Consider the following 57,671-nt stretch of genomic DNA (forward strand, 5'->3'; position numbering starts at 1 on the left):
TGATCCGGCTGAAGGAGTGGTTGACCTTGAGGATGATGCCGTTGTGATCCATCACGATCAGCCCATCGTGGGTATTGAAGGCCACTTCCGCCAGCCGCAGGGCATCGTCGGTGGCGAGGCGCTTGATTTCGATGGCTGCCCGCTCGTGCTGGCTGCTCAACAGATCCAGCAGCTGCTCGGGCTCCTCAAGAGGGGTATCGAGCAGCAGGGTGATCTGGCCAATGGGGGCGCCGCTCTGGCCATGGAGCGGAATGCCGATGTAGGCGCTGGCATTGAGGGCAAGCAGCCGGGTCGCCTTGGGATAGCGCACGGGCAGATCTTCCACATAGATGGCCTGACCATGCTGGAACAGCTCCTGAGCGGGGCCGGGGTCGAGCTGGATGGGCTTGAGGGTGGAGCAGATCTCCTCGTTGATGACGCAGCGGGGGATGATCCAGAGATCCTGACCGCGGGGCTGGAACTCGCCGATCCAGCCCACCCGGGCACCGCTGGCGCTCATGGCCCAGCTTACCAGCGTCTTGCAGTAGTCGATGCCGGTCTGCTGGTGCAGCTCGGGCGGGAGGGCCAGCTCGGCGCGGTGCTCTTCCGGTTGCGGCTGCCAGTGACCGAGCAGTTGGGCGCTGCTGCGCACCAGCTGCAACATCTCCTCGCTAAGCGGGGTGGGATCGAGATACTCCAGACTCAGCACCCCGAACAGCTTGTCCTGCTCCAGCAGGGCACCATCAAGGCGTGAGCGCACACCGGCACTGGTCAGATAGAGGTGATTGCTCAGCATCGGCTGGTGGGCGGCCTCCGAGAAACTCAATGCTTTGCGGGTACGCAGGGCGCGGATATAGCGGCTGTCACCACGAATGGGGTAGAGCGCCTCGACCCCCAGGGTGAACACAGGGGTGAGTTGCTCGCTGCCGAGATCACCATTGGCCTGATAGTGCCAGAGGATGAGCCGATCGGCCCCCAAACTCTCTTTAAGGGCCTCGAGCAGGGGCGCATACTGTTGCTGGCTCGCCATCTGGCTGAGGCGCGGCAGTTGCAATGCCAGATCGGCGATGGGCTCCTGGCGAAGGTTCTGCAGACAGATGAGCCAGAAGCCATCCTGCTCGTGGGCGAGGGCGATATACCACAACTGGCTGGCAAAGCGCACGGTGATCTTGCCGCCATGGCCGTTGGCCAGCAGTTGTTCGATGGGCAGGCGCAGGGCATCGGGTAGCTGGGCAGGCCAGGGGGCGCGCGGCTCATCGAGCCAGTAGAGCGGGGTTTGCATCACGTCGGTCAGGGCGACCAGCCGTTGACTGCGCAGGTCCAGACGGAAAAAGAGTGGCGTCTGGGGGGCAGGAGGTAGATGACTGAGTGCGGTAGACGACATGAACAAACAACATCCTGTTAAGCAACCGTCGGGGTTGCAAGAATACTGCAAAATGGTGTGAAACAAAATTTCATTGAATTCTAAATTAGAAAACTCTAATTTATTGCCCATTATCATGTATGAGGAGTCTTGCAGATGAAACGGATCCTGATTATCGGTGGTGTCGCGGGGGGCGCATCGGCGGCGGCTCGTGCTCGTCGTTTGAGTGAAGAGGCAGAGATCGTGATGTTCGAGCGGGGCGAGTTTGTCAGCTTCGCCAACTGCGGTCTGCCCTATCACATCGGGGGCGATATCCCCGACCGGGATGCCTTGCTGCTGCAGACTCCCCAGAGCTTCAAGCGCCGTTTCAACGTCGATGTGCGGGTCTTCCACGATGTGATTGAGATCGACAAGGCGGGCAAGACCTTGCTGGTGCGCAACCTGCAAACCGGTGAAGAGCAGCGCGAGCATTACGATGTGCTGCTGCTGAGCCCGGGGGCGGCGCCGATCCGTCCTCCCTTCCCCGGTATCGACAGCCCCCATGTCTATACCCTGCGCAACATCCCGGACATGGATCGCATTTTGGCGGCCCTGCATCACGATCAGCCTCGTCATGTCACAGTGGTGGGCGGCGGCTTTATCGGGCTGGAGATGATGGAGGCGCTGCACCAGCGCAAGCTGGATGTCACCCTGCTGGAGCTGGCCGATCAGGTGATGGCGCCGGTGGACAAGGAGATGGCCAACATGCTCCATGCCCGCATCCGGGAAGAGGGGATCGACCTGCGCCTGCGCACCGGCCTCACCGCCATCGAGAGTCTGGATCTGTCAGCCGAGAAGACCTCCGCCGTGCCGACCGCCAACAGTGGTGGCCTGCGCCTGACCCTCAATGACGGCTCCCATCTTGATACCGGTCTCTTGATCCTCGCCATCGGCGTCAAGCCGGAAACCCTGCTCGCCGCCAAAGCGGGGCTGGAGCTGGGCCCACGGGGCGGCATCAAGGTTGATGCCGGGATGCGTACCTCGGATCCCTTTATCTACGCGGTGGGGGATGCGGTGGAAGAGATTGACTTCGTCACCGGCGAATCTGTGCTGATCCCGCTGGCGGGCCCGGCCAACCGGCAGGGGCGCATCGCCGCCGACAATATGCTGGGCCGAAGCGAAACCTACAAGAAGACCCAAGGGACCGCCATCTGCAAGCTGTTCGATCTGGCGGTGGCCAGCACCGGCCTCAACGAGAAGCGACTGGTGCAACTGGGATTGCCGTTCGAGAAAGTTTATGTCCATCCGGGCAGCCACGCCGGTTACTACCCGGGTGCCCATCCGGTCAGCCTCAAGCTGCTGTTTGCCCCGGATGGCAAGATTTATGGCGCCCAGGCCATCGGCAAGGATGGCATCGACAAGCGCATCGATGTGCTGGCAGTGGCCCAGCGCGCCGGTCTCACCGTGTTTGACCTGCAGGATCTGGAGCTCACCTATGCGCCGCCCTTTGGATCGGCCAAGGATGTGATCAACATGGCGGGTTTTGTGGCAAGCAACCACCTGAAGGGGGACACCCTGCTCTGCCACGTGGCCGAGGTACAGGCTCGTAACCCCCATCAGCTGGTGGTGGATGTGCGCAATGGCCCGGAGCTCGACAAGCTGGGCCGCATTCCGGGGGCGCTGCATATCCCCCTCGACGAGTTGCGTGGCCGCCTCCATGAGCTGCCCAAAGAGAAAGAGCTGCTGATCAGCTGTCAGGTCGGGCTGCGCGGCCATGTCGCCTGCCGCCTGCTGAGCCAACACGGCTTTAAAGTGAAGAATCTCTCCGGCGGCTTCAAAACCTGGCAGATGGCCACCGCCGAGTAACCGTTTTATTTCTGTGCCTGTTTGCCCCTCTCCCTTGTGCGTGCAAGATGAGGGGCTTTTTGTTTCTGCTTTTCGCCCTCCTTGCATTCCCTAATTGCAGCAATATTTCGACACACTTTATTTCCTGTGCCGGACAAAATTAACGTTTTGTTCAGGGGATGGGTGCTATAACCCCTGCCTCGTTCATGATGAACCGTGTAGTAGGGAGAGTGACATGCTGGATATGCTGATGGCCATTTGGCATCAGGATTTTGACGCCCTGGTTCAGATGCAGGCGGTACCCCTGCTGATCAGTTGCCTGATGCTGGTACTGCTGCTGGAGTCCGCATTCGTCTTCCTGCCCCTGCCGGGGGACAGCCTGGTACTGCTGGCCGGTGGGTTGGTGGGCATGGGTGTGTTTGGCCCCGAAGTAACACTTATTTATCTGCCGTTGGCTGCTGGCATAGGTTCCGTGCTGGCGTACTGGCAGGGACGGGCACTGCAGCGCACCCGCTTTATGGATCATATCGAACGGATGTTGCCTCCCGACAGCCTGCCCAAGGCGACCCGGCTGCTGAAAAAGTACGGTTTTCTGGCGATGTTCTCCTCCCGTTTTATCCCGTTCGTGCGGGTGCTGACCCCCATGTTGATGGGGATTGGCCGCCTGAGCGTGCTGCGCATGTGCGTGGCCAGCTTTGCCAGTGCCTTTATGTGGGCGCTCTGCCTCAGTTTGATGGGCAAACTGGCGATGAATACCCCCTTCTTCCTCCACCACAGCGAACTGTTGACCCGGGCCCTGCTCATTACCTCGCTGGTGCTGTTTCTGGCGGCCGTCATGGCCATCCTGTTTCGCTGGTTCAAAGGCGGAGCAAAAAACGAGACCAGCCACGACTAGATGACAACCCTTGCCGCACTGGATCAGTGGGCAAGGGGGTTCTCGTGCTGCAGGGGCGCGGAATTGTGCCCATTCGGGTAATGAGCTTTGTGTCGGGTGAGCAGGATGCCTTATCCTGTTTCCAGCCACGCTGCGTTTGCAGCGCTCCAACTCGGGATGGAACCTATGCGCCTCTTCGACTCTCCCTCTGCTTCTCACCGCTATATCGCTGAAACCGGCGCTCAGCGCCGCCGCTGGTCAACCCTGCTGCTTTGCGGGGTGGTCGGTTTGCTGTCTGGCTGCGGCCCTGACAAACCCACCAGCCAAGTACCGACCACAGAATCCACTGCGCAGCAGGAGGCCGGGGCGCCAACTTCTGTAGTGCAGGCCAATACCCGCCAATATCGCGATGCCCCGGCGCTGGCGCTGGTCTTCTCCGGCCCCCTGTCGCCCAAGGCCAATTGGCAGAGCTGGCTCGGGGTCAGTGAGGGGGGCAAGCAGGTGCAGGGGGAGTGGATCCTCGCCGACGATGGTCGCACCCTCTATTTCCCGAACGTTCAGCCCGACAAGAGCTATGAAGTGAGCCTCAAGGCGGGGCTGGGCCCATCCCCCCAGAGCTGGACCCTCAAGACCCGCCCGCTGGAGGCGGGAGCCTCCTTTACCGCCAGCGGCATGGTATTGCCGCTGCGTCAGGAACTTCGCTTGCCCATCAGCGCGGTCAACGTGGATGAGGTCAATATCGATTTCTTTCGGGTCGATGCGGAATATCTGCCCCGTTTTCTGGCGGAATATCGCCCCGGTGCCGGCATGGGTAACTGGGAGCTTGAGCAGATCACCCAGCGGGCCAAGCGGGTGTTCAGCGGCCGCTATGCGCTGGAGCTCGATGCCAACCGGCGCGAGACCCGCCTCATCAATGTGAAGGAGCCGCAGCTGGCTGAGGCTGGCGTCTACTTTGCGGTGATGTCGCCCCTTGGCAACTACGACTGGCGCAAGGAGACCACCTATTTTGCGGTGAGCGATATGGGGCTCAGCGCCCGCCGTTACCGCGATCAGCTGGAGGTGTTCGTGAGCTCCCTGGCCAGCGCCGACCCGCTCAAGGATGTGCAGCTCTCCCTGCTCGACGAGAAAGGCAACCGGCTGCAGGTGCAAACCACCGATCCGCAGGGCCATCGCCGCTTCGATCAGGTGCAGGGGGCTCGCTTGCTGCTGGCCGAACAGGGCAACCATCTGGCGGTGCTGCGCCTCGATGGGGCGGCGCTCGATCTCTCCACCTTCGATCTCGGCACCCAGCCCTGGCAGGCCCAGCAGCTCTATCTGTTCAGCGGGCGCGATCTCTATCGTCCCGGCGAGCGGCTCGACAGCGAGATCCTGCTCAAGGGGCAGGATGGCCAGCTGTTGCCGGGCATGGCGGTGGAGCTGGAGGTGAAACAGCCGGACGGTCAGCTGCTCGAGCAGAAACGGCAGCTGCCGGACAATTTGGGCGCGGCCCACTACGGTCTGCGTTTGCCGGATGATGCGCCGCTCGGGCGCTGGACCATCAACCTCAAGACCGCCGCTGGCAGCCGCTTCGAGTGGCCCTTTTTGGTGGAGGAGTTCTTGCCGGAACGGCTCAAACTGCAGCTTGGCAAGGGGCCGGATGGGGAAGTGACGAGTCTGGACGCCGCCCTCAGCCTGCCACTGCAGGGGGACTATCTCTACGGCGCGCCGGCCAGTGCCACCAAGGCCAAGGCGGAGGTGAAGATCAGCCGCGCCACCATGCCCTTTACCCAGTGGCAGGAGTTCACTCTGGGTGACGTGCTGCTCGCCGAGCAGGCCAAGGATCTCGAGGCGCGCAGTCTCACCCTCGATGCGCAGGGGCAGGGGATTTTTTCGTTAGCTGAAGAGCTCGATGGAGTGCGCGCCCTCGGGCCGCTGGAGGTGGCCTATCGGGTGTCGCTCTCCGAGCCCGGTGGCCGCGCCGTCAATCGCAGCCGCACCCAGTATGGCTGGCCCGCGGGCAGCCAGTGGCCGGCACTCAAGGCCGATTTCGTGGCGGATCGGGTGGAAGGGGGCAAGCAGCTCCCCTTCCAGATCCTCAACCTCGATGAGCAAGGCCAGCCGGTGGCGGGGGCGGTGAAGGTGCGCCTTATCAACGAGTACCGCGACTACTACTGGCACTACGCCAATGGCGAGGGATGGAAGTACGAGTTCAACAGCCAGCCTTATCTGGAGCAGGAGCAGACCCTGCAGCTGGACGGCAAGGGGCCGACTCCGCTCACGCTGCAACTGGCGGCGGGCTGGTATCGATTGGAGGTGGAGAACAGTCAGGGCCATCAATCGAGCCTGCGGGTGGAGATCGGCAGTTACGCCTGGGGCGGCGGTGGCGAGCAGGCACGGCCCGACAAGATTGCCATCACCCTCGACAAGCGCGCCTATCAGGCGGGCGACAAGGCCAAAGTGACGCTGGTAGCCCCGCGCCCCGGCAAGGGGTTGCTGCTGGTGGAAGATGGCGACGGTCTGCGCTGGTGGCAGCGCATCGAGCTCAAGGGGGCCGCTGACGATGCCAAGGATGCCCGCGGCGAGTTCGAGATCCCGGTCAGCCCCGAGTGGCAGCGTCATGACCTGCACATTTCGGCCCAGATCGCCGCGCCAGACAGCGCCTCCAAACCGGTCAGCAGCCAGCAGGGACAGAACCTGCGCTCGGTCGGGCTGGTGCCGCTCACCCTGGATCGGGAAGCGCGCCGTATGCCGCTCACCCTGAGCGCACCGGATAAAGCGGTGCCGCTTACCCGCCTGGAAGTGACCGCCACCTCCACCCCCAACAGTCAGGGGCGCGTGGTGCTGGCGGCGGTGGATCGGGGCGTGCTCAATATCAGCGACTACCAGCCGCTCGACCCGTTCGAGATCTTCTTTGGTCGCAAGCGCTTCGCTCAAGATTTGTTCGACAACTACGGTCAGGTGATCCCGCCGCAGGATGGCAAGCTGGCCCGCCTCAATTATGGGGGTGACCGGGCGCCGCTGAAAAAGGGTGGCGCGCTGGAGAGTCGGGTCGAGATCGCCGCACTGTGGAGCGGCGAGGTGAGTTTTGACCAGCAGGGCAAGGCGGTGATCCCGCTCGATTTGCCCAACTTCAACGGCGAACTGGCGCTGATGGCGCTGGCCTGGAACGAACAGCAAGTCGGGGAGGCCGAGCGCGCCGTCAAGGTAGTGGCGCCGCTGGTGGCAGAGATCGGCTGGCCGCGCTTTGGCGCCAGAGGGGATGAGACCCGGGCGCTGGTGCAGCTGCGCAACATGAGCGGCGAGGATCAGACCCTCTCCCTTGTCTGGACCCTCAACGGTGGGCTCAAGGCAAACGGCGAGCTGCCCGGCAACCTTTCCCTTAAAAATGGCGAAGAGCAGTGGTTGACCCTGCCGCTCACCGTGACCGGGGCGAGCGGTGTGGCGAGCCTGCAGTTGGCGGCCAGCGGCAAGGATTTTGCCCTCAGCCGCGACTGGACTTTGCCGCTGCGCTCCCCCTGGCCTGCCGAGACTCGCCAGCGCTACCAGATGCTGGCCCCCGGCCAGCAGATGAGCTTTGCGCAAAGTGAGCTGGCCGGGCTGGATCGCGCCAACCTGCAGGGGCTGCTCAGCCTCTCCGGCACTCCCCCCTGGGATCCGGCAGCCCAGTGGCAGGCGCTGGCCGACTACCCCTACGCCTGTCTGGAGCAGACCCTGTCGCGGGCCTGGCCTTACTTGCTGACCACGGCCGATGAGCGGGCCGCCTGGAGCAAACCCGCAGAGGGCAAGAAAGCGGCGAGCGAGTCAGATGTGCAGCGCGCCCTGCTGCAACGGCTGCAGAGGTTGCAACTGCCCAGTGGCGGTTTTGGCCTGTGGGATGGTCGCTCCGATGAGGAGCAGTGGCTCACCGCTTATGCCGCCGACTACCTGCTGGCGCGCAAGGAGGCGGGTGACGCCGTGCCGGAGGCGATGCTCAATCAGGCGCTGAACCGGCTGCAAAGCTATCTCACCGACAGTCAGTACGGCGAGCGCTGGAGCAGTGCCCCCGAGCACAGTCGGTTGGCCTATCAGGCCTACAGCGCCTATGTGCTGGCCAGGGTGGGCAAGGCACCGCTCGCTACCCTGCGACTTATCTGGGAGCAGCAGGCTGATCACGCCCGCTCAGGTTTGCCGCTTTTGCACCTCTCGCTGGCGCTCTCGGCCATGGGTGATGAGCAGAACGCCGCCAAGGCCCTCAGCCGGGCATTGGCGACCGAGCGTGGTGACGACTATCTCGGGGATTACGGCTCGCCTCTGCGCGATCAGGCCCTTGAACTCTCACTGCTGCGCCAGCACAAGCTGGCTGCGGAGCGCTGGCCTGATCTCAGCGCCAAGGTGGCCGACACCCTGGCCCACCGTCAGTGGCTCAGCACCCAAGAGCGGCTCGCCCTGCTGCGACTAGCCCGCTTCGATCCGGCCGTCGACTGGCAGGCCAAGGTAACTTCCTCTCTTGGCAGTGGATCCCTGAGCGGTTCGGCTCCGTTGCAGCAGGGTGCCCCCGAGGCACTGGCCGCGAGCACCGTCACCAACGAGGGCAAGGGATCCCTCTATGTGCAGCGCACTCTGGTCGGTTACCCCGAACAGGCACCGGCACGGATCAGCAAGGGGATGAGCGTGACCCGCAGCTGGTTCAATAGCGACGGTCAGCCGTTTGATCCCGCCAAGGTGAAGGTGGGTGATCTGGTGGTGGTGCGGCTCAACGTCAGCAGTGAATCGGCGGTGCCCGATGCCCTGCTGGTAGAGATGGTGCCCGCCGGCTTCGAGCTGGAGAACCCGGCCCTTGGCAACAGCATCAAGCTGGAAGATCTCTCCATCGAGGGGAAACCGGCGTGGCAGAGCGAGTGGAACGACTATCTCAAGCATCAGGAGTTTCGCGATGACCGCTACACGGCAGCGCTGGATCTGAGCGAGGGGAGCAACCAGCAACTGGTCTACCTGATGCGGGCGGTGACGCCGGGTCGCTATCAGGTGCCGCCGACCCAGGTGGAGGATATGTACCGCCCCGAGCTGCGGGCTGTGGGTGAGGATATCCATGAGGTGATCATCTCTGAGTAACATTCCCTCCCTTGAGCGGGTTCGCCCGCTCACTTTCTGGCAGCGTGGCTGGCTGAAATTAGTTCGCACTGGCCGCGCTGGCTGGCGCTGGCTTGGGCGCCTGCCACGCTGGCTGTGTTTCTCGGTGCTGGGAGTTGTCGCACTGCTGCTGTCATTGCTGGCGCTGGATCGGATTTTCCCGCCGCCGCCACTCGACCCTGCCTACGCACGGGTGGTGCTCGACATGAAGGGGCGACCGCTGCGCGCCTTTGCCGATACCAGCGGCGTGTGGCGCTACCCCGTGACCCTGGAGCAGGTCTCCCCCCGCTATATCGAGGCGTTGCTGGGTTACGAGGATCGCTACTTCTGGCGTCATCCCGGGGTCAATCCGGTGGCCATGGTGCGCGGGGTCTGGCAGTGGCTGCGTTACGGGCGAGCCGTGTCGGGCGGCTCGACTCTTACCATGCAGGTGGCGCGTCTTATCGAGCCCTACCACCGGAGCGTGCCCGGCAAGCTGCGCCAGATGGCCCGTGCGCTGCAGCTGGAGTGGCACTACGACAAGCGCACCCTGCTCACCGTCTACCTCAACCGGGCGCCGTTTGGCGGCAACCTGGAGGGGGTGCAGGCGGCAAGTTTTGCCTATCTCGGCAAGAGCGCGGCCAAGCTGACCTATGCCGAGGCGGCGCTGTTGGCGGTGCTGCCGCAGGCTCCCAGCCGCAACCGGCCGGACCGGCATCCCGAGCGGGCCCGCACCGCCCGTGACAAGGTGATGCAGCGACTTGTGGCGCAGGGCGTCTGGCCCGAGCCGGTGTGGTTGGAGGGACGTATCGAGCCGGTGCTGGCCCGCGGTCACTTCACGCCGATGGAGGCGCCGCTCTTTGCCCGCCTTGCCGCCGATAATCAGGCCGGGGCGCTGGTGCACACCACTATCGACGGCGATCTGCAGCGCTGGCTGGAGGGACGGGTGGCGAGCTATATCCGTCGCTTCCCCGAGCAGACCTCAGCGGCGTTGCTCTTGGTAGACAACAAAACCATGGCGGTGCGCGCCTATGTGGGCAGCGCCGAGTATGGCAATTTGCGCCGCCACGGTTATCTCGACATGGTGCAGGCGATCCGCTCTCCCGGCTCCACCCTCAAGCCCTTCATCTACGGTCTGGCCATGGATGAAGGGTTGGTGCACTCGGCCTCCCTGCTCTCCGATGCGCCGAGACTGGGGTCTGATTATCGCCCCGCCAACTTTTCCGGTGCCTTTCAGGGGCCGGTGACCCTTGCTCAGGCGCTGCAGCAATCCCTCAACGTGCCGGCGGTGCAGGTGCTGGAGGCGCTCGGGCCCGACAAGCTGGTCAGCCGCCTCGACAACGCCGGGGTGAGACTGGCGCTCTCCGACAAACCCAATCCGGCCATCGCGCTGGGGGCGGCGGGCATTCGGCTCGAGCAGCTGGTGGCGCTCTACAGTGCGCTGACCCGGGAGGGGCAGGTGGCGATGCCGGTTTGGCTGGCGGGGCAGCAGGCGGTGTCGCGCCCCTTGCTGAGTCCGGGCGCGGCCTGGATCATCTGGCAAATATTGAGCGCGCAGGGACGGGCGGACCAACCCTTTGCCAGCGAGGCGACCGGCCGGGTCAACCGGCTGGCTTGGAAGACCGGCACCAGCTACGGCTATCGCGACAGCTGGGCCATGGGGGTCTCCGGTCGCTGGACCATCGGCGTCTGGCTTGGGCGCCCCGATGGTACCCCCTTGCCCGGTTTTTATGGCCAGAGCGCGGCGGTGCCGCTGCTGCTCTCGGTCTACTCGCGGCTGGCTGACAACAGCCCCTTGCCGGCACAACCCAACACGGTGAGTGAGGCCGAGATCTGCTGGCCGCTGGGGCGCAAAATGAGCGCGACCCTGCCTGAAGCCTGTTTGCAGCGCCAGAGCGCCTGGTTGCTGGAAGGGCGCGATCCCCCCACCTTGCCGGATCCCATGGACTGGCCCTCGCCGCTGCGCCAAGTAGCGCTGACCGCCGAGGGCAAGCCGACCCTGGCACGCTGCCAGGATGCGGCGCAATCCGGCTTTCGGGCACTCTGGCCTTTGTCGTTGGAGCCTTGGCGGTCCCCCGGCGAGCGGCGGCAGGCGCTGCTGGCAAGTGGTTGTGCTGGGGAGGGGCAGAGTGCCGAGCTGCAGGCCCCCATTCGCATCATGGCGCTGGGGGAGGGCAACCTTATCCGCAGTCAGCGTTACCGGTTGCAGCCCAAGGTGCTGGGCGGTGTTGGCAAGCCAGCCTGGTTTCTCAACGGCCAGCGGCTGCGCTGGGACGGGGATCAGGTGTTGAGCGTGGCGGGGCGCTATCAGCTGGTGGTGGTGGATGAAGCAGGCAACAGCGATCGCATCGAGTTTCGCGTGGTGCATCCTGACGGTGATGCCGGCACCATCACCCGTTGAGCGTTTTGCCGACAGTCATTGAGACGAATGTAATTAACCATTTGAAATGCATCAATATTTGATTGGGTGAATTAACTTGTGAATAATTACGAATTCATTCAAATCCAATCGGGAGTTCTCTTTTGCTACGTGTTCTGTGTCCCTTGCTGGTGCTGATGAGTTCGGGCTGTGCCACTACCAATCATGGTGATCACCATGTTTCTCCTGAACGTACCGGGTTCTATTCACCTTTCGAACCCGTTTCCGAGAGTTTTGTACGTTGTTATCAGAAACAGTTTGCCTGTACCCCTGCCAATATCCGCCGTGACAGGGCGATGGAGGCGCGCAGGCAGGCGCAAGAGCGGGCCAATCACCGGGGTGGTGATTGGTAGGCCGCAGAAAACTAGAGGGGTTGGCAGATGCCAACCCCTTTTTCATTCCGCCAATTCAGCCCGGTTGGCGCAGATGACCGAGCCGGGTGAAGAAGTGCTGGCTCTTGCGCTGGTGAAAGTGGCTCTTTTTGATGGGATGGAAGATGAGGTTGCTTTCGGGGTGGCTCGCCTTTAACTGGTGGAGCATGGCCACGGCAGGCAGGCTGGTGCTGACCAGGGTGGTGAGTGGCATGCTGAGGGTCTCGGGCCCGAGCAGTTGATTGAGCCCTTGCTGAGCCTGCTCAAAGCGGGTCAGGGCCGCCGGGTCGGCATAGCCGCTACCCAGCATGGCGAGCAGGTTGTCGATGGCCAGATGAAATTCGGCCAGCTGTTGGCGAAAGCCGCTGCGCCCGCGCAGGGCAATCAGCTCTGCAAACGGAATGTCGGCCAGGTGAGTGGGCACTTGCAACGGGATCTCGAGGTGGAAGCAATCCTGACCACCGCGATTGTGGTAGCGGGATTCGAGCAGATGGAGCAGGCGGTCGAGATAGTCGTGATCGGTAATAAGCGCCCCGTCATTGGCGAGTGCCCACTCACGGGCGAGACGCATGGAGAGCAGGTTGGCAAAGCGCCGCGCCATTCTGATCCCCCCTTCATCCCGGGTCGCAAAGCCGTGAGTAAGGCAAAAGCCGTGCAGCCGCTCCAGCCCCGCCTGATCCGGGCAGAAGCAGTCGTGGTTGGCCTCCTGACGCCAGCGACCAATCAGCTCCTTGTTGCCAAACACCTTGTGGCGGACGAAATCGGGGGCCACCAGGCCGCTTATCTGGCTCTCCAATTGCGGGGTAATGGCGGCAAAAAAGGCGGCATCGGGCCGCTCGGCGAGCAGATCGGTCTGCTGTTGAAGGATATCGAGCAGGGCGGTGAGACCGCTCTTTTCGCTGACGGTGAAGACAAAGGCAAGCCGCTCCAGATAGAGCAGGGCAAATTTGAGCCAGAGCTCGTCGCGTACCTCCATGCCGGGGTAGTAGATATAGGTCTTCATCGGATCAGTCTGTTGTCAAAAATCTGGCGAGGCGCAGGGTCGGGAATATACGCAAGATTGGCGCTGCACGGCAAACACTGCGTGGGGGAATGTGAGCAAACGCTCATCCAGTAGGCGTTGGCCACAAAGTTCTGATATAATTCGCGCCCTTAAATCAAGGTCACCCGAGTCATTACCATGAAGTTCATTATCAAGCTGTTCCCGGAAATCACCATCAAGAGCAAGTCGGTTCGCCAGCGCTTTATCAAGATCCTGCAGGGCAATATCCGCAATGTCCTGCGCCGCTTCGACGACGATGCCCGCGTACGGATGGATTGGGACAAGCTGATCGTGAGCTCCCGCAATGACCAGTTCCGCGAGCAGGCAATCGAAGCCCTGGCCTGCATTCCCGGCATTCAGGCCTTCCTCGAGGTACAAGCCAGCAAGTTTACCGATCTGCACGACATCTTCGAGCAGGTGAAAGCCGTTTGGGGCGACCAGCTCAAGGGCAAAACCTTCTGCGTGCGCGCCAAGCGCCACGGCAAGCATGAGTTCTCCTCCCTCGAGGTTGAGCGCTATGTGGGGGGCGGTCTGAACCAGCACTGCGAAAGCAATGGTGTGCGCCTCAAGAACCCGGATGTGAAGATCAACCTCGAGATCGACGGCGAGGAGCTCTTCATCGTCAGTGCTATTCATCAGGGTCTGAGCGGCATGCCCATCGCGACCCAGGAAGATGTGCTGAGTCTGCTCTCCGGCGGTTTTGACTCCGGCGTGGCTTCGTTCCAGTTCATCAAGCGTGGCTGCCGGGTGCACTACTGCTTCTTCAATCTAGGCGGTGCGGCCCACGAGATCGGCGTCAAGCAGGTGGCCTATCACCTGTGGAACCGTTTCGGCTCCTCCCACCGGGTACGTTTCACCGCTGTCGATTTCGAGCCGGTGGTTGCCGAGATCCTCGAGAAGATCGACAACGGTCAGATGGGCGTGGTGCTCAAGCGGATGATGATGCGTGCTGCCGCCAAGGTGGCCGATGAATTCCAGATCCCGGCGCTGGTGACCGGTGAGTGTGTGGGTCAGGTCTCCAGCCAGACTCTCACCAACCTGAACGTCATCGACCGGGTCACCGACAAGGTGATCCTGCGCCCGCTTATCACTTGGGACAAGCCGGATATCATCAACGAAGCCCGCCGTATCGGCACTTTGGAGTTCGCCGAGACCATGCCGGAGTATTGCGGTGTCATCTCCAAGAAGCCGACCGTGAAGGCCGAGCTCTCCCGCATTGAAGAGGAAGAGGCCAATTTTGACTTCTCCATTCTGGACAAGGTGGTCTCCGAGGCCCGTTACCTCGATATCCGTCGTATCGGTGAAGAGACTGCCGCTGAAGTACAAGAGGTGGAAACGACTCAGGTGCTGGGCGCTGACGAGGTGATCCTGGATATCCGCTCTGCCGACGAACACGACGAGAAGCCGCTGGTGGTGGAAGATCGTGAAGTGCTGCATATCCCCTTCTTCAAGTTGGCTACCGCCTTTGGCGATCTGCCCAAGGAGAAGACCTACCTGCTCTACTGCGATCGCGGTGTGATGAGCAAGCTGCAGGCGCTCTATCTGAAAGAGAAGGGCTTTGACAACGTCAAGGTGTACCGCCCGTAAGCGTGTTTTTCACTTTCAATAAAAAATCCGGCCAATGTGCCGGATTTTTTTATTTCACAGAGTGAGTAATGACTATCAGGGACAGGGAACCGGAGTGAAGGAGTCTTGCCCCTGACAACGCCACCCCATTTCCGCCTCCCGCATCTGCCACAGGTTGTTGCTGCGATAGAGGGTCAGGATGTAGATCATGTCGCTCTTACTGCCGTCGAGGGCGACCGAGAGCACCAGATCATTGTCCAGCTGCTGGGCATGGATGCGGCTGGGCGTGTCACCATGACCGACGAATCGCAGAGCTACCTCACGGTAGTCATTAACCCAGTTTTGCTGTTGATGGCTTGCCTGGCGTATCTGCTGGTTGAACTGCTGCACCGGCGCCGAGGCCAGTCGTCCAAATACCACTTGTGCTTCGGCGTCGGCTGCCGTCACGTTCGCCAGGAGGAGGGTGGTAAGCATACCGATTTTGCGCATGAGAAGTTCCGGCTAACAACGACTGCTTCTATGACAACAGAAAAGCCTATTTGGTTCAACGCGCGGCCCACAGCGACATGATGACGCTGTGGGCCTGCTCTCAATTGCGTTGCAGTGAGAAGGTGGGCAGCGACAGATGCCAGTAGATAGCCGCGACTCGCAGGCCAAACACGGCCGTCATGCAGATGAGCATGGCCGTAACCCTGTCCATGTTTGCCTCAAGCGCCAGGGTATAGAGAATGCCGCCGAGGATACAGGCGGTGGCATAGATCTCTTTTTGCAGCACCATGGGGACCTCCCGCGCCAGTACATCGCGGATCATGCCACCGGCTACCCCGGTCATGGTGCCCATGATCACGGCAATCAGCCCTGGGGTGCCGAAATTGAGGGCCTTCTGGGCACCGATAACGGTAAAGAGGGCTAGCCCGAAGGCATCCGCCACCGGCAGCACATACCAGGGCATCCTGCGGGGCAGCTTGACCATCCACATACCGATCAGCGCCGTCGCAATGACGACCCAGATATAGAGCGGGTCTCGCACCCAGAATACGGGGGTGGCTCCCAGGATCATGTCACGGATGGTGCCGCCGCCGATGGCAGTGACCGCCGCCAAAACCATGACGCCAAACCCGTCCATTCTGAGTCGGCCAGCCACCAATACCCCTGAAAACGCGAATACCGCAGTACCAAACATGTCGCTGATGTAAACAATCTGCTCAACCAGTGTCTGCATGGAGAACAACTCACGCCAAATTGTTGATGGGGCCGCGATTTTAGGGGCTGGTGAGCCCAATCGCCAACAGTGCTCGACAAAATTGAGAGTCGGGACGGATTTTTTCTCGCAGCACGAACGGTAGTGTCTCGTTTGCCCCCTGCCGTTGGCGAGCTTCAGAATGTTGAGTTTGTCACTGGTTTTGGCCCGATTTTTTCCTTAAGTATCCCCCCGACCCGCCGATATATAAGGTAAGCGGCGTTAATGCGATGAAGCGTTGAAAAAAATGCTAAAGACATCCAAAAACGAGCCGTTAAATAAGACGCATCGGGCACGGAAAATAATAAAGCCTGAGCGAATAGAAGAGTAAATTTAATAGCTTAGGAGAATAGTCATGGGCCTTTATATCAACACTAACGTTTCATCGCTCAACGCGCAGCGTAACCTGATGAATACGACCAAATCACTGGATACTTCCTACACTCGACTGGCATCCGGCTTGCGTATCAACAGCGCCAAAGATGATGCCGCGGGTCTGCAAATCGCCAACCGTTTGACGTCTCAGGTGAACGGTTTGAATCAGGGTAACCGCAACGCCAACGATGGTATTTCGGTAGCGCAAACTGCGGAAGGTGCAATGGATGAGGTGACCTCCATGCTGCAGCGTATGCGTACCCTGGCTCAACAATCAGCCAACGGCTCCAACAACACTGATGACCGTACCGCGTTGCAGCAAGAGTATGACCAGCTGATGACCGAAATTGATCGTGTGGCAAAAGATACCACATTCGGTGGTAAGCAACTGCTTAACGGTGGTTATGTCGGCTCTTTCCAGGTTGGTGCCGATGCGGCTCAAACCATTACTTTCAGAATGACCACTGCGTTTACCATCGCAGGTATGGCTTCGGCTGCCAAGGGCAATGCAACAATCTCTGCCGGTTCAACTGGTAGCAAAGAGCCTTTCAAAGTAACGGCCTCAACCAGCGCAGTGACTGTGGCAAACATGAATAGCATCAAGTCGGCGAGTTCGGCCCAGTCTGCTATGGCCAACCTCGACTACATGATTAAAGTTGTAGACAGCAAGCGAGCGGAATTGGGTGCAGTGCAGAACCGGTTTGATTCAACCATTCGCAACCAGGCGAACGTCTCTGAAAACGTCAGTGCTGCGCGTTCACGGATCCGCGATGCAGATTTCGCGACCGAGACCGCCAACCTGACCAAGCAGAACATTCTGCAGCAAGCCGCATCGACCATTCTGTCTCAGGCAAACCAGCGCCCGCAGTCTGCACTGTCACTGTTGCAAGGCTAACAAAAGAAAACAGGGCGGTTGTTCAGGCCGCCCTGGTCAAGAGATGGAACAAAGGGGTGTTCGGGTCGCACTCTGTTCTATCGGGAGAGATATAATCTCTACTAGTAATGCCAAGTGTTGTCCAGCTGTTCAGTTCTGTCACGCTTGGTCATATTCTCCTGAGCATATGCTCATCTTTAGGCCGGTTTACCGGCCTCTTTTTATTGTGTCGCCAAATTGACGTCACTCTGTCAGTTCAAAGCATGAATCGTGCCAACGCATCTTATCCCGTAAACGAGGTCATCATCAGCGGTGATTTGCATGGTGATGCTGCTCAATTCATGTTCTGTTGCCGCTTGCCGGAGAAAACTTGCCGCTTTAGGCAACAATTTTCCTAAAGCTTGTATCTGCGCTGCCGTTAAATAAAGTGAAGCAATCGAGGGGTGTTCGGAATCCAACGTTTGCACTACTGCGGGTGGCCTGTTCGTTCAAACAGACACCCGCCTGAAGAGACAGGCATGTTCAACCTGCTCTTCAAACGGTGGGACGTCGTGTTGTTTAGACGACGCAACCTGCAGTCGCATGTTCTTCGGGAGAATATTTTATGGCCATGTATATCAACACCAACATTTCATCATTGAACGCCCAGCGTAACTTGATGAATACCAACAAGTCTCTGGATACCTCCTATACCAGATTGGCATCCGGTCTTCGCATCAACACCGCCAAAGACGATGCTGCTGGCTTGCAGATCTCCAACCGTTTGACTTCACAGGTTAACGGCTTGAACCAGGGTAATCGCAACGCAAACGATGGTATTTCTGTAGCCCAGACCGCAGAAGGGGCCATGGATGAAATAACCTCCATGTTGCAGCGGATGCGGACTCTGGCGCAGCAATCAGCCAACGGTTCCAACAATACGGATGACCGCGTTGCATTGCAGCAAGAGTACGATCAACTGACAACCGAGATCGATCGCATCTCCAGTGATACCACGTTCGGTGGTCAGAAGTTGCTGGACGGTAAATATAAGGGCTCATTCCAGGTCGGTGCGGATGCTACCCAGACCATTACCTTCAAGATGACCAGTGCCTTTACCATTAGCGGTATTGCTGGCGCATCAAAAGGCAGTGCCACCATCGCCGCCGGTTCTACTGGTAGTAAAGAGCCGTACAAGGTAACCGCTGCGACAACTGCTGTAACTGTTGCCAACATGAACAGTATCAAAACAGCCAGTGGTGCCCAGTCTGCTATGGCCAACCTCGACTACATGATCAAGGCGGTTGATAGCAAACGTGCAGAGCTTGGTGCGGTCCAGAACCGTTTCGACTCGACCATTCGCAACCAGTCCAACGTGTCCGAGAACTTGAGTGCAGCACGTTCGCGTATCCGTGATGCGGACTTTGCGACAGAAACCGCCAACCTGACCAAGCAGAACATCCTGCAGCAGGCTGCTTCAAGTATCCTGGCGCAAGCTAACCAAAGACCGCAATCTGCGCTGTCCCTGTTGGGTTAACGGGTAGTGATGAGATAGAAAAGGAGCGACGATATGGCCAATGACATTGGAATTCCCTCATCGGTCACTCCTTCTTCTCTTCAGTCAAGTAGCAAGAGCGGCCAATCGGCCGCTCAAGTGCTATCTGGCATGGCGGAAGAGCAGCGGGTGATGACACAGGATGTGGAAAAACAACAAGAGGAGCGAGCCAAAGAGAAGGTTCGCAAATCCGATGTCTCAGATAAGGATATTGAAAAAGAGGTACAAAACTTGCAGGAGTTCAGCAAGTTGCAGGGATGGACCGTCAACTTCAGCGTCGAAAAGGATCTCGAGCAAGTTGTTATCAAGGTGATGGACGCCAATACCAAGTCAATGATCCGCCAGATCCCAAGTGAAGAGTTGCTGGCTATCAGCAAGCGGCTCAAGGATCTGCGTGAAGTTGATGTTATAGGTGGTGGCTCAAGAGTCGGATTATTGCTTGATAAAGAGATTTAATACGCAAGTTTTACGAGGAGAGTGAGAATGGCCACGATTACGTCTGCTGGTGCGGGTTCACAGCTGGACTTGGAGTCTGTCATTGCCGCGAGCGTCAATGCCAAGAAGGCGCAACTGATGCAGCCCATCACCACCAAAAAGACCAATGCCCAGATCACTCTCTCCGGGGTTGGACAGTTGAAGTCGGCCATCGCCTCGTTTGTGACGACACTTCAGGCCATGTCCAAAGATGATGCGTTCAACAAACGCTCGATTAATATTACCCAAGACAAGGACAAACCCGTTCTCAAGGTGGAGAGCAAGGCGGGGGCTTCCAACGGGCAATATGATATCAGCGTCGAACAATTGGCGAAGACCAGTAAATTTGACGGTACTTTCGACTCATCGACGACTCCCCTTATCACTGAGGATGGGAAGCTGACCTTCAAGGCTGGTGACAAGACCTTCGATGTCGATGTGAAAGCAGGGGATTCACTACAGTCCATCCGTAAACGCATCAACAATGACGCCGACAATTTCGGTTTGAGCGTCAATATAGTCAATACCTCCGATGGTAAATCCAAGCTGATGATCGATTCCGGGGTAAGCGGCAGCGGCAAGGACCTGCAGATCACTGGCAGTACTACCGACCTGACCGATAATCTCGTATCCAAACTGACCAAGCGCCAAGATGCTCAAGATGCCAAGATCACCGTTGATGGAAATACTCTGACCAGTTCATCCAATACCTTCGATGGCACCATTGTCGGACTTAAACTGACCGTGTTGCGGGAGTCGGATAGCACAACCTCTACCGATGCCAGCGGTAATCCGGTCAAGACCTACAGCTCTAACAAGGTTGACGTGACCACCGACAAGGCTGGCATAAAGGACATGGTCAAAGGCTTTGTCGACGGTTACAACGCGCTGGTGAAGAAGAGCAATGAGCTCGGCAAGCGTAATACGATCGTTGAAGGGAAGAGCAAGAATGATGGTGGGGCTCTGGCGGGCGATGCAACGACGCGTGCCGTAGTCAATATGATGAATGGCATCATCACCGAGCCTTCGAAAAACTCCTCTACTTATAAAACGATTTTTCAGATGGGCATAAAGATGGATAACAAAGGGGTATTGTCTATCGACGATACCAAGTTCAACGAGGCCATCGACAAGAATTTCGATCAGGTAGTGGCAGTTTTTGGCGGTAAGGATGGGATCGCCGGTCAGCTGGCCAGCCAGCTGGAAACCTACTCCAAGACCGGTGGTTTGTTGGCGAAACGGGAAGACTCTTTGAATTCCGATCTGCGCGAAGTGGGTCGTAAGGAGTCAGATGTTGCCACTCAGCTGACCAAGTATGAAGAGACCTTGCGGGCCCGTTACGGAAGTCTGGATGCTATGTTGGCCAAGATGAATAAATCTGCCTCATATTTAAGTATGCTAAATACAAACAATAGTTAATGTGAAGTCATGAGTGGTGTTTCATATGTATCATAAAAATATAAAGGCCTATACCACCCAGAATCTGCAATCCGAATTGGCAGTAGCCGATCCTTACCGCGTGATTCAACTTTTGATGCAAGGTTGCCTGGAGCGCTTGGCTCAGGCTCGTGGTGCTATCGAACGTCGAGATTTTGAGCAAAAATCCCAGTCTATCTCTAAAGCAATGGCCATTATCAACGGGCTGCAAGATTCACTTGATCTCTCTTATGGTAAGGTTCCCGAAGACCTTTCTGCGCTTTATGACTACATGAAAGCTAGGATGATGGATGCCAGCCGTGATATGGATATCACAGCTGTCGATGAGGTTATGAATCTGATGCTGACAGTTAAAAGCGGTTGGGATGCTATTCCTGTCGAGGAGCGAGATAAGGCCTTGGCTCAACAAAAAGTGGGCGGAACCGAATGAGCAATAACCGTTTGCCAGAATTAATCGCAGCAGGTCAAGAGTTACTGACCTTGTTCGAACAGGAGGATGTGCAAACGGCTGAACAGTTGATCGACCATTATCTCATTCTCCTTGATGCTGTTTTCCAGAATATCCCTCCACATGTGGTTCTTGACATGGATCACCAACAAGCATTGGTGCAGTTTCAAACCCTACATGAGCTGATAGAACATGCAAAGAATCAGACAGAAGCAGCTTTGTGGAAATTTTCAAAAGCAGGTCGAGCATCTGATATGTACAAGCTGAACGCAGGTTAGGCATACATGGATATTAAACAAGAAATTACAAATATCGAGAGTGAACTTGTGCGCCTTGAGAGGCAAAAGCAACAGGAAATTGCTATGTTGGAGGTATTGCCTGTTCGTTTTGCAATGAACATGGATGCCTTTAAAAAATTCATGCCAAGTATATATGATTTTTTTGAATCATATCAACCAGTACGGCCATTCCGTTTTTTTTGCAATGAAAATGGTATCCCTAATATATTGTGGCTTGATGAGCAAGTTTCGTTATACGGTGACGATCCATTCGCAGATGCTGAATCACAAATTAATGAAGTAATTGAACAAAGTATTTTGCAATGTATTGATTTTGCACCACAATGGTATTTTGATGACCAAATACATATAAAATATAACAACGAAATATCCAAGCTTAAACAACAATCAACGCTCGAAGGGTTATCACTCAAGAGTGCACTATCAATGGATATCCCATTATCCTTGATGTATGGAATAGGTTTGGGTTATCAACTGGGCTATTTATACGAGCGATGCAAAGTCAAGAATTTGTTCGCCTTTGAACCAGATCTTGATATGTTTTATGCATCTTTATATTGTTTTGATTGGTGCTCTTTGCTGGATTATATGGAGCAAGAGTCATTAAGCTTGCATTTATTTATAGGAGTTGACGAAAAATTATTAGCAGCCGATATGATGGAAGCGCTTCATCGTAAAGGGGCATTCTGGTCTGCAGCATATTTTTCATTCTGCCATTATCATTCGCCAAAGTTGCATTCGCTTATTAACCAGGTTGAAAATGAGTTCTATCTGCTGCGTACGGGTTGGGGTTTTTTTGATGATAATGTCTTTGCTCTAGCTCATAGCCATAGTCATCTGCAAGATGGCACACCATTTCTTCTGCGCCAACGTGATACGTCCTCATCTGAGACTATACCTGTATTTGTTGTTGGAAACGGGCCATCGTTAGATCAGAGCATTGATTTTATTCGAGATCATCAACGTCAGGCTATTATCATTGCCTGTGGCACTGCAGTCAGTGCACTTTATAAAGCTGGAATCAAGCCAGATATTTATGTTGCTGTTGAGCGTACCAAAAGTTCAGCAGATTTTTTGCATATTTTGGATGCAGGGGAGTTTCTCAAGGATAGTGTTTTTTTAAGCGTGGATGTGATTCATCCTGAGTGCAAGACATTTTTCCGCAAAACCGGGTTAGCATTTAAACCCAATGAGCCCATGTATAAACTGCTGACCACTCACTTTGGTAAGCAGTTTGAATTTGATTCAATTGAATACTCTAATCCATTTGTTGGGAATACCGGTCTTAATTACGCAGCGTTGCTTGGCTTTAAGGATATCTATCTGTTTGGGATTGACAATGGGTATAAGTTTGCTGATAAGCATCATTCTAGTTTGAGCCTGTATTATAATGAAAAGCAGGAGGCAAAATACCATCAGGATCTGAACGAGACATTTCCAGCTCGTGGTAACTTTGGTGGTGAAGTCCGTATCAATCATTTATTTGGTCTCTCTATTCACAATATGGCTCAGGTTTTGGAAAATAATCCTGAAATACGTTGTGTCAATAGTAGTGATGGTGCTTATGTTGCTGGTGCCGAACCTCGTCGGGTTGAGCATATCAACCCCACTTGGCCAGATTTTAATAAGCGAGCCTTCATTGATGATTTGCTGTCACGTTGTTTCAAACCATTTAATGTAGCCAGTATTGATTTCCAATCTGCCATTAACGTGCCGTTTTTTAATGATGTAGTTAATAAACTGCTTGATGATTGGAAAGCAGTTCCTCGTGAACACAACGCAATTCAATCGATGATGCAACGCCATCATGATTATCTGCTGTATTTGTTCATGAGTCGTGATAGTCATCTCTACCGTGTGTTGATAGGATCAATAAATTATTTTTATGCCAATATCATCAGTTTGATGATGGCTCATATCAATGACTCTGATGAGGTGCTGACAGAAAAGTTAAACTCTACAATCACTATATTGGAGCGGTTTTTTACTGATGCTAAACATATTTATGCTGGAGCATTGGAACGACATGATACAGCCTATTTTATAGGTCTCAATATATTTAAGTAGTGGTGTGTTATAACGTGTATCTATTGTCACGTTATACATGTGGTGTTCTAAATCACTTATCAGCTATCATTTAGAAACTGTGGCCCCAAACGTGACATGCGTTTGGGGTGTTACTGCGAGCAAGTTTTTTATCATGCTCGCATATGAAATTCCTTTCGTTTCACCCGCTCAGCATTATTATTTTTCTGGCGTTGTAAGAAGAGCCGCGAACTCAACTTCAAGCCAGTCTGCCAATCCCAACCAGTCATGGCGCTCCTGGCAAGCCAGCAGGGCACTCACTATGGTCACGGCATCGCCTTGGTGCTCCGGAGGTAGAGCATGCAATGCCTGCTCTACCAGAGCCGGTAGCTGCAGCGCACTTTCAACATGAAGGCCAAGGCGAAAATGGTGTGCCAGTGCAATGCAATGCTCTGTGATGGTCATGGCATCAGCTCCGGATGATAGTCACAACCGAGCAGGGCCGCACCGTCGCGGCTGCTGTTCCAGAATTTGACTTCCGGGTGGCTTGCCATATAGCGCTCAAGCTCGATCTGATAGGTGGTGAAATTGGGGTTGGTGCTGACGCGCTGACCATGGCCATCCAGTACCCAGCTGAGGGCCTGGCTGGCAACAGGACCCAAAGCACCATCATCCCAGCCGGTATGGGTCTGGCCACCGGGGAAGGCGAAGTCACAGCCGAGCAGAATGATCTCTCTACAACCCATCTTGACGGCGAGATCGACGGTGGGATGGATCACGCTGCCTCCTTGATGGAGTAACCCTTTGGGATGAGTGTGACGAAGTTGCTCATACACGGGGCTGATGGAGTAGGCGGTAAAACGCGGCCCTTGCCAACTTGCAAGCGTCTCATGGGGCACCATGGGGGCATATACCAGAGGAACCGAAGTGAGCCCTTGGCTTGCCAGTCGATCCGGAGTCAGAGCGTCGTCGATAGTTACGACCAGATCCACACTGATGCCGTATTGTCGCAGAGGGGCGAGCGCAGTATCGACACAGAGTACCTTCCACTCGGGATGTTGCTGCAACAAGCCTGCAAGGCGAGGGAGGTGGTGTTGCAGGCTGGGACCGCTGGCGATGACCAGTGCAGTAGCATCCGGGTGTGAGCCAAAAAGCGTGGCAACATCGCCATCTTCACCCACAAGTGGAAGATTCTCGGTCAGTCGCCCGGTAATGCGCGGCAAGTCCGGGACGAAGCGTTGCTTGGTGTAAGTCGCCATCACTTCGCTCACCAGTCGACCACGAATGCGGCAGGCCGCATCTTCGGCCAGCTCCAGTTCGCTGGGGAGGGCGAAGAAGGGGAGGACAATCTCCTGTTCATCGGCCGCGAGGCTCAGCTCTACCCGGGGGTCTTGCAGCCACTCGTCGTGCTCGAGCAAGGCCAGCACCAGAGTGAAGAGATTGTGGTGCATGATATGGACATGGAGGGTTTCTAACCGGGGGCGTGTCAGCAACACCTTCTGCAGATCGCCGAGTCCGGTGCCATAAAGGTGCAGCACGGGTACATCGGGAAGAGTTGCCGCTTGCAGTTCGGCCTCCTTCACCCGATCGTGCCGGCTGGTGAGCTGGATGCCATTGACCAGCAGTGTGCTGCTGAGGCCTTCACACAACTCCACCTGCAGATCGCCCAGCTGTGTCACCGTGAGGTGGGCAGCAAGCTGTGGCCAACGCTGTTCGATTATCGCCAGATGATGGCGCAGCAGATCTTCATTCATCTTGTGCAATCCAATCCCAGTTGAGAGGCTGATTGGCTGCCATGTCGCGGTTGACCTGCTTGCCGATGAGCCGATCGTAATCGGCCGGGGGCAGGCCGAGGGCGGGGCGCACCGATTTGATGTGCTCTGCGGTGAGCACCTCGCCAGCTGCCATCTCCTTGACCAGATAGAGGGAGCGGCGAAAAGCGCGGTTACCCTGTTCACTGGCTGTGAGATGGTAATCGGCCACTCCGAGGGCGGCATGGGCGGTATTGACCGAGGTTACCAGCTCGGTGAGTTCGGCCGGTTCCATTGAGAAGGCGCAATCCGGCCCGCCGTCGGCGCGGGCCAGGGTGAAGTGTTTCTCGATAAGGGTGGCCCCGAGCGCGGTAGCGGCGATGGCTGTGGCCGACCCCAGGGTGTGATCGGAGAGCCCCACCTCGACCCCGAAGCGCTGGCGCAACATGGGGATGGTACGCAGGTTATATTCGGCCGCCGGCGCCGGATAGCCGCTGACGCAGTGCAGCAGCGCCAGCTGGCCGTTGCCGTGCTTGAGTGCCATCTCGACCGCGGCGGCGATCTCGGCCTCGTCCGCCATGCCGGTGGACATGATAAGCGGCTTGCCGGTCTGGGCGGTGTAGCGAATGAGGGGCAGATCCACCAGCTCGAAGGAGGCGATTTTGTAGGCCGGGCAGTCCAGTGATTCAAGCAAGTCCACCGCACTGAAATCGAACGGGCTGCTAAAGACCGTCAGCCCCAGCTCGCGCCCTTTGGCAAACAGCGCCTGGTGCCACTCCCAGGGAGTGTGCGCCCACTCATAAAGGTCATAGAGGCTGTGGCCATCCCACAAACCGCCGTGGATCTGAAATTCCGGTCGATCGCTTTTGAGGGTGATGGTATCCGGGCGGTAGGTTTGCAGCTTGACGGCGCTGGCACCCGCTGCTTTGGCGGCGGTCATAATGGCCAGGGCGCGGTCCAGATTGCCATTGTGGTTGGCCGACAGTTCGGCAATCACATAGGGAGCCTGTTCCTGGTTGATGGAGCGATGATCGATCTGCATCTGTGTTCAGATTCCTATGCCAAGTTGCCAGCCTTGCGGCGCCGGTTGCCAAGGGGCAGGGGGCGCTATCTGCGGTGGCTCGGCAAGATAGAGGGGAAATGGGGAGAAAATTATCTGCAAGCGATGTGCCAGCTCTTGCCACTCCGTGGGCTGAAGTGACCGGGTGGCCTGCCATGTCAGCCGCTGGCCGTTCAGCGTCAGGGTGAGTAGCAGTTGGTCGTCATGGCGTAGTTGCCACTGATGGCCATATGGCAACAGTTGATAATCCGATTGTTGCAGCAACCAGGCGGTGAGCCGATCCAGCCCCAGCCCATCCACCTGTTGCTGGCCGCGGCGTCGATAGTCATCTGCTTGCCATTCAAGTCGTTGCAGGGCTTGCAGCAGCAGCTCAGGCTCGGCCAGCTCGCTCAGAGTCAGCCGCTCGGCCAACTGGAAGCGGGCGATCACCTGGTCGTTGAACTGCTGATTGTCGACGATGGGCACCGCCAGGGTCGGCAGGCCGAGACAGGCTCGCTCCCAGGTCATGCCGCCCGCAGCGCCAATGGCGAAGTCGTGTTGTTGCATCAGTTGCGCCATCTGGTCGCTCTGGCGCAGCAGCACTAGGTCGAGGTCGGTCAGTTCGGCCACTCTCTGCTCCAGCTCGGGCCAGAACGGATTGGCGCCGCCCGCCACCAAGGTCCAGCGGATGGTGCGGGCCCAGGGCAGCCGCGTCAGGCTGTTGAGGGTCGTGAGACAGGCTCCGGCCGGATCAGCGCCGCCAAAGCAGATGAGGCCACGTTGCCACCGGCTGACCTTTTGGCGTGCAAGCTGGCGATAGGCGGGGCGCAGCAGGGCATAGTCGGTGCCCAGCAGCAGCCGACAGTCGGCAGGGACGAGTGACTGGTAATCGGCGGCGCTGCGCAGTGGCCCCTGATCCAGCAGCAACTGACCATGATGAGGGCGATCGGCCAGATCGTCGATCACCAGCAACTGACCACAGTGCATTGCCAGTGTCTGCTCGATCTGTCGATCAATCTGGTAGTGATCACACACCAGCCACTCCGGACGCAAGATGGGCAAGGGGCCTGCGTCGTCCAGAGCGCAAAGAGGGTAATGCTGGTGGGATTGCAGCAGTGGCAACAGGTGGGCCGGTAGCTGATGGCAGAGAAAGTGGCACTCGGCGCCAGCCGTTTTCAGCCGATCGGCAATGGCCAGACAGCGCATCAGATGGCCCAACCCGATCTCGGCCCCGGCATCGAGCCGGAAGGCAACCTTAAACACCATCTTGACCCAGCACCTGATAAAGCAGTTCAGCCAGATGCCAATCTTCCGGCGTATCGATATCGACCACCCTGTGTCTTGGCAGAATATGGCCGATCCCCTCTCCACCGACGGGGCTGATCCCGCCCAACCAGGCAGCCCGCGTCCCCCAATAGAACTGGCCGGCATCCTGATAGGCAGGCTCCAGATCCTGAGAGCGTTTCGCCATCTGCTCCGGCCAGAAGGGAGTGACCCGGCCCTGCTCATCCATGCGCACGGCGCGCTGGATAGGAAAGCCGAATTCAGCCACCATGTAGACGAAGGGGGCCTTGCTGGCGAGCAGGCGATCGTGGGCGGCGCGCAGGTCGGCCGCCTGGATCAGCGGCACTGTGGCATAGATGCAGCAGTAGTGCTCTGCCTGGATGCCGAGCTGGTCGAGCCGCTGGATGGTGTCGATCACCACAGGGGTGGTACCGGTGTGATCATCGGCGAGGTTGGCTGGCCGCAGAAATGGCACTTCCGCGCCCAGTTGACGAGCAACTTCGGCGATCTCCTCATCATCGGTGGAGACCACCACCTTGCTGAAACAGCCAGATTTCTGCGCCGCCTGGATGGCATAGGCGAGCATGGGCTGACCACAGAAGGGGAGGATATTCTTGCGTGGAATGCGTTTGCTGCCACCCCGGGCTGGGATAATGGCGATGGCCATGATGGGCTCTCTCTGCTGGATCAATGACTGGCCAAAGCCAGGATAATCGATGACAACTCTTTGATTATTTTTGATATTATACTGTTTTTTCTGCTTGTATTATCGATTTTTGCTACGGAATGGCAGCAGTGTGGTCGATAAGAGAGACAGGTAATGAAAAGTGGATGACGTTGAAGATGAGTTATGGCGTTGAGTTACGCCCGATAGAGCCGTGGGATCTTCCTGCCTTGCGACGTTGGCGCAATAAGGATGAGGTGCGAATGCAGATGGTATCCCAGACGCGTATTTCGCCGCGGCAACAGCGCCAATGGTTTGTCGCCACCCGTGAACGACAGGATCAGCAGCACTGGGTGCTCTGGTGCAAGGGCGTGCGAGCGGGTTACGTCAATCTGAAAGGTGAGTGCCAGGGCAAGCTGCAGGGTCAGGTGATTGCCGATGCGGGACTCTATCTGGGCAACTCAGGCGTGCGGCATCCCATGTTGGCCGTTGCTGCTGCTTTAACCCAGCTTGATCAGGGTTTTGATGAGCTGCACATCGGTTGTATCCGCACCCTGGTTCGGGAGAACAATCGCTCGGCCCTGCGCTTGAATGAACAACTGGGTTACCGCCAGATAGGACAAGATAACGGATTTTTTGCATTGGAACTGCTGCCGGCGAATTACTATACCGCCCGTGAGCGGCTACGGAGATTTTTCAGATGACAATCGCATTGGAACAGGTTTTTGCCGAGGCTTTGGGTATTGATATCGGCAGCGTCAGCGATGGGCTGGCTTACAACAGCATCCCGCAGTGGGATTCCGTCGCCCACATGGGGCTGATCGCCCAGTTGGAGGATAACTACGGTGTATTGCTCGACACCGATGACATTATCGACATGAGTTCGGTCGTCAAGGCGCGGGAGATCCTGGCCAAATACGGGGTCGCTTTCTGATGCAGGGACTGTTGCAGGGCAAGCGGGTGTTGATCACCGGTGCCGGGCGTGGCATCGGGCTTGCCATCGCCCGCCAGTTTGCCTCTCAGGGGGCTGAACTGTGGCTGGGAGGCCGTGATGAGGTAACGATGAGCCTGCTGGCGACCGCGATTGGTTCCGAGTTTGGCGTGCCTTGCCAGCCTCTCTGCTTTGATGTGGCTGATCCGTCGGCGGTCAAGCAGGCCTTTCAGCAGCTGTTTGCTCAGACTCGCCAGCTGGACGTGCTGGTCAACAATGCCGGCATGCTGGAAGAGGCGTTATTGGGGATGGCGAACCAGACCCATCTGCAAAAGACATTCAGCAACAATACCTTTAGTGTGATCTATTGCAGCCAGTATGCCGCCCGCCTGATGCCGCGCAGTGGTGGCGGCAGCATCATCAATCTCGCCTCCCTGATGGGGCAAGTGGGGACGGCTGGGCTCAGCTGCTATGCCGGCAGCAAGGCGGCGGTGATTGGCATTACCCAGTCACTGGCCAAGGAGCTGGCCGCCAGCCAGATCCGAGTCAATGCGATTGCTCCCGGTTTTATCGATACCGATATGGCCCACGCCATCCCGCAAGATAAGTTTGCCGAGCGGGTGGCCAGCATCGCAATGGGGCGGATTGGTACGCCAGAAGAAGTGGCCAAGGTGGCCCTGTTTCTCGCATCCGACTTGTCGAGCTATGTGACCGGGCAGGTGATTGGGGTCGATGGGGGGATGGTGATTTGAGCCAGCCTGATTTGTTGACGCATCTGGTTGAAAGTAATGACGAGCCCGCCTGGCGAGACCCGCAAGAGGGGTGGCTCAGTTATGGTGAGCTGGCTCGGCGTGTGGCGCAGTTGGCTACCACCTATCCCGTCGGTCGTCATTTGGTCTACCTGCCATTTGTGACGTCCACCTTGCATCTGCTTCACTACTTGCTGGCCCTGCGTGATGGCCACGCCATCATGTTGGCCGATCCTGCACAGGATGCCCAGTTGCACCATGAGCAGTGCCAGCGCTTTGGTGTCAGTCTGCGGGTGTTGGAGGATGGGGCAGTTGCGCATCTTGGCGATGCGCCCTCGTTTCACCCTGAGTTGGCCTTGCTGCTGCCGACATCGGGCAGTACCGGCTCCTGCAAATGGGTGCGATTGTCGCGAACCAATCTTGATGCCAATGCCGCGGCCATCGCCGAATATCTGGCGCTGAACGGGGGTGAGCGAGCCATCACCTCGTTGCCACTTTTTTACTCCTTCGGGATGTCGGTACTTAACAGCCATCTTTTGGTTGGCGCCTCTCTGGTTTCATGCACTGCCAGTCCCCTTGAGCGCCAATTCTGGGATGAGGTAAATCGTCATCAGGTCACTAGCGTGGCGGGGGTCCCGTTTACCTTTCAGATGCTTAACCGCTTGCGTTTTGACTGGACCCGCTATCCCAGCCTGATGACGCTGACCCAGGCCGGAGGACGGCTTGAGCCGGCACTGGCAAAGCAATTTGCCGAACAGGCAGCTGCGCTGGGACGCCGTTTTTTCGTGATGTATGGTCAGACCGAAGCGGCGCCGCGCATCGCCTGGTTGGCTCACGACGAAGTGATTGTTGCTCCGGATGCGATCGGCCGTGCCGTACCGGGCGGGTGCCTCTCTCTTCGTCATGAGTCCGGCTTTCCCGACGGGGAGGGAGAGCTGGTTTACCAAGGGCCAAATGTGATGTTGGGCTATGCGGAGCGCCCTGAAGATCTGGCTCGGGGGCGTGATATGGATGCGCTCTTTACCGGCGATCTGGCTCGTTGTGATGAGTCGGGCCGATTCTATCTGACCGGACGACTCAACCGTTTCCTGAAGCTGTTTGGCAAACGGGTGAGCTTGGCTGAAGTGGAAACCTGGTTGCAGGGGAGGGGTTATTCCTGCGCTGCGACCGGCCGTGATGATTGCCTGCTGGTGGCCATCGAGGCAGACGCGTGCCCCAGTGACGCACTGCAGCTGGAGCTGGCCCGCTGGCTGATGGTGCCGCCATCAAGCGTTCGCATTTATCGGCATCATTTGCCACGACGCAGCAATATGAAGATCGATTATCCGGCCCTGTTAACACAACTGGAGCAGCTATGAACAGGCTGTTTGATGCGCCGGTTTTCGGGCTGTCTCAACATGAAAAAAGTGGGTTGCTCCTTGCTCGCCTGAATGAATTGACGCAGCGCCATGCGCAGGGGTGTCCAGCTTTTGCCAATATTCTGTCGGCGTTTGGCTGGGGTCAGGCCTCGACCTATCAAGAGCTTCCTTATCTGGCCGCCCGCCTGTTCAAATTGGCCCAATGGCAGAGCGTGCCGCAAGAAGAGGTATTCAAGGTGCTCACCTCGTCGGGCACCACGGGGATGCCGTCACGCATTGTGCTGGATCGGGATACAGCCGCGTTGCAGAGCAAGGTGCTGGTGAAGATCCTGCAAGAGTTCGTCGGCAAGCAGCGGCTGCCCATGCTGCTGGTGGAGCAACCCGCCCTGATTCAAAACCGCAGCGGTTTTTCCGCCCGCGGCGCCGGTGCGCTGGGGCTCTCCTTCCTTGGGCGAGACCATACCTATGCCCTCGACGAGCAGATGCGGCCCAACTGGCCGGTCATCGAGGCGTTTTGTGACAAATATGCGGGCCAGCCGGTCCTGTTGTTCGGCTTTACCTTCATGGTCTGGCAATGTCTGCTGGAACCGCTGCGTGAGCGAGGTCTGCAACTGCCGCTGACGCAGGGCACGCTTTTTCACAGCGGTGGCTGGAAGAAGCTGCAACACCTCGCGGTGGATAATCCTGCCTTCAAGCAGCGCTGCCATGAACAGCTGGGGCTGAGTCGGGTGTACAACTTCTATGGCATGGTGGAGCAGGTGGGGTCGGTATTTGTTGAGTGCGAGCAGGGCCATCTTCATGCTCCCCTCTTTGCCGATCTGCTGGTGCGGGATCCGCTGACCCATCGACCGCTCGGGATCGGCAAGCCAGGCTTGTTGCAGGTGATCTCTGCCATTCCCCAAAGTTATCCAGGCCACAGTTTGCTCAGCGAGGATCTCGGTGTGCTGCTGGGTGAGGATGATTGCCCCTGCGGACGTCTCGGCCGTTATTTTCATGTATCAGGGCGTCAGCAAGGCGCCGAGGTGAGGGGATGCAGCGACACTTTCCAGTGATCCGGTCAGATGCAGAAGATGCCATATGGCAAGCTGGGCCCGAGGTCGCTTTCGTGGCTCCCGTCATTGACTGGCAAGGTTTTGTTACTCGCCCGCAGCCAAGCTTTGCGCCCGTAATAGGTGACTTTGTGGCCGCGCTCTCTGCACGTCTGCAGCAGGAGGGACGAGCGAATCCGGATTTAGCCGCCTTTGGTTTTTGGTTGCGGCCTCGCCAGATTGAGGTACAGCGCAAACGCATGGCAGGACGCGCTCCGCTGGGGATGGTTTTTCATCTGGTCCCCTCCAACGTGCCGACCGTCGCGTTCTACTCCTGGATCATGGCGCTACTGATGGGCAATGGTTCCGTGGTTCGCCTCTCATCGCGCATCGACCCGGTGCAAGAGGCCATGCTGACCATCCTGAACGAGCTTTTCTCTCTGCCCGAGTGGCAAGAGATTGCCTCGCGTACCCGTTTTATCCGGTATGACCATGACGAACGGGTCACCGCCTGGCTGTCGGCCCGGTGCCGCCTTCGCATCATTTGGGGCGGTGATGAAACCATCGGTCGGGTACGGGCTATTCCGCTTTCACCCCGCGCTCAGGAAATCGTGTTTCCGGATCGCCGCTCCATGGCGGTGTTGGATAGCCAATGGCTCGCCAACCTGGATGCGGCCGCATGGCGGCAATTGGTTGCGGCTTTGCAACAAGACTTTACTCGCTTCAATCAGCAAGCCTGCGCCTCGCCCACCACGATTTGCTGGTTGGGCGCTCCCGATAGTGTGTTGCGACGTCGTTTGCTCGAAGCCGTCTTTGCCCCCTTTGCAGGCAGCCCTGCCCTGATGATGGAACGCCTCATCAATTGTCAACAAAATGCCGCTCTCGATGGTCAGATGCAGCAGGAGACCTTTGCTGGCGTCACCTTATTGACTCCCACCGCCTCTTTGCGGCTTGAACACATCGGAGGAGGTACAGTTGCAGAATTCGTTGCCGATACTCTTGATGAGTTGCTGTTACAACCTTGGGATATGCAGACCTGTGTCTGGGTTGGGCCAGATAAAATGCGGCTTGAGTATGCGCTACTGCTGTCGCCTTGCTGCCGTATCGATAGGGTGGCAAGTCCGGGACAAGCGCTGGCATTCGAATGGCTCTGGGATGGCATCGACATGCTGGTGGCCTGCAGCCGTCAGCTTGACCGTATTGAATAGTGGATTCCAGGTCACATAAATCAAGTCATATCAATGAATTAGCTTGGTCAGGCACGGCTCTTGCAGTAAATATTGCCATGAAGGGCAGGAAGGGTTGACAGAGACCGTGCGGTAGCCTTGTCCGAATTCTCTAATTCGCTTCTTTTTTACTCTACTTCTGGATTCTCTATGAAAGTCAGCGTACTGGTGCCGGTGTATAACCTAGGGCGCTTTATCGAGCCCTGTCTGCTTAGTCTGCTGGAACAGCAAACCAATTTCGATTTTGAGGTCATTGCCATTGATGACGGCTCGAGCGATGACTCCTGGGCCATTATGCATCGGCTGGCACAGCAGTGGCCGCAACTCAAGGCACTACAGAATGCGCAGAATATGGGGTTGGCCAAGACCCAGAAACGCTTGCTGAGAGAGGCTGCCGGTGAATACATCGCCTATGTCGACGGGGATGATCTTGCTCTGCCGGGCAAGCTGCAGAGCCAGGCCGATTATCTTGATTTGCACACTGACTGCACGCTTTGCTACCACGAAGCGGAGATGTTTGATGATGAAACTGGCGCACGGATCAAGCTATTCACCCGCGATTATTACAATGCCCGCTATCTTGAATCCGTGATGACACGGGAGGCCTTGATCCGCTTCGGGGTGTTCGTCAATGCAAGTTCCATAATGTTTCGCCGTTATGAAGGGATGGAAAATGCCATCGATGAGGGGTGCAAGATCATCCTCGATTATCCCTGGCACATCTTGAACCTCTCCCACAATCCGGGGACGCTGGATTTTATCCCCGAATTATTGGGCCGCTATCGCTTCCATACCCAGAGCTTTGGTGGACAGACCCGCAAATCGGCAGAACGTCGTGAGCAGTCGCTGCGCGATCTGCTGCGCGCCTGTGATAACGCCGCTGCGTTTGGGGCGGATCCCGTGGCCATTGCCCAGGGGCGTGCCCATCACTATTACTCTGCCGCACTCTACTTTCTGCGGCAGGATGACGTCGTGCGCTTCACGCAACTTATCGAACAGTCAGTTGCCGAGGTCGCGGAGCTGGCGCCAGGCTGGTTCTTCGATGAGCGACATCAACTGGCGTGGGTGCAGCGAGCTCATCCTGCTCGGGTCATGCAACAATTGTTTGGAGAGGCGGCATGAGTTATCAGGCGATAATCATTGGCGCCGGGCTTTCCGGTGCCGTCATGGCCGAGCGAATGGCCAGCCAGCTCGGTTGGAAGGTACTTTTGCTGGAGCAGCGCGATCATATCGGTGGCAACTGCTTTGACGAGTATGATGAGCATGGGGTGTTGATCCATCGCTATGGACCGCACCTCTTCCATACCGACAACAAGGAAGTCTGGGATTACCTGTCGCAGTTTACCGAGTGGTTGCCTTACGAGCATCGTGTGTTGTCACGCATTGACGGGCAGTTGGTGCCGATCCCGTTCAACCTGACCAGCATCGAGCGCTGTTTCCCCGCCGACAAGGCCGCCGCCATGATTGAGGCCCTGCGCACCCGGTTTGGTGATGGTGCCAGAGTACCGATCCTAGAGCTACGCAAAGAGGCGCATCCCCTGCTGGGTGAATTGGCAGACTTCATCTATCAGAAAGCCTTTGTCAACTACACCAGCAAACAGTGGGGGGTTGCGCCCGACCAGATCTCCCCCGAGGTGACGGCGCGGGTGCCCGTGGTGGTGAGTCGGGATGATCGCTACTTCACCGATCCCTGGCAGGCGGTACCAGCTGCAGGCTATACCGCCATGTTTGAGCGCATGCTCGCACACCCGCTGATTGACGTGCGGCTGTCTACCCCCATGGTGCAGCGTGTCAGGTTGGATTGGCATCAGAAGCTGGTGTGGTTGGATGGCGCACCTTTCGATGGTCCACTGATCTATACCGGTATGCTGGATCAGTTGATGTCGGCAGAAGGGAATTGTTTGCCATACCGCTCACTGCGTTTTGAACATCGCCATCTGGCGCAAGAGCAATTTCAGCCTGTCACCACCGTCAATTATCCGAATGAAGAAGCCTTCACCCGGATCACCGAGTTCAAGCATTTCAGTGGGCAGGTGCATCCCGGCACCAGCATAGTGTACGAATATCCCTGTGACTATCAGCCGGAGCAGGAGTTGGAGCCTTACTACCCGCTGTTTACCGATGAGGCCAAACAGAACTATCAGGCTTGCCGCGATGAATTGGCCCAGTTCCCGCAACTGATTGCTTTGGGGCGCCTTGCCGAGTATCGCTATTTCGATATGGATGATGCGGTGAGCAATGCATTAAATTTTTTCTATAAAATATGCACGGCATACTAGCTTTTGGTATTTGATAGATAAGTGTTAGCCGGTGAGAAAATAAAATGAAACCAATCTGTGTGGTTATCTGTAATTTTAATAAGCAAAATTATGTGCTCGGGGCGATCGAATCAGTACAAAATACAGCGGGTGAACTGGCGGATATTTTTGTTGTAGATAACGCATCAACAGATGACTCTGCAACATTGATCCGTCAATACTATCCTAATATTAGACTTGAAGTATTAAAAGAAAACGTTGGTGGCTCTGGGGGATTTGCTCATGGTATGCGCCAAGCCCAAAAAATGGGGTATCGTTATATTGCGCTACTGGATAATGATGCTGTCGTACTACCAAACACCCTAGTTGGGATGATGGATTTACTGGCTAACCACAACGATATAGGTGTTATCGGACCAGCAATATGTAAAATGGATAATCCGGAGGTGGTACAGGAGGTCGGCTCCAACGTATCTTTAAAGGATGCTACCTTTAGTTTTCACCTTAATTTTGCGGGTGAATCCTATTCCTCGATAGCGATGGAACCGGTGGATTGTGATTATGTGCCCGCTTGTTGTCTGATGACAAAAGCTGAAATCATCGAACGGGTGGGTGTATTTGATGAGGACTTTTTCCTTTATTGGGATGACATTGATTGGTGTGTACGAGTCAAGGATGCTGGTTGGCGTGTAGTCGCACAGCCAAGACTACAGGCTTTGCACAAGGGAGGTGGTGCTAATGCGACTAATACATTACCTCGTTACTACTACTGGCGTAACAAGCTGAGTTTCTTCGCAAAGCATCCTGTTCGCTATCCTCCCCATCAGGTCAAACATTATGTACAGCGCAGCTTGGCACGTAATATCACCTTCCAGCATTTGAATGCCATGGACGAGTTGCTTGTTGCCATGCAACGTGGTTTACAAGATGCTGCCACCGGTATCGGTGGGCGTTATCGGGGGGGAGCCTTTCCTGAGCGCGGTAGTGGCAAGCAAAAGCTGCTGCAGGTTATGGTTCCACCCGGAGTTTACTTGCTAGATGTGAGTGCAGTGACAAAGTCTGATATGTCCGCAGCAAGACAACACAATAGCCTGTGCCGTTTCATTGTCAGTTGTGGTCAATTTAATGTAAAGAGTCACCGTTTTGTGCTGGCTCCTGCATTGTATGAGACCTTGTCGAAGAGTATCCGGGACTGGCCCGAGTGCGTTAACACTGTGCCTCTGTCTGAGTCGACCACTGCAATTCGTCTGATCGTGGTTCCTCACCTGTTTGATGTTACCTCAACTGAGGTGGCACATGACGAGCTGTTAACCGATCTATTCTGGAATCTGCTACCACAGACTATCGACGGGGTAACGGCATTGCAGATCGCCACTGAATTGGAGTCGGCACGTCAGTCAGTAGATGCATTTTATGCTTCGGAGGCATAATGGCGGGGTATGGATCAATTTTAGCTATCTATAACGTGAATCTTAAAACACGTGGGCACCTGGGCGTTATGCGAAAGGTGCTGGCTCAGGCTCAGGGCTTTAGTCGCCACCACACGCAAGTGCATATGATCTGCGGCGATGGTCCGAACATAGTGCGCCTGGTGTTCGAGGCGGGAAGTGAAGTCCAGCGCGAGATCATCACTACTGCGGTGGCTCCTGGGGATTTCTTCGTGCATGTAGCCACCTGGGTTGCCACGCACCAAGCCCAGGCTCGCGCATTCGAGTGGGCGTATGTGCGTTACAACCCGATGCATAACGATGAGTTACTGCAACTGGCGCGGCAGCTGCACGCCGCAGCAGTGCCTATGTTCGTCGAGATGTACACGCTGGAATATCGAAATGAATTGCCAGCTCAAGCCGCCAAGACCGATCTGGGCTATTTCCTGCAGTTGGCACCCTTGGTGGCCGGATTTTTCACCCCCAGCCAAGTGCTGCCGGGTGCGACCTTGCATCAGCGGCCGCTGTACAAGATGGGCAACGGGGCAACCTGGATCGCACCGACTGCGCCGCAGCCGAGGCCTGATATTCACCACGCTTTCCACTTGCTAGGGGTTGGCTATCTGGCGCGTTGGCACGGCTATGATCGGCTGTTCCCGGCAATACCCGAATTTGTAAAAGCCTACCCAGAGGTCGAGTTGCGGCTGTTCCTGGTCGGCCAGGGGCCCGCTTCGGCCCAGTTGGCACAACAGGCCCAGGAATTGGGGGTTGCCGAGTATGTGACTTTCACAGGTGCGCTGGATCCTGATGCGTTGGCCAATCGTTATGCCAGGGTGCATCTTGGTCTCGGGTCGTTGGGTTTCCATCGCACCGGCGTCAGCTACGCAGAACCATTAAAACACCGTGAATTTATGTATTACGGTTTGCCGTTTATCTACAGCCTGGAGGACAGTTTTAGCCCCGAGCAATTATCTGGTACATGGCAACTGGCTGCCGATGATCAGCCTGTTGATCTGGTCGCCATCTATGAACACTATCTTTCACTGCCGATAGCAGAGACCGCCCGCAACCTGCACCTTTATGCCGAATCACATTTCTCGTGGGGGGTGCAAACCGCCAACATCATGCAAATAGCGCAAGAACGATTAAAACAAATAACATTTTAATAAATTAACCTGCAACGGCGAATCAAGATGCCTGGACTATTTGGTTATGTAAAAAATAATCCGCAATATTCGGATCAGATAACTCAGATCGTTCGTACGCAAACCGCGCTTTACCCGGTAGCAATCGAACACGAGTATCAGGATGACAACGTAGCTGCTGTACGATGCTTTTCATTTTATGCAAAAAAGACACATCAAGATGAATCTGGGTTGTTACAGATTTGGGTGGAGGGATGTGCCTATAATTTGCAAGAGATAGCACAGCATTATCAGCAAATATTTCACGACCTGAATGGCGCCATTATTTGGAGCTATCAACAAAATCTGTTAGCTGATTTGCTGGCAAGGCTGGATGGCATATTTTGTGCGGTGCTTTTCGATCGGCAGCGTAAAAAAATCACCCTGGTCTCAGATCGAAATGGTATGCGAGTACTGTTCTATTATCATCGCAACGGTCATTTCGCCTGGGGAAGTGAAATAAAGGCTTTTTTATCGCTGGATTTTTTTGAAAAAAAAATTAGCCAACAGGCACTCTCCTGTTTTATGGACTTGGGATATCTGGTCGGCGATATTACCTATTTCGACGGCGTGACGCTGTTACCGCCAGCCACAGTACTGAGTTATGACCTGGATCGCGATCGGCTACACAGCCAACATTACTGGTCGTGGGCAAATATCAAACAACAGAACGTATCGTTCAATGATGCGGTCGATGCGTTGAGCGAAATTGTTATGCACGCCGTGCAGCGGCGGCTGGATATGGCGGAATCGCTGGTATTTCCAATCAGTGGTGGGCTGGATTCAAGAATGTTATTGGCGGCCACACACCAGATGCACCCGGGGTATAAGGGGGCCTGTTATACCTTTGGCACCGATCAATGTGCCGACATTGTGTTGGCGCAGAAGGTAACCGAAATGGTTGGCTGGCCCCATGTGATTCATGAGTTGACGCCGGATAACTGGTTTGAAAAAAGAATACCGACTATCTGGCTAACTGATGGGTTGCTGGATATGCAGCACATGCATGGCTGTGAGTTTGTTGACCAAATTATCCAGCAAGGGCGATATGCCCTCAGTGGTTATTGTGGTGATGCGATTCTGGGGCCGAGTTTTTTGCGCGCGGAAACGGCAAACAAGAGAATCAACGCGGAGATTGCCGAGTTGTATTATGGCCAGCATACCTATCTGGCTAATATCGATTCGTCTTTCTATGATACCCCGCACGTTGAACCCAATCTGTTTATGAACCGGGTTCGCCGCTTTACCAATATGGGAACCCTGGCGTCCTCCGCGTGGTTGGAGCATAAAAAACCATTCCTTGACAATGAATTACTAGAGTTTGTCTTCTCGATTAATGATGAATATCGACTCGGTAATCGACTGTATTCCACCGTGCTGCTGAAGCAGTTTCCCGAATTTTACAAATCAATTCCCTGGCAAAAAACGGGCAAGACAATTGACAATAATCCCGCCATTCCCATGCCGGAATGTAAAACCGATCATTACGCCGATTATTCAAGCTGGATCCGGCAGCCAGACATTGCGCAAAAGTTGAACAAAATATTGAATCCGCTGACCGCACTCTATCGACAGTTTACCGATGAGAATTGGCATGCAATGTACTATGTGCCCCATCTGGTGCAAAATTTAAATCGCAGCAATAAATTGCTTAGAGCCGCAACCATAGAACTGTTTTTGCAGTATTGTTTTACACAAACATAACGATAAGTCGTTAAGGAATAAATATGTTTAGAGATGCATATATAATCAGTTGCAGCGCTCATTGTGGTGTCACTTGCACTTTATGAAGATTGCATCTGGTTTATATTTTATTCATTTTAATCCGTGTGACTATGGTTGTCATGGCACAAAGAGGTAAATATGATTTTACATGTCATGGTCATGGAAAAATTTATGCCATCATTTCTTGATTTTATGATGGCGAACTTTGATGTGAGTCAGCATCGCTTTGTGTTTATTACCAGCCCCAAGTATCAGTTTGGTCTGCAACCGTACCATCCTGTGGAATTTTTATACCGAGATGAAGACTTTTTAACCCTGGTTTCCTATTTTGATGTCGCGGACAAAATAATATTACATGGCCTGTGGCGTGATAAAGTGAATGATCTGTTAGTGCAAAATAAAGATTGGCTAGACAAATCTTTCTGGACCATGTGGGGGGGGGATTTTTACTATTATGATCAATATTCATATAATCATAAAAAGGTGATTACTGAGGTCGCAGGTTTAATTTCTTTTATTCCTGGTGATATTGAATGGGTCAGGCAGAAGTATGAGGCAAGGGGGCAGTCTTTTTCTTGTTTCTGTTATCCAAGTAATATTTACGGCGGACCGGAGTGTGATCCGCGTGGTGAGCGTGCGGAGAGTCCTCAAACTGTAAATATCTTGCTTGGCCATTCCAGCGCGGTAGAGAATAATCATATTTACTGGATTGAATATTTTTCAAACATTCACAATGCCGCAATTTTTTCGCCGCTAGCTTACCCTCCCAACCCGGATTATATCAACAAAGTCGTTGCCGTCGGGCATGCTAAATTAAAGGAACTCTTTAATCCACTGCTTGAGTTTTCGGCACGAGAGCATTACGAGTTATTTTTGAACAATATTGATTTGGCGATTATGCCTTCATGGCGTCAGCATGGTATGGGCAATTTGATTTCGCTATTGGGGCGCGGCATTCCGGTGGCGATGCATTCCGAAACAACATCAAGAAAATTCTTGCAAGCGCTGGGTGTTGAACTTTTTTCAACCGTTCAAATAGATGTGGCGCTGGCAAATATAGGCTATAACGCGCAGAATGCTAAAATCATTCAACGCTATTTTAGCCATACCCAGCTGATTAATGACTGGCGCACTATTTTTAATCGTTAGTAGAGGTGTCTATGCGCAATGATGATAAATTATCGCTGCAATCACGTGATGGTGAATTGGTTTATACATCCAATGAAAAATCAAACAACACTCAGCAATTGAAAACCTTGGTCCATGAACTATCCCCATTATTTGGTGAGGCGTGGCATCGCCATAATCTGGTTTCGTTACGGGTCGATTCTGTGGCACGCGTTCTTTATTATGCCGAGTTGTATAAAAAAATAGTCGATGTTCCAGGCGTTATTTGTGAATTTGGCGTGCACTGGGGCGCCGGTATGTCATTGCTGATTAATATGCGCAGCATCTTTGAGTCGTTTAATCAAAGCCGTGTCATTCATGGGTTCGATACGTTCGAAGGGTTTCCATCGGTAGATGTAAAAGATGGTGCCTATGCGAATGCTGGCGATTATAAGTCGACTGATGAATATGAAGATAAACTAGCACAGCTGTTAAAACTGCATGAAAGCTTTGCACCGATGAATGATCTGGTAAAACATCGGCTGATTAAGGGTGATGCCTCGGTGACCATTGATAAATGGTTGGCAGATAACCCGCATGCCATTATTTCCATGGCCATTTTCGATATGGATCTTTATAAGCCGACTAGAGATGTATTGGAAAAAATTATTCCCCGTCTCACACGTGGTTCATTACTGGTCTTTGATGAATTGAATTGCGAGTTTTTCCCTGGCGAAACACGCGCATTGGACGAAGTATTAGGACTCAATAATTTGCGCTTGTATAGAACGCCTCTGCAATCCCATTGTGCTTGGGCCGTCTATGGGGAATAAGTCACCAGCGATGGGGTCGCAGTGCTTTATTATGCCGGGTCAGCCGTCGCACTTTATTGAAGTGAGACCTACTCCCTGGAATGATGCCGTGTTGGCTAAAAAAACATGTGAAATAGTGGACGGTTGCCCGGACTGTTCTGGCTTTAATGCTTTGCTACCTTCAGCTATCGACTTCATAAAGCAAGCAGGTTTTGAATATGTGCAGGCCAGAGTGGAGCATGTACGAGAAAAGCGCCACCTGCTTGAGCTCGCCGGTTTTTATTATGCAGAGCTAAGCTACGAATTATCTTTTCGTAATCCAAAGCGTCATTTATTTGCACGTGATCTAAGCAGCCGTTTGCTCCTTGTGCCAGTGCAATCACAGCAAGATATTGCACTTATCAAAACCATGGCGCGCGATGATTTCAAACACGGCAGAATGCTTGAAGACTTGCGCGTTGATTATACGGCTGCTCAGCAGCGGACGGCGAACTGGATCGATGCATTAGCCTGCTCGCCATTCGAACTTTTCTTGGCTAAACATGGCGATAAAGCGGTGGGCTTTCATGCTCAGCGGCCATCGCTGAATGGTCATGACCTCGATTGGATATTGACGGGCACCTGTGCTGAATATTCGATGCTATCGGTTCCACTGTGGCAGGCGGCCTTTAAATTGGCCCAGCACAGAGATATCCAGAAAATAACCACCCTGATCTCGGCTGCGAATGTTGGTGTTTTAAATTTATACAACTCATTTCCATTTCATATTGATAGGGCATTGTGCGGTTATCACTTAATGATCACGGGTTAGATATTATTATTGATGTCTATCGAGGTTATTTTGGCGTTTGCTTGCTAGGCTTGTGATAGCGGCAGAAATGCATCATCAAAGGCAGGTCACTATGATTCCTTTTAATAAGCCTTATCTACATGGTCGGGAGCTGGTATATATTGCCGAGTCGGTGGCCAGTGGTAAAATTTCCGGCGATGGTGTGTTTACGTACAAATGTCACCATTATCTGGAGTCCCGCTATCACTTTGATAAGGTGTTGCTGACGACATCCTGTACCGATGCCTTGGAAATGGCAGCCATTCTGCTTAACATCCAGTCTGGCGATGAGGTGATAGCGCCCAGCTATACCTTTGTTTCTACTGTGAATTCATTTGTCCTGCGCGGCGCCAATATCGTGTTTGCTGATTCTTATGCCGATCACCCAAATATTGATCCGGCGCAAATTGAAGCCCTGATTACGCCGCGCACACGAGCCATCATAGTCGTGCATTATGCCGGGGTGGCATGTGATATGGATGCCATCATGCAGATCGCCGAAAAATATCATATCCCCGTCGTTGAGGATGCGGCACAGGCCATCAACTCATTTTATAAATCACGGCCATTAGGCAGTGTCGGCTGTTTATCAACATTCTCGTTCCACGAGACCAAGAACATTATTTCCGGCGAAGGTGGTTTGTTGGTTATCAACGATAAACAATATGCACATCGTGCTGAAATAATTCGCGAGAAAGGCACAAACCGCAGTTCATTCTTTCGTGGCGAAGTTGATAAGTATGGCTGGGTTGATATTGGCTCTTCGTTCCTGCCGTCCGATATCATTGCGGCTTACTTGTATGCACAATTAGAGCAGTTGGATGCGATTCAAAAACGCCGCTTGGAAATATGGCAGCGCTATTGGCAAGCACTGGCACCTGTGGTCTCGGCATACGGTATCAGATTGCCATTGATTCCTGATTATGCCACCAATAATGCCCATATGTTTTATCTGGATTGTGCCAGTCTGCAACAGCGCAGCCAGTTAATTAAATATTTAGACCTTGCGGACATTAAAGCGGTTTTCCATTATCAATCTTTGCATCGCAGTCCCTATTTTCAGGATAAACACGACGGCCGGTCGTTACCGCATGCTGATAAGTTTACTGACTCAATCGTGCGACTACCCATGTATTTTGACTTATCGAATGATGAGGTTGATTTTATCTGCGAACGCATTGTGAATTTCCTGTCGAGCCATGGCTAGCATATTGCTACGCTCAGGCTGATTATCACGGTTAAACACAATCGGTTTAACCGTGATAATTACGTCATATGCCTACTCTATATGAATATTGCGATAGTCTTCATGCCGGACAAAGATCCGCCCATAGACCTCGAGTGCCAGCATTCTGAATTTCAAATAGGGATTGGCGCTATAAAATTCTTTGAGCATGCGCAGTGACATGCCGGTGAACTCTATGACATAGCCATTTTCAAAAATTCGCTCGATTGGCTGCACATATTCTTGCATCGGTACCGGGAAGCCAGCCTTAGGGCGGTAAATTACCTTCTCGGGTAAATAGCGCTCAGCCAGTTTCTTTAGCAGGTATTTGCCGTCCTTACGAAAACGACGATAAATTTTCAAGTTGAGTGGTAAATTCATTGAAAAATCGATGATCTCTTTCGTTAAAAATGGCACTCGGCCTTCAATCGAGTTAGCCATCAATATTCTATCTGTGCGGTGTAATATACTGCCGAGATGGCCATAAAAATTAAAATGGATCGCACTCAACATATGCTTTTCGAACGCAGTGGTTGCCAATGTGTCGAACTGTTCCTGTATTGCTGATAGCCGCTTCCAATTAGCAAAGTCCTGGCTCTCGAATAAGAATGATCGCATCATCAGATCATTCGACATATCAAAATATCCCAAGCCAAGCGGCATGTAATTAGCTATGTCCTCTACCGTGAACTGTTCGAAACCATTGCGCAATGTTTTCGCGTAATCACCTGAAAGCCGCGTTAGCAGCGATTTTTTGCTAGCAAATATTCTGGCCAGTCGATATTGCTTCATCTGGCGTTGATGCCACGAATAACCGCCAAATAATTCATCTGCGCCTTCACCCGATAACATGACCTTTATGCCATTGCAGTGAGCTTTGCTGGCGATGCAGTGCAGGCTGACATCGTTGGGATGATAAATGGGTAAATCAGAAATATAGGTTAGGTATGGAAAAGCAGACCAATATTTTTCGGCCGTCATTTTTTCGTAAATAATATTCTTGCCCAGATGTTTGGATACCATGTCGGCATATTCTTCTTCCCCGCCGCCGCCATCCACGCCGGCATGATAGAGGTCGAGTGGCACCGCTTGGGATGCAATGGCGGAGATCAGGCTAGAGTCCACTCCGCCGCTACAGAGGGTAGCCAGCGGCGCATCGCTGACCAGATGGGACTTCACATTGTTGACCACCAGCATTTCCAGCTCATCCACAAGGCTGGAAAGGGATTGCGTTTTGCGCCGTTGAAAGACACTGTTATCGATAAAAAATAATGGATTGGCAAAGGTACTTAATTGAGACTTGGCTTGGTGGCACGAATAAGTGAGCTGGGTACCGCCCTCGAGGAGCGTGACATTCTGATACGGCAGGTTGCTATCTTGAAACGCTCCTACCCGGATTTGATCTTTTAATTTTTCCCGCGAGATTACATAATCAAGGCTTTTGATTTCGGAAGCAATTTCGATGGCATCGTCGGTTTCGATATAATACAGCGGTTTAATTCCACTGATATCGCGAGCGACAATAAGTTCTTGCGTTACAAAATTCATATATGCAAACGCAAACATACCATCCAGTTTGGCAATCGCGCTGGTTCCCATTCTATTTAGCAGCTCAAACAACACCTCGGTATCAGAGGTGGTTTGCAATTCGATATCTGTAAGATATTGTGTGGCTAATTCCCTGTAATTATAAATTTCGCCATTAAAAACCAGCATGGCGCGGTCATTTTTATAGGGTTGTGCCGCGGCGTTACGTGTATCGAGGATGGCGAGTCTGGTGTGTCCCATTACGACATTTTTTCGATAGACGACTTGCTGGCAATCCGGGCCTCGGTGCTTTAATAACGTCGTTTTATCTTCATAACGCGTATTTGGCTGAACATCTTCTGATTTATAGAGTTTGCAGTAAATTCCACACATATGATTTCCGCCTGATTCCGTTACGTCTGCTTTTTAAAAAGCATCCCTGAAATACCCTTGGCTGTGGTTCGTAGGCTCGCACGATCCTGTGAGGTTATCGAGCCTGATGCGTTCAACAATCACTAAACGACACGTCAGGCAGAATACGACCGCCCGGACAGGTATTATTGTGCTAATCCGTCATCGTTATTCTTAATCAATGCAAAACTCAGACACTCAGCGATATCCATCGTCAAATAAAGCACTCGGTAGTTATATTCCACACAAAACTCATGCACCGCTTCGATGACGCCATAGCGATATTGAGTGCGCCAATTGCCCTGCATATAGTCATGTCCGGCAATAATGCCGGTTGATTTTACTTTTCTGGCACAGGCTCGGAGCTCATCTCGGGTTAATTCATAACTGTGGGTGGTATCGATATATACCCAATCGAAGGTCTGATCCGGGAAACTCTCCAGTGCCTCCAGCGAAGGTTTGCGGTGAATGGTCACCTCTCCGCGCTGTCGTTGCTGCTGAAAATGGTTGTTCACACTCAGGTACAACTCTTCGCCGTAGCGATCCGAACCCCATATGTCCACCAGATGTAGCTGCGCCGGAGCACAGATATCCATGATCTGGCGACTAAAATCACCCGCCGCCACGCCCAGTTCGGCTACGACGCCCTGGGTGGGTAACTTCTCGAGCAGAGCCAATCGATTGGTCAACAAGGTTGTGCCCTCGATATGCTGCTGCAGCAGGGGGATCTTCGGCAGCATATCCTCGCGTTTGGAACGCTCTGCTTGCAGGGCATTCTCATATTCGCGACTGGTCTGCAGTATCTCGTCACACTCTACGACGGGGGTGCCCGGCTCGATTCCATAACTTACCAGCGTCTGGTTGATCTCGCTGACAAAAGAGCTGGCGATCAAGATTTTGTCGAATTGGACGCCTGAAAGCTGACTGGGGTGATATACCGGCTTGTTCATCCAGTGCGAGCCCTGTTTGGCCGGATCACTGTCAACAAAGCCCTGCAGCGTATGGTTCAATGCCAATGCCGGTAAGAAATGAAGTGCTTGGGTCGAAGTCCCGTAGATCAGAATTTGCATAAGGCGCTCCGCGGATCGAGATCAGATCATTGACAACAAATGGGCGTGAATGAGGTCTTGCTGGGCAGAGCTCAAGCTTGGAAAAAGCGGCAAGGTGATGGCACTGGCATAGAACTGTTCAGCCTGCGGCAATGATGTTTGCTGTTTGTGCTGATACCAAGACTGCTTGTAGATTGGCATATAGTGCACGTTGGCCCCAATCCCATGATCGCGTAGTAGCTGGAATAGGTTAAAGCGTTGTTTGGGTGCCACATGATGTACATACAGGTGAAATGCGCTGCGTCGTTCTTCGCCGAAGTAACGGCGCAGACGCTCAGGAGACAAAGTTTCAAAGTAACGACGGGCAATCTCGCCTCGCTTGGCGATCCAGCTTTCCAGATTCTGCATCTGGCTCAATCCCAGTGCTGCCTGAATATCCGTCATGCGGTAGTTGAAGCCCAGCATCTGCTGCTCGTAGTACCAGGGGCCGTCCGGTTCATTGATGAAGTCTTCCGGTTCTCGGGTGATGCCGTGGCTGCGTAGCATGCGCATGGTTTTGGCGAGCGCAGGGTCGTTGGTCATCGCCATGCCACCCTCGCCGGTGGTGATGATCTTCACCGGGTGGAAGCTGAAGATGGTGATGTCGCTATAGCGGCCATTGCCGGTAGGCTCACCATGATAACGGGCACCGAGGGCGTGGCAGGCATCCTCGATGATCCGGAAACCGTACTCTTGCCCCAGGCGGTGGATCTCCTGCATGTCGCAGGGGAGGCCGGCGAAGTGTACCGGTATTACTACTTTGGGTAGTTTTCCTTCCGCCTGGGCGGCAATCAGTTTCCTCTCCAGCTCCACTGCGCACATGTTCCCTGTATCGGGCTCAATGTCGACGAAGTCGACTTGTGCACCGCAATAGAGAGCACAGTTGGCGGATGCAACGAAGCTGATGGGCGATGTCCAGACCCAATCCCCGTGGCCGACGCCCAGCGCCAGACAGGCGATATGGAGTGCTGCAGTACCTGAATTGACCGCCACCCCAAATTTAGCTCCGCAGTAATCAGCTACTGTTTGCTCGAAACGGGGGACGACTGGCCCCTGAGTCAGGAAGTCGGACTTGAGAACTTCCACGACAGCATCGATATCTGCCTGGCTGATGGATTGGCGGCCATATGGGATCATTCTGCACTCCCTTTTTGGTTCATTTTCAAAAGCTGTTCAATGGTAAAAAAGTGAGGGTTGCTGCGAGAGTTATATTCAAAGCCCTGCTCTACCATTTTTCCTTTTTCGCCCGCAGCTGTTTTGGAGAAGTCGTTGTTGCGATTATTGAAGTTGATGGTTGGGCCAATCACGAAGAAGTCATCAAACTCGAAGGTGTGATAAGAGTCATCGGCAGGGCACATCACTTCATGGAGCTTCTCTCCCGGGCGAATGCCGATGATCTTGTGTGGCAGGTGAGGGGCCATAGCACTGGCGAGCTCCGTAATTCGGACGGATGGCAACTTGGGAACAAATATTTCCCCCCCCTTCATCCGCCCAAAATTTTCCAGCACGAAATCCACCCCTTGCTGCAAAGTGATCCAGAAACGCGTCATCTCCTCATGGGTGATGGGTAACGCATCTGCTCCTTGGTCAATCAGCTTTTGGAAGAAGGGGACGACAGAGCCGCGAGAACCGACCACGTTACCGTAGCGAACTACGGCAAAACGGGTGGGATCCTGCCCCGCGATGTTGTTTGCTGCCACGAAGAGTTTGTCTGATGCCAGTTTGGTGGCGCCGTAGAGATTGATTGGATTGGCGGCTTTGTCAGTGGAGAGGGCAATAACTTTTTTGACTTGATTGAGCAAAGCGGCCTGGATAACGTTCTCTGCACCATGGATATTGGTTTTAATGCACTCCATGGGGTTGTATTCAGCGGCAGGAACCTGCTTGAGTGCGGCTGCATGAACTACGTAATCCACGCCGCGCATTGCCATGGTAAGGCGGTTGGCGTCTCTGACATCCCCAATGAAATAACGCATGCAGGGGTCGTTGAACTCTTGCTGCATCTCGAACTGCTTCAGCTCGTCGCGAGAATAAATGATAAGGCGTTTGGGTTTATAACGTTCCAGTACTGTTTTGACCAATCGTTGGCCAAACGAGCCGGTGCCACCTGTGATCAGTAGCGTTTTATCGTTGAACATTGTGGGCATCTCGTCATAAAAACAGTAGATGAATCATATGCTAGCAAATAAAGTACCAGCTTTTTTGGCAAAGAGTGTGATCCATTCACACAAAAACAGTTCTAAAGATTTGGTTGCTACCCAGAACACTTCAGGTCGATCCTCATCATTAGTGATGTATCAAGATGTGCTGATGCTTTGCGAGCTTAGCTGGATAGCTTGGCAAATCTGCTCCACCGCATTGAGGGCTCTCGGGGTGAAGCGGTGCAGCTCATCGGAGTTGACCAGCATCAGTCGGTGATGTTTCACCGCATCAAGGTTTGGCCACTGCTGCCAGTGACGCAGGGCGTCAGGATCTTGACTCCCGGCCAGGATCAGAGCTGGGTTGGCCCTGATGACCTGTTCAATATTCACCTGTGGGTAGGGTGTTCTGGCATTACTCATGACGTTGATTCCGCCGCAGAGCTCGATGGCCTGAGCGGGCCAAGCATTGCCGCTCACACTGGTGAGGGGGGGATACCAGAGCTGGTAGAACACCTTGACGCCGGTTGGCCTGCCATAGCGCTGTTGCAGGGAATGCAGGCGTGCCAGATAGCGATCGGCAGCTTCGTTGGCGCTCTTTTCCACCCCCAGTAATTTGCCCAGCGCCCGCATCTCTACGGCCAGCGAGGCAAAATCGGTAGGCTCAGAGTAGAAAACCGGGATCCCGAGCTGTTCCAGTGGGGCCAGCATACGTGACTGGGCCGAGCGCCAGCCGAGAATGAGATCCGGCTTTTGCGCCAGCACTGCCTCGACGTTGATGCTGCGATAATTCGCTACCTTGGGCTTGGTTTTGACCTCGGCTGGGTAGTCGGAAGCATCGTCGATGGCCACCAGTTTGTCGCCGGCGTCAATCTCGTAGAGCAATTCGGTCAGGTGAGGAACAACGCTCACCACCCGGGTCGGCGTGGCGGCCAGCAGGGCACCGGGCAACCAGGCAAGCAGCACGCAGGGCAGCCAGACAGGCAAGCGCAACACTCTACCCATGAAATAACCCCGCTACCGTGACAACCAGCGCCAGTATCAACCAGCCCCAGCCGCACCCTTGCAGAATGTTGAGTACCTTGCGCGGTGTCTCGCTATCTGGCTCAGCACCAGTGCCGATGACGGGCCACCGCTGGAGAGCCCCCTGATAGTAGCGAGGGCCACCAAGGCGGATCTGGCACTTATCTACCAGCAGAGTGAGCAGCATCCCCATGGCGGGATAGGGCCAGAGCGCACCACTGCGCAGCAGCTGTGCTGCCTGTTTGAGACGGCTTGCCAGCAGTGGCAGCCCCAGCAGCAAAATGACGGAGGCATTGAGCCCCTGATAGAGGGCGCTGGCGGCGCGACCAAAGTGGTCGAAGGCGGGGTCTTTGCGACTCCAGCTTTGATTCATCAGCGGCACCAGCCGCCAGAGCAGGGCGCCCTGTACGCCGGCCAGGGCAAATCCCAGCAACGGGCCAGCCCATTGGCCGACCAGACGCAGGGCGCAGCTTTCCGTCACCGCTTTGGCGAGCCCCATGGCCGAGAGTTTGCCGGTCTCCCGTTTGAGCCAGGGGGCGGACTGCAATCTTGCCAGCGGCAGGGTCTCCTGGGTGGCGAGCGAGCGGGTGGCATGGGCGAGTTCGCGCAGTGGACGGGATTCGAGCATCAGCAGCAGGAACAGCAGATCGAAGACTGGCTCGCTCAGGGCCAGATTGCGCAGCGACCAGAGCCCGGCGGCGCAGGGGAGCCAGACTACCAGCATTGCCAGCAGGCCGGCCTGCATTTGCTGGCCGGGTGAACCATCGGGTCTGTGTACCTTGTGCCCCAGCTTGGTCAGCAGGGGCGTGACGGCCGAAAGACGCAGATGGGATGGCCACGGGATCACCGCCTCCAGCAGGGCAGCCCCCACCAGAATGGCCGCCGTCGTCGAAAGGAGGGCGTCGGCCATCAAATCAAGCGAGCCGGTCTCGATCACAGCTTGCCGAGCATCTTGATAATCACTTCGGCGGAGTGCTTGCCGGCCACTTCGATAAAGGCATCGAAGGATTCAACCTGTTCCTTGCCGGCGATATCGGACATGGCGCGCACCACCAGATAGGGCACTTTGAACATGTGGCACACCTGACCGATGGCGGCACCTTCCATCTCGACCGCCAGCATCTGCGGGAAGTCGGCGCGAGCCTTGGCGATGGCGTCCGGTTTGCACATGAACTGATCGCCGGTACAGATAAGGCCAACCTTGGTCTGGTGCTTGCCCTGCTCGGCGATGCAATCCTGAGCGACCGCGATGAGCTTCTCGTCGCAGGGGAAGGCGGCGGGTTGCTGCGCCATCTGGCCCATCTCGTAACCAAAGGCGGTCACGTCGACATCATGGAAACGCATCTCGCTGGCGATCACCACATCACCGATGTGCAGGTCCTGGGCAAAGCCGCCCGCAGAGCCGGTATTGATGACGCAGTCGGGGGCAAATTTTTCCAGCAGCAGGCTGGTGGCCACGCTGGCGGCAACCTTACCGATACCGGAGCGGGTCAGGATCACCTCTTTGCCTGCCAGCATCCCTTGATAGAACTCGCAGCCGCCCAGTTGCAGGGTGGTGGGGTTGCTCATCTGGCTGCGCAGCAGGGCTACTTCTTGCTCCATGGCGCCGATAATACCTACTTTCATTGCTGACCTCGTCTTGATAGCCGTGTGGCTGAATTTAAGTTGCTGTAGATCATAACAAAAGATGTCGTCGGCGCCGAGAGGCACAAGCGAAAGGAGAGATGAAGCGCGGCGCTCCATATGGGAGCGCCGCAGGTGACAAACGCATTGATGAGGAGGGGAGAGGGCCTTTAGCCGAGCGCGGTATCGAGCGTCATCATCAGGGCAAAGCCTGCCATCAGACCGAGGGTGGCATAGGTCTGGTGACCGTTGCGGTGGGTCTCCGGGATCACCTCGTGCGAGACCACAAACAGCATGGCGCCGGCGGCGAGCCCAAGTCCGATGGGGTAGGCGATGGCAAGTCCGCTGGAGAGCCCCACCCCGAGCAGGGCGCCAACCGGTTCGAGCAGGCCGCTGGCGATGGCAACCAGCACGGCGACAGAGGGGCGAAAACCGGCGGCGCACATGGCCAGCGCCACCGCCAGCCCTTCGGGAATATCCTGCAGTGCGATGGCGGTGGTGAGCGGCAGCCCCACCGACATATCACCCTGGGAGAAGCTCACCCCGATGGCCATCCCCTCCGGCAGGTTGTGCAGGGCGATGGCAAAGACGAACAGCCAGACCCGGGAGCAGCTCTCGTGGCCGGGGCCGCAGGGGCCGGTTTTGTCATGCTCGTGCGGGGTGAACTGATCCAGCCCCAGCATCAACAGCACCCCTAGGGTCATGCCGACCACCACCACAGCGGCGGCGCTAAAGCCGTTGCCGGTGATCCCCTCGGCGGCCTCCAGCCCCGGCAGCAGCAGGGAGAAGGCACTGGCCGCCAGCATCATGCCGGCGGCAAAGCCCAGCATGGTGTCCTCAACCTTTTGCGGTACCGAGCGCAGAAACAGGGCGGGCAGGGCGCCGATGGCGGTGGCGGCAAACCCGGCGGCACCACCGATGAGGCCATAGCGCACGCCGCTGGTCACCTCGCCGGTAGCGAGCATGATGAGACTCTGCAACAGCAGCAACAAGACGGCAGCCAGCGCGATAAAGAGACCGAGGGCGGTAAGTGGCCGCGCCTGCAGTTGTTCACGCAGCTGGGCAGACCAGGTTGAAGCGGGCAGATACGAGCTGTTATCCATAAACAGGGCCTCTTGTTACAGCAAATGGTTACAACGAAGGGGGATGGCGCTCCGCCATCGGGTCATGTTGGTCATTACAACGAGTTGATGGCCCCTTGTCCATGCCACTGCCTCGATTGCATTTATCGGTTAACTATTTGAAATGATTTGGTCGCTATAAATATTTTGTGATGAATGTCGGGTTGTGAAGGAAATCAGCTTGCATTCATTTGGTGAAATCTGGTGAAGGATTAGGCGATATTGTGATAGAGTGCGCGCCTCGCGAAATCGTCCTTCCCCCGCTTTCGCAACCTTCCATCTCCCGTCAGGAATGGCCGGGATCAGCTCATACGGATGTGATCGCTACTGTTTACCTGCTTGTCAGCAGTTGAGGATCAACAGCCAATCATGTTTTACAAGAATCTCTCCATCGGCAAAAAGATTGCCGTGGTTTTTGCGGTCATTGCCGCAGTCAACGTTGTCTTCGGTGTTTTTCTCTCCAGTGAATTGCGCGGCGTGCGCGATCGGGTGCTGAATTTTACCGACTCCACTTTGCCGAGCGTGCTCTCGGTCGAAACCCTGCTCTACGACGTCTCTTATGTACGTCGGGCCCAGTTTGCCCTGCTGATGGTGGATGATGCTGCCGACCTGCAGGCCCGTCGTGGCCGCATTCAGGAGAATATTCGCAAGGTTGACGAGGCATTTCGTGCCTACGAAGCGACTGTGGGGGCCGACAACGAGCGCCAGGTGTTTAACCAGGCCAAACAACAGTGGCTCACTTATCAACGTTCGGTAAACGAGTTTGATATGCTGCTGGTGCAGGGTCAGCATGATCAGGCCAAAACACAGCTGTTTGCCTCCAACCCGCTCTTCGGGGCATTGGAGCAGGCGGTCAACTCGCTGATCCAGGTGAATCTCGGTTTCGTCAAAGAGAACCGTGGCAGCCTGCTTGGCAGCGTCAGCATGGTGACCACCTTCGCCATGGTGAGCATAGGTGCCCTGCTGGTGTTCATGGTGGTGATGACCTGGTTCCTGACTCGCCAGATCTGCCTGCCGCTGCAAGCCGTAGTGGCTCAGGCCAACGCCATTGCCGCCGGCGATCTGACCCATCAGCTGGAGCGTCAGCATATCGGCCGCGACGAGCTGGGCATGCTGGCCAAAGCTTCTCTCAAGATGCAGGACAACCTGCGTGGTCTGATTGAAGAGGTAGTGGCTGCGGTCACCCAGCTTGGCACTGCTATCGAGGAGGTGAGCGCCGTTTCCGAGCAGTCCGCCAAGGGTATTCAGAGCCAGCAGCAGGAGATCTCGCTGGTGGCGACCGCCATGACCCAGATGAAGGCCACCGTGGCCGATGTGGCTGGCAATACCGAAACCGCCTCCAGCTCTGCCAGCTCAGCCAATGCGCTGGCCCGCAGCGGCAATCAGGATGTGCAGCGTTCGCTGGTGGCCATCACCCGGGTTGCCGAAGAGATCGAGCAGGCCGGTACGCTGGTGACCGAGCTGGAGCGTGAATCCGCCCAGATCAACGTCGTTGTGGATGTGATCCGTGGCATCGCCGAGCAGACCAATCTGCTGGCCCTCAATGCGGCCATCGAAGCGGCCCGTGCCGGCGAGCAAGGCCGTGGCTTTGCCGTGGTGGCCGACGAGGTGCGCACCCTGGCAGGTCGTACCCAGGCCTCGACCGGCGAGATCGTGGCCATTATCGAAACCCTGCAGGCGCGCGCCAATCAGGCCAAAGAGGTGACGGGCCAGAGCTGCGAAATGATCCGCCAGTGTGTGGATCAGAGCGAGCAGACCAGCAACGGCATCCAGCAGATTGAAGAGGCGGTCGCCCAGATTGCCGACATGGCGATCCAGATTGCCAGCGCTTGCGGCGAGCAGGATGCGGTCTCCGACGAGCTGGGCCGCAACGTCGAGCGGATCAACGAGTCCGCCAACGAGGTAGCTCTGGGCGCCGATCATACTGCCCGCGCCTGTCTGGAGCTGAGCCAGCTGGCGGTGGGTCTGAAGCAGACCATCGGTCGTTTCCGCCTCGCCTGATAAAGGGGCTGGCGTACGCCGGCCTCTTCATTCATAAAAGTCGGGGCGTTTTGCATGCCCTCACGACACCCGGCCATGTGCCGGGTGTTTTTTTATCTGGCGATGGGTACGAGGCCAGATGGTCGGGGTTCTTCGCAAGGGGATGAAGGTCAGGGCAAACAGGAGGCCAGGTGTTTATCCCGGCCTGTGTGCGGTGATATTCAAGAAGGTTGGTTAAGGCGTATTTGCTAACGAGAGAAGGGCGACGAACGGTTTTGGGGATGGGGAACGGGGCGAGCGGTTGGGGTGTGCGCTACGGGGAAGAAGAGCATAAGCAGTTGGTTGGAATGCCCGAACAGGGCATATCGCAGCAATAAAAAAACCGGCTTGCGCCGGTTTTGTTATCTGTCTGCTCGAAGGCTGGCTTATTTCGCCAGGGACTCCGGCAACTCTTCACGGATCTTGCCGAGCATCTCTTTCAGGACGCGCGGGTTGGCAACCACGATGTTGCCGGAGTTTTCGTAGTTGTGACCACCTACGAAGTCGGTGACGATGGCGCCAGCTTCTTTGGCCAGCAGTTCACCGGCAGCGGTGTCCCAAGGTTTCAGGCCGATTTCCCAGAAACCGTCGACGCGACCGGCAGCCACGTAGGCCAGATCCAGTGCGGCAGAGCCGGAGCGACGGATGTCGGCGCATTCAATGAACATGCTCTGGAACATCTTCAGGTAGGACTCGATGTGGTGCTTTTGTTTGTAGGGGAAACCGGTAGCCAGTACGGTGCCAGCCAGCTCTTTGGCTTTGCCAACACGGATACGGTAGCCGTTCAGCTGGGCGCCGCTACCACGGGTAGCAGTAAACAGTTCGTCGCGGATGGGATCGTAAACAACGGCTTGTTCGGTTTTGCCTTTCACACGCAGGGCGATGGAAACGGCAAAGTGCGGAATGCCTTTGACAAGGTTGGTCGTGCCATCCAGTGGGTCAATGATCCATTGGTAGTCCGGATTGGTACCGGCAATCTCACCAGACTCTTCAGCAACAATGCTGTGCTCAGGGTAAGATTTTTTGATGGTGTGAATGATGGCCGCTTCGGCTTCACGGTCAACGTTGGTCACGAAGTCATTGCTGCCTTTTTGGATAGCCTCAATGTTCTCAGGCTGGGAGAAGGCTTTTACTACAACTTGACCGGCGTTGCGCGCAGCGCGCACGGCGATATTCAGCATCGGATGCATAGGTTCACCACTGGATGTTAAAGAACGGGGGATAAAAGGACGCGGTATGATACCAGTATTTTGTGCGGTGGCAACTGTTATCCCCCTACGACCAATTGATTACCACTGCCAGATTTGACGGCTCCAATATAGACCAGATCTGCGCTAGTCTTATCCCAGCAGCCGGATACAGGCTGTCATGAGCATAGGGATGTGAACCATGAATTTGTCATTAGTGAGTCAGAACGTGTCTGCGGCCAGCGAGGGACTGTTGGCCATCTTGCGGTCATCACCCGAGTATGGTGATCACTTTGCCCACATCACCGTGACCCCCCTGGCCCAGTGGCAACCGGCCAAGACGGAGGCGGCGATCCTGCTGATCGACGGCGATGCGCCCTGGCAGGATGCCGGATTTGCCCGGGGAGAGGATGAGACGATCGGTTTGCCGGTCTTGCCGCTGTTGATCCGCAAGGGAGACAAGGATCTGACGGTCTGCGGGCCGGATGTGCGTGACCCCCGTTTCTATTTTGTCTCAAACGGCATCGTGCTGGATGAGTCGGAGCTGGCCGAGCCTGCCTGCAGCCGGGTGCTGTTGCGCAAGCTGGAGTCCTACTTCCCGCTGCTTTCCCGCCTGATCATGCTGCGCCAGCGCAAGCCGGTCGCCGTGATCAACTAATATCTACCATTGCCAGAGCGCACCAGCGGCGCACCGTGGCCTTGTTTGGCCTACGGTGCGCCGCTTTTTAATGGTCTGGAGGTGGTCACTTGTTGCAAGATGAGGCGGCTATGGTGTTGCACCCAGTTCCAACCGTGCAATCTGGCTATGACCAACAAGGAGTGAATCATGATCGACTTTTACACCGCCGCAACCCCCAATGGCTTCAAGGTGGCCATTGCACTGGAAGAGCTGGGATTACCCTATCGGGTCATTCCCCTCGATTTGTCGGCACTGGATCAGAAGAAGCCCGAGTTTCTCGCCATCAACCCAAATGGCCGTATTCCGGCTATCGTCGATCGGGATAACGACGATTTCGCCGTATTCGAGTCGGGGGCCATCCTTATCTATCTGGCGGAGAAGGCGGGCAAACTGTTGCCGGCGGATCCCAAACGCCGCTCTCAGGCCATTCAGTGGTTGATGTTCCAGATGGGCGGGGTAGGGCCCATGATGGGACAGGCCAATGTCTTCTATCGCTACTTCCCCGAGAAGATCCCCGCCGCCATCGAACGCTACCAGAAGGAGGGGCGCCGCCTGTTCGAGGTGCTCGACAGCCATCTGGCTCATCACGAATATCTGGCGGACGAGTACAGCATCGCCGATATCGCCACCTGGCCCTGGGTGCGGATTTATGACTGGAGCGGCATCTCCATCGAAGGGTTACCCCATCTGCAAGCCTGGATGGATCGGATGGCCGAGAAGCCTGCCTGCCAGAAGGGGATCACCATACCGCCGCGCAAAGAGCAGCCGGATGAGCTGATCAAGCAGGCACAACAGATGGTAACACGTTGATTTTGAACCGCAGACGGGGCGTATTGCCCCGTAATATTAGAAAAACTAAGGCAAGCCGATTATAAAGATTCGTTCGTTTTCTGTGAGCTGAATCACTATGATGCCCCCATACCACCAAGCGTCCTGTGCGGTGGTCTGGCGGGCTCCCCGCATACTGTTTCCAACACTGTTTTTGATTGCATCACAGCCTCTGTGATCAGATTCCTCTGGGCCATTTTGTGCCAGAGGGCGCCAGCT

General features: G+C 55.4%; 48 protein-coding genes (1 of these 48 only partly in view). 30 read left to right on the forward strand and 18 right to left on the reverse strand.

Annotated elements, in window-relative coordinates:
• Positions 1–1,363, reverse strand: the beginning of a protein-coding gene (locus tag I6L41_RS03315; RefSeq protein ID WP_216961969.1) for an EAL domain-containing protein. The gene continues 1,574 nt to the left of window position 1, outside the view; only the first 1,363 of its 2,937 coding nucleotides appear in the window; the start codon lies at positions 1,361–1,363; its stop codon lies off the left edge, out of view.
• Positions 1,364–1,498: 135 nt separating this feature from the next.
• Here I6L41_RS03315 and I6L41_RS03320 point away from each other — a divergent pair, with 135 nt between their 5' ends.
• The 4 genes from I6L41_RS03320 (at position 1,499) to pbpC (ending at position 11,508) form a co-directional block, all read left to right on the forward strand.
• A complete protein-coding gene (locus I6L41_RS03320; RefSeq protein ID WP_216961972.1) occupies positions 1,499–3,187 on the forward strand; it encodes an FAD-dependent oxidoreductase in 1,689 nt (562 codons plus the stop codon).
• 214 nt (positions 3,188–3,401) lie between these two features.
• Entirely contained in the window at positions 3,402–4,061 is a 660-nt protein-coding gene (locus I6L41_RS03325; protein WP_216961974.1) for a DedA family protein, read from the forward strand.
• A gap of 165 nt (positions 4,062–4,226) precedes the next feature.
• Positions 4,227–9,110 (forward strand): alpha-2-macroglobulin, encoded by a 4,884-nt coding sequence (locus I6L41_RS03330; protein ID WP_254203383.1) that lies wholly within the window; start codon positions 4,227–4,229, stop codon positions 9,108–9,110.
• Between the two features lie 52 nt (positions 9,111–9,162).
• Positions 9,163–11,508: a penicillin-binding protein 1C gene (gene pbpC / locus I6L41_RS03335; protein WP_254203416.1), complete on the forward strand. Its 2,346-nt coding sequence runs from the start codon at positions 9,163–9,165 to the stop codon at positions 11,506–11,508.
• 426 nt (positions 11,509–11,934) lie between these two features.
• On the opposite strand, the gene I6L41_RS03340 is transcribed toward pbpC, so the two are convergent.
• Positions 11,935–12,900 (reverse strand): hypothetical protein, encoded by a 966-nt coding sequence (locus I6L41_RS03340; RefSeq protein WP_216961978.1) that lies wholly within the window; start codon positions 12,898–12,900, stop codon positions 11,935–11,937.
• A 177-nt stretch (positions 12,901–13,077) separates the two neighbouring features.
• Here I6L41_RS03340 and thiI point away from each other — a divergent pair, with 177 nt between their 5' ends.
• The gene (gene thiI / locus I6L41_RS03345) at positions 13,078–14,526 is read left to right on the forward strand and encodes a tRNA uracil 4-sulfurtransferase ThiI (RefSeq protein WP_216961980.1); all 1,449 of its coding nucleotides are present in this window, start codon (positions 13,078–13,080) and stop codon (positions 14,524–14,526) included.
• 75 nt (positions 14,527–14,601) lie between these two features.
• Here thiI and I6L41_RS03350 read toward each other — a convergent pair whose 3' ends face one another.
• Together I6L41_RS03350 and I6L41_RS03355 are read right to left on the reverse strand one after the other, a co-directional pair.
• The gene (locus I6L41_RS03350) at positions 14,602–14,994 is read right to left on the reverse strand and encodes a hypothetical protein (RefSeq protein ID WP_216961983.1); all 393 of its coding nucleotides are present in this window, start codon (positions 14,992–14,994) and stop codon (positions 14,602–14,604) included.
• A gap of 100 nt (positions 14,995–15,094) precedes the next feature.
• Entirely contained in the window at positions 15,095–15,727 is a 633-nt protein-coding gene (locus I6L41_RS03355) for a trimeric intracellular cation channel family protein (protein WP_005333975.1), read from the reverse strand.
• A 373-nt stretch (positions 15,728–16,100) separates the two neighbouring features.
• On the opposite strand from I6L41_RS03355, the gene flaA reads away from it, so the two are divergent.
• From flaA to I6L41_RS03390, 7 genes are all read left to right on the forward strand, one after another.
• A complete protein-coding gene (flaA, locus tag I6L41_RS03360; RefSeq protein ID WP_216961986.1) occupies positions 16,101–17,015 on the forward strand; it encodes a flagellin in 915 nt (304 codons plus the stop codon).
• A 583-nt stretch (positions 17,016–17,598) separates the two neighbouring features.
• On the forward strand, positions 17,599–18,510 hold the full coding sequence (flaB, locus tag I6L41_RS03365; RefSeq protein ID WP_019446042.1) for a flagellin B: 912 nt from the start codon (positions 17,599–17,601) through the stop codon (positions 18,508–18,510).
• A gap of 33 nt (positions 18,511–18,543) precedes the next feature.
• Positions 18,544–18,984: a flagellar protein FlaG gene (locus I6L41_RS03370; protein WP_019446041.1), complete on the forward strand. Its 441-nt coding sequence runs from the start codon at positions 18,544–18,546 to the stop codon at positions 18,982–18,984.
• Positions 18,985–19,011: 27 nt separating this feature from the next.
• Entirely contained in the window at positions 19,012–20,421 is a 1,410-nt protein-coding gene (fliD, locus tag I6L41_RS03375; RefSeq protein ID WP_158112304.1) for a flagellar filament capping protein FliD, read from the forward strand.
• A 25-nt stretch (positions 20,422–20,446) separates the two neighbouring features.
• On the forward strand, positions 20,447–20,869 hold the full coding sequence (gene fliS, locus I6L41_RS03380) for a flagellar export chaperone FliS (RefSeq protein ID WP_019446039.1): 423 nt from the start codon (positions 20,447–20,449) through the stop codon (positions 20,867–20,869).
• Positions 20,866–21,165 (forward strand): hypothetical protein, encoded by a 300-nt coding sequence (locus tag I6L41_RS03385; RefSeq protein WP_019446038.1) that lies wholly within the window; start codon positions 20,866–20,868, stop codon positions 21,163–21,165. Before fliS ends, I6L41_RS03385 begins: the two co-directional genes overlap by 4 nt.
• Positions 21,166–21,171: 6 nt before the next feature.
• Positions 21,172–23,253, forward strand: a complete 2,082-nt coding sequence (locus tag I6L41_RS03390; protein ID WP_216961988.1) for a 6-hydroxymethylpterin diphosphokinase MptE-like protein — start codon at positions 21,172–21,174, stop codon at positions 23,251–23,253.
• A 177-nt stretch (positions 23,254–23,430) separates the two neighbouring features.
• Here I6L41_RS03390 and I6L41_RS03395 read toward each other — a convergent pair whose 3' ends face one another.
• Genes I6L41_RS03395 through pseF form a run of 5 tightly spaced genes read right to left on the reverse strand, consistent with a single transcriptional unit; the run spans position 23,431 to position 27,952 of the window.
• Positions 23,431–23,676 (reverse strand): hypothetical protein, encoded by a 246-nt coding sequence (locus I6L41_RS03395; protein ID WP_216961991.1) that lies wholly within the window; start codon positions 23,674–23,676, stop codon positions 23,431–23,433.
• Positions 23,673–24,965: a motility associated factor glycosyltransferase family protein gene (locus I6L41_RS03400; RefSeq protein WP_216961994.1), complete on the reverse strand. Its 1,293-nt coding sequence runs from the start codon at positions 24,963–24,965 to the stop codon at positions 23,673–23,675. Before I6L41_RS03400 ends, I6L41_RS03395 begins: the two co-directional genes overlap by 4 nt.
• Complete coding sequence (gene pseI / locus I6L41_RS03405; RefSeq protein WP_120413980.1) at positions 24,958–26,004, reverse strand: pseudaminic acid synthase; 1,047 nt, start codon at positions 26,002–26,004, stop codon at positions 24,958–24,960. Before pseI ends, I6L41_RS03400 begins: the two co-directional genes overlap by 8 nt.
• A 6-nt stretch (positions 26,005–26,010) precedes the next feature.
• Positions 26,011–27,267, reverse strand: a complete 1,257-nt coding sequence (pseG, locus tag I6L41_RS03410) for a UDP-2,4-diacetamido-2,4,6-trideoxy-beta-L-altropyranose hydrolase (protein WP_216961998.1) — start codon at positions 27,265–27,267, stop codon at positions 26,011–26,013.
• Complete coding sequence (pseF, locus tag I6L41_RS03415) at positions 27,257–27,952, reverse strand: pseudaminic acid cytidylyltransferase (RefSeq protein WP_201991342.1); 696 nt, start codon at positions 27,950–27,952, stop codon at positions 27,257–27,259. Before pseF ends, pseG begins: the two co-directional genes overlap by 11 nt.
• A 164-nt stretch (positions 27,953–28,116) precedes the next feature.
• Between pseF and I6L41_RS03420 the strand changes: the two genes are divergently transcribed.
• The 15 genes from I6L41_RS03420 (at position 28,117) to rffA (ending at position 43,790) form a co-directional block, all read left to right on the forward strand.
• A complete protein-coding gene (locus I6L41_RS03420) occupies positions 28,117–28,653 on the forward strand; it encodes a GNAT family N-acetyltransferase (protein ID WP_120413982.1) in 537 nt (178 codons plus the stop codon).
• The gene (locus I6L41_RS03425; protein ID WP_120413983.1) at positions 28,650–28,883 is read left to right on the forward strand and encodes an acyl carrier protein; all 234 of its coding nucleotides are present in this window, start codon (positions 28,650–28,652) and stop codon (positions 28,881–28,883) included. The genes I6L41_RS03420 and I6L41_RS03425 overlap by 4 nt, the downstream gene beginning before the upstream one ends.
• Positions 28,883–29,632, forward strand: coding sequence for an SDR family NAD(P)-dependent oxidoreductase (locus tag I6L41_RS03430; RefSeq protein WP_204383489.1), 750 nt, complete (start codon positions 28,883–28,885; stop codon positions 29,630–29,632). Before I6L41_RS03425 ends, I6L41_RS03430 begins: the two co-directional genes overlap by 1 nt.
• Positions 29,629–30,987, forward strand: coding sequence for an AMP-binding protein (locus I6L41_RS03435; protein ID WP_216950529.1), 1,359 nt, complete (start codon positions 29,629–29,631; stop codon positions 30,985–30,987). The genes I6L41_RS03430 and I6L41_RS03435 overlap by 4 nt, the downstream gene beginning before the upstream one ends.
• Positions 30,984–32,039, forward strand: coding sequence for an acyl-protein synthetase (locus I6L41_RS03440; protein WP_216962001.1), 1,056 nt, complete (start codon positions 30,984–30,986; stop codon positions 32,037–32,039). Before I6L41_RS03435 ends, I6L41_RS03440 begins: the two co-directional genes overlap by 4 nt.
• On the forward strand, positions 32,018–33,223 hold the full coding sequence (locus I6L41_RS03445) for an acyl-CoA reductase (RefSeq protein WP_216962004.1): 1,206 nt from the start codon (positions 32,018–32,020) through the stop codon (positions 33,221–33,223). Before I6L41_RS03440 ends, I6L41_RS03445 begins: the two co-directional genes overlap by 22 nt.
• A gap of 168 nt (positions 33,224–33,391) precedes the next feature.
• Complete coding sequence (locus I6L41_RS03450; protein WP_216962007.1) at positions 33,392–34,363, forward strand: glycosyltransferase family A protein; 972 nt, start codon at positions 33,392–33,394, stop codon at positions 34,361–34,363.
• Positions 34,360–35,520 carry a UDP-galactopyranose mutase gene (gene glf / locus I6L41_RS03455; RefSeq protein ID WP_216962010.1) on the forward strand — a complete coding sequence of 387 codons (1,161 nt, stop codon included), beginning with the start codon at positions 34,360–34,362 and terminating at the stop codon, positions 35,518–35,520. The genes I6L41_RS03450 and glf overlap by 4 nt, the downstream gene beginning before the upstream one ends.
• Before the next feature lie 44 nt (positions 35,521–35,564).
• On the forward strand, positions 35,565–36,929 hold the full coding sequence (locus tag I6L41_RS03460; RefSeq protein WP_216950533.1) for a glycosyltransferase family 2 protein: 1,365 nt from the start codon (positions 35,565–35,567) through the stop codon (positions 36,927–36,929).
• Positions 36,929–38,092 (forward strand): glycosyltransferase, encoded by a 1,164-nt coding sequence (locus I6L41_RS03465; RefSeq protein ID WP_216962013.1) that lies wholly within the window; start codon positions 36,929–36,931, stop codon positions 38,090–38,092. Before I6L41_RS03460 ends, I6L41_RS03465 begins: the two co-directional genes overlap by 1 nt.
• Before the next feature lie 27 nt (positions 38,093–38,119).
• A complete protein-coding gene (locus I6L41_RS03470) occupies positions 38,120–39,814 on the forward strand; it encodes an asparagine synthase (RefSeq protein ID WP_216962016.1) in 1,695 nt (564 codons plus the stop codon).
• A 159-nt stretch (positions 39,815–39,973) separates the two neighbouring features.
• On the forward strand, positions 39,974–40,984 hold the full coding sequence (locus tag I6L41_RS03475) for a TDP-N-acetylfucosamine:lipid II N-acetylfucosaminyltransferase (protein ID WP_216962019.1): 1,011 nt from the start codon (positions 39,974–39,976) through the stop codon (positions 40,982–40,984).
• A gap of 11 nt (positions 40,985–40,995) precedes the next feature.
• Entirely contained in the window at positions 40,996–41,775 is a 780-nt protein-coding gene (locus I6L41_RS03480; RefSeq protein ID WP_216962021.1) for a TylF/MycF family methyltransferase, read from the forward strand.
• Positions 41,776–41,863: 88 nt separating this feature from the next.
• A complete protein-coding gene (locus I6L41_RS03485; protein ID WP_216962024.1) occupies positions 41,864–42,565 on the forward strand; it encodes a hypothetical protein in 702 nt (233 codons plus the stop codon).
• Positions 42,566–42,656: 91 nt separating this feature from the next.
• Positions 42,657–43,790, forward strand: a complete 1,134-nt coding sequence (gene rffA / locus I6L41_RS03490; protein WP_216962027.1) for a dTDP-4-amino-4,6-dideoxygalactose transaminase — start codon at positions 42,657–42,659, stop codon at positions 43,788–43,790.
• Between the two features lie 72 nt (positions 43,791–43,862).
• Here rffA and asnB read toward each other — a convergent pair whose 3' ends face one another.
• The 8 genes from asnB to I6L41_RS03530 all read right to left on the reverse strand — a co-directional run bounded on the left by asnB (position 43,863) and on the right by I6L41_RS03530 (position 52,721).
• Positions 43,863–45,728 carry an asparagine synthase (glutamine-hydrolyzing) gene (gene asnB, locus I6L41_RS03495; RefSeq protein WP_216962030.1) on the reverse strand — a complete coding sequence of 622 codons (1,866 nt, stop codon included), beginning with the start codon at positions 45,726–45,728 and terminating at the stop codon, positions 43,863–43,865.
• Positions 45,729–45,892: 164 nt separating this feature from the next.
• On the reverse strand, positions 45,893–46,816 hold the full coding sequence (locus I6L41_RS03500) for a class I SAM-dependent methyltransferase (protein ID WP_216950540.1): 924 nt from the start codon (positions 46,814–46,816) through the stop codon (positions 45,893–45,895).
• Between the two features lie 21 nt (positions 46,817–46,837).
• Positions 46,838–47,971, reverse strand: a complete 1,134-nt coding sequence (gene pseC, locus I6L41_RS03505; protein WP_216950541.1) for a UDP-4-amino-4,6-dideoxy-N-acetyl-beta-L-altrosamine transaminase — start codon at positions 47,969–47,971, stop codon at positions 46,838–46,840.
• Positions 47,968–48,972, reverse strand: coding sequence for a UDP-N-acetylglucosamine 4,6-dehydratase (inverting) (gene pseB / locus I6L41_RS03510; protein WP_216950542.1), 1,005 nt, complete (start codon positions 48,970–48,972; stop codon positions 47,968–47,970). The genes pseC and pseB overlap by 4 nt, the downstream gene beginning before the upstream one ends.
• Before the next feature lie 159 nt (positions 48,973–49,131).
• A complete protein-coding gene (locus tag I6L41_RS03515) occupies positions 49,132–49,977 on the reverse strand; it encodes a cobalamin-binding protein (protein ID WP_254203385.1) in 846 nt (281 codons plus the stop codon).
• Positions 49,970–50,932, reverse strand: a complete 963-nt coding sequence (locus I6L41_RS03520) for a cobalamin biosynthesis protein (RefSeq protein WP_216962035.1) — start codon at positions 50,930–50,932, stop codon at positions 49,970–49,972. Before I6L41_RS03520 ends, I6L41_RS03515 begins: the two co-directional genes overlap by 8 nt.
• A complete protein-coding gene (gene mtnN / locus I6L41_RS03525; protein WP_040067225.1) occupies positions 50,929–51,621 on the reverse strand; it encodes a 5'-methylthioadenosine/S-adenosylhomocysteine nucleosidase in 693 nt (230 codons plus the stop codon). The genes I6L41_RS03520 and mtnN overlap by 4 nt, the downstream gene beginning before the upstream one ends.
• Positions 51,622–51,788: 167 nt before the next feature.
• Positions 51,789–52,721, reverse strand: a complete 933-nt coding sequence (locus I6L41_RS03530) for a ZIP family metal transporter (RefSeq protein ID WP_019446013.1) — start codon at positions 52,719–52,721, stop codon at positions 51,789–51,791.
• Positions 52,722–53,108: 387 nt separating this feature from the next.
• On the opposite strand from I6L41_RS03530, the gene I6L41_RS03535 reads away from it, so the two are divergent.
• Positions 53,109–54,740 (forward strand): methyl-accepting chemotaxis protein, encoded by a 1,632-nt coding sequence (locus I6L41_RS03535; protein ID WP_033116033.1) that lies wholly within the window; start codon positions 53,109–53,111, stop codon positions 54,738–54,740.
• Positions 54,741–55,144: 404 nt separating this feature from the next.
• Here the strand turns inward: I6L41_RS03535 and suhB are convergent, their stop codons facing one another.
• Entirely contained in the window at positions 55,145–55,948 is an 804-nt protein-coding gene (suhB, locus tag I6L41_RS03540) for an inositol-1-monophosphatase (protein WP_005352992.1), read from the reverse strand.
• A gap of 199 nt (positions 55,949–56,147) precedes the next feature.
• Between suhB and I6L41_RS03545 the strand changes: the two genes are divergently transcribed.
• Together I6L41_RS03545 and I6L41_RS03550 are read left to right on the forward strand one after the other, a co-directional pair.
• On the forward strand, positions 56,148–56,603 hold the full coding sequence (locus I6L41_RS03545; protein WP_005333926.1) for a hypothetical protein: 456 nt from the start codon (positions 56,148–56,150) through the stop codon (positions 56,601–56,603).
• A gap of 168 nt (positions 56,604–56,771) precedes the next feature.
• Positions 56,772–57,434: a glutathione S-transferase family protein gene (locus tag I6L41_RS03550; protein ID WP_005333923.1), complete on the forward strand. Its 663-nt coding sequence runs from the start codon at positions 56,772–56,774 to the stop codon at positions 57,432–57,434.
• The last annotated feature ends 237 nt before the right edge of the window (positions 57,435–57,671 follow it).

The organism is Aeromonas sp. FDAARGOS 1411 (genome assembly GCF_019047125.1).
GTDB lineage: Bacteria > Pseudomonadota > Gammaproteobacteria > Enterobacterales > Aeromonadaceae > Aeromonas > Aeromonas veronii.

Coding starts and splice junctions, on each gene's coding strand:
- I6L41_RS03320 (WP_216961972.1), top strand. CDS start 1,499: ATGAAACGGATCCTGATTATCGGTGGTGTCGCGGGGGGCGCATCGGCG.
- I6L41_RS03325 (WP_216961974.1), top strand. CDS start 3,402: ATGCTGGATATGCTGATGGCCATTTGGCATCAGGATTTTGACGCCCTG.
- I6L41_RS03330 (WP_254203383.1), top strand. CDS start 4,227: ATGCGCCTCTTCGACTCTCCCTCTGCTTCTCACCGCTATATCGCTGAA.
- I6L41_RS03340 (WP_216961978.1), bottom strand. CDS start 12,900: ATGAAGACCTATATCTACTACCCCGGCATGGAGGTACGCGACGAGCTC.
- thiI (WP_216961980.1), top strand. CDS start 13,078: ATGAAGTTCATTATCAAGCTGTTCCCGGAAATCACCATCAAGAGCAAG.
- I6L41_RS03350 (WP_216961983.1), bottom strand. CDS start 14,994: ATGCGCAAAATCGGTATGCTTACCACCCTCCTCCTGGCGAACGTGACG.
- I6L41_RS03355 (WP_005333975.1), bottom strand. CDS start 15,727: ATGCAGACACTGGTTGAGCAGATTGTTTACATCAGCGACATGTTTGGT.
- flaA (WP_216961986.1), top strand. CDS start 16,101: ATGGGCCTTTATATCAACACTAACGTTTCATCGCTCAACGCGCAGCGT.
- flaB (WP_019446042.1), top strand. CDS start 17,599: ATGGCCATGTATATCAACACCAACATTTCATCATTGAACGCCCAGCGT.
- I6L41_RS03370 (WP_019446041.1), top strand. CDS start 18,544: ATGGCCAATGACATTGGAATTCCCTCATCGGTCACTCCTTCTTCTCTT.
- fliD (WP_158112304.1), top strand. CDS start 19,012: ATGGCCACGATTACGTCTGCTGGTGCGGGTTCACAGCTGGACTTGGAG.
- fliS (WP_019446039.1), top strand. CDS start 20,447: ATGTATCATAAAAATATAAAGGCCTATACCACCCAGAATCTGCAATCC.
- I6L41_RS03385 (WP_019446038.1), top strand. CDS start 20,866: ATGAGCAATAACCGTTTGCCAGAATTAATCGCAGCAGGTCAAGAGTTA.
- I6L41_RS03390 (WP_216961988.1), top strand. CDS start 21,172: ATGGATATTAAACAAGAAATTACAAATATCGAGAGTGAACTTGTGCGC.
- I6L41_RS03395 (WP_216961991.1), bottom strand. CDS start 23,676: ATGACCATCACAGAGCATTGCATTGCACTGGCACACCATTTTCGCCTT.
- I6L41_RS03400 (WP_216961994.1), bottom strand. CDS start 24,965: ATGAATGAAGATCTGCTGCGCCATCATCTGGCGATAATCGAACAGCGT.
- pseI (WP_120413980.1), bottom strand. CDS start 26,004: ATGCAGATCGATCATCGCTCCATCAACCAGGAACAGGCTCCCTATGTG.
- pseG (WP_216961998.1), bottom strand. CDS start 27,267: ATGGTGTTTAAGGTTGCCTTCCGGCTCGATGCCGGGGCCGAGATCGGG.
- pseF (WP_201991342.1), bottom strand. CDS start 27,952: ATGGCCATCGCCATTATCCCAGCCCGGGGTGGCAGCAAACGCATTCCA.
- I6L41_RS03420 (WP_120413982.1), top strand. CDS start 28,117: ATGACGTTGAAGATGAGTTATGGCGTTGAGTTACGCCCGATAGAGCCG.
- I6L41_RS03425 (WP_120413983.1), top strand. CDS start 28,650: ATGACAATCGCATTGGAACAGGTTTTTGCCGAGGCTTTGGGTATTGAT.
- I6L41_RS03430 (WP_204383489.1), top strand. CDS start 28,883: ATGCAGGGACTGTTGCAGGGCAAGCGGGTGTTGATCACCGGTGCCGGG.
- I6L41_RS03440 (WP_216962001.1), top strand. CDS start 30,984: ATGAACAGGCTGTTTGATGCGCCGGTTTTCGGGCTGTCTCAACATGAA.
- I6L41_RS03445 (WP_216962004.1), top strand. CDS start 32,018: ATGCAGCGACACTTTCCAGTGATCCGGTCAGATGCAGAAGATGCCATA.
- I6L41_RS03450 (WP_216962007.1), top strand. CDS start 33,392: ATGAAAGTCAGCGTACTGGTGCCGGTGTATAACCTAGGGCGCTTTATC.
- glf (WP_216962010.1), top strand. CDS start 34,360: ATGAGTTATCAGGCGATAATCATTGGCGCCGGGCTTTCCGGTGCCGTC.
- I6L41_RS03460 (WP_216950533.1), top strand. CDS start 35,565: ATGAAACCAATCTGTGTGGTTATCTGTAATTTTAATAAGCAAAATTAT.
- I6L41_RS03465 (WP_216962013.1), top strand. CDS start 36,929: ATGGCGGGGTATGGATCAATTTTAGCTATCTATAACGTGAATCTTAAA.
- I6L41_RS03470 (WP_216962016.1), top strand. CDS start 38,120: ATGCCTGGACTATTTGGTTATGTAAAAAATAATCCGCAATATTCGGAT.
- I6L41_RS03475 (WP_216962019.1), top strand. CDS start 39,974: ATGATTTTACATGTCATGGTCATGGAAAAATTTATGCCATCATTTCTT.
- I6L41_RS03480 (WP_216962021.1), top strand. CDS start 40,996: ATGCGCAATGATGATAAATTATCGCTGCAATCACGTGATGGTGAATTG.
- rffA (WP_216962027.1), top strand. CDS start 42,657: ATGATTCCTTTTAATAAGCCTTATCTACATGGTCGGGAGCTGGTATAT.
- asnB (WP_216962030.1), bottom strand. CDS start 45,728: ATGTGTGGAATTTACTGCAAACTCTATAAATCAGAAGATGTTCAGCCA.
- I6L41_RS03500 (WP_216950540.1), bottom strand. CDS start 46,816: ATGCAAATTCTGATCTACGGGACTTCGACCCAAGCACTTCATTTCTTA.
- pseC (WP_216950541.1), bottom strand. CDS start 47,971: ATGATCCCATATGGCCGCCAATCCATCAGCCAGGCAGATATCGATGCT.
- pseB (WP_216950542.1), bottom strand. CDS start 48,972: ATGTTCAACGATAAAACGCTACTGATCACAGGTGGCACCGGCTCGTTT.
- I6L41_RS03515 (WP_254203385.1), bottom strand. CDS start 49,977: ATGGGTAGAGTGTTGCGCTTGCCTGTCTGGCTGCCCTGCGTGCTGCTT.
- mtnN (WP_040067225.1), bottom strand. CDS start 51,621: ATGAAAGTAGGTATTATCGGCGCCATGGAGCAAGAAGTAGCCCTGCTG.
- I6L41_RS03530 (WP_019446013.1), bottom strand. CDS start 52,721: ATGGATAACAGCTCGTATCTGCCCGCTTCAACCTGGTCTGCCCAGCTG.
- I6L41_RS03535 (WP_033116033.1), top strand. CDS start 53,109: ATGTTTTACAAGAATCTCTCCATCGGCAAAAAGATTGCCGTGGTTTTT.
- suhB (WP_005352992.1), bottom strand. CDS start 55,948: ATGCATCCGATGCTGAATATCGCCGTGCGCGCTGCGCGCAACGCCGGT.
- I6L41_RS03545 (WP_005333926.1), top strand. CDS start 56,148: ATGAATTTGTCATTAGTGAGTCAGAACGTGTCTGCGGCCAGCGAGGGA.
- I6L41_RS03550 (WP_005333923.1), top strand. CDS start 56,772: ATGATCGACTTTTACACCGCCGCAACCCCCAATGGCTTCAAGGTGGCC.